At 50.6% G+C, this 57,302-nt stretch carries 57 protein-coding genes (1 of these 57 running past the window's edge); 27 read left to right on the plus strand and 30 right to left on the minus strand.

The genetic code is table 11. From position 1 onward, the window contains the following. Positions 1-628: 628 nt before the first annotated feature. Together PY990_RS05115 and PY990_RS05120 are read left to right on the plus strand one after the other, a co-directional pair. Positions 629-925: a type II toxin-antitoxin system MqsR family toxin gene (locus PY990_RS05115; protein ID WP_275270698.1), complete on the plus strand. Its 297-nt coding sequence runs from the start codon at positions 629-631 to the stop codon at positions 923-925. Between the two features lie 2 nt (positions 926-927). Next, positions 928-1,329 (plus strand): type II toxin-antitoxin system MqsA family antitoxin, encoded by a 402-nt coding sequence (locus tag PY990_RS05120; RefSeq protein WP_275270699.1) that lies wholly within the window; start codon positions 928-930, stop codon positions 1,327-1,329. 75 nt (positions 1,330-1,404) lie between these two features. Here PY990_RS05120 and PY990_RS05125 read toward each other — a convergent pair whose 3' ends face one another. From PY990_RS05125 to PY990_RS05140, 4 genes are all read right to left on the minus strand, one after another. Beyond that, entirely contained in the window at positions 1,405-2,157 is a 753-nt protein-coding gene (locus PY990_RS05125; protein WP_275270700.1) for a surface-adhesin E family protein, read from the minus strand. Positions 2,158-2,235: 78 nt separating this feature from the next. Further along, positions 2,236-2,949 carry a phage antirepressor KilAC domain-containing protein gene (locus PY990_RS05130; RefSeq protein WP_275270701.1) on the minus strand — a complete coding sequence of 238 codons (714 nt, stop codon included), beginning with the start codon at positions 2,947-2,949 and terminating at the stop codon, positions 2,236-2,238. 14 nt (positions 2,950-2,963) lie between these two features. Further along, positions 2,964-3,266: a hypothetical protein gene (locus PY990_RS05135; protein WP_275270702.1), complete on the minus strand. Its 303-nt coding sequence runs from the start codon at positions 3,264-3,266 to the stop codon at positions 2,964-2,966. Positions 3,267-4,014: 748 nt separating this feature from the next. Beyond that, complete coding sequence (locus PY990_RS05140) at positions 4,015-4,224, minus strand: hypothetical protein (RefSeq protein ID WP_275270878.1); 210 nt, start codon at positions 4,222-4,224, stop codon at positions 4,015-4,017. Between PY990_RS05140 and PY990_RS05145 the strand changes: the two genes are divergently transcribed. The 9 genes from PY990_RS05145 (at position 4,223) to PY990_RS05185 (ending at position 13,306) form a co-directional block, all read left to right on the plus strand. Continuing rightward, on the plus strand, positions 4,223-4,534 hold the full coding sequence (locus PY990_RS05145; RefSeq protein ID WP_275270873.1) for a hypothetical protein: 312 nt from the start codon (positions 4,223-4,225) through the stop codon (positions 4,532-4,534). The genes PY990_RS05140 and PY990_RS05145 overlap by 2 nt on opposite strands. A gap of 90 nt (positions 4,535-4,624) precedes the next feature. Further along, positions 4,625-5,353 carry a fimbrial biogenesis chaperone gene (locus PY990_RS05150; RefSeq protein ID WP_275270703.1) on the plus strand — a complete coding sequence of 243 codons (729 nt, stop codon included), beginning with the start codon at positions 4,625-4,627 and terminating at the stop codon, positions 5,351-5,353. Between the two features lie 17 nt (positions 5,354-5,370). Continuing rightward, positions 5,371-7,683, plus strand: a complete 2,313-nt coding sequence (locus tag PY990_RS05155) for a fimbria/pilus outer membrane usher protein (RefSeq protein ID WP_275270704.1) — start codon at positions 5,371-5,373, stop codon at positions 7,681-7,683. Then, positions 7,665-8,198 (plus strand): spore coat protein U domain-containing protein, encoded by a 534-nt coding sequence (locus tag PY990_RS05160; protein WP_275270705.1) that lies wholly within the window; start codon positions 7,665-7,667, stop codon positions 8,196-8,198. The genes PY990_RS05155 and PY990_RS05160 overlap by 19 nt, the downstream gene beginning before the upstream one ends. A gap of 19 nt (positions 8,199-8,217) precedes the next feature. Further along, the gene (locus PY990_RS05165) at positions 8,218-8,841 is read left to right on the plus strand and encodes a hypothetical protein (protein ID WP_275270706.1); all 624 of its coding nucleotides are present in this window, start codon (positions 8,218-8,220) and stop codon (positions 8,839-8,841) included. Continuing rightward, complete coding sequence (locus tag PY990_RS05170; protein WP_275270707.1) at positions 8,841-9,206, plus strand: DoxX family protein; 366 nt, start codon at positions 8,841-8,843, stop codon at positions 9,204-9,206. The genes PY990_RS05165 and PY990_RS05170 overlap by 1 nt, the downstream gene beginning before the upstream one ends. Before the next feature lie 69 nt (positions 9,207-9,275). Further along, positions 9,276-10,916: a long-chain-fatty-acid--CoA ligase gene (locus PY990_RS05175; RefSeq protein WP_275270708.1), complete on the plus strand. Its 1,641-nt coding sequence runs from the start codon at positions 9,276-9,278 to the stop codon at positions 10,914-10,916. Positions 10,917-11,032: 116 nt separating this feature from the next. Next, on the plus strand, positions 11,033-11,866 hold the full coding sequence (locus tag PY990_RS05180; RefSeq protein ID WP_275270709.1) for a phosphate/phosphite/phosphonate ABC transporter substrate-binding protein: 834 nt from the start codon (positions 11,033-11,035) through the stop codon (positions 11,864-11,866). Positions 11,867-11,884: 18 nt separating this feature from the next. Next, positions 11,885-13,306, plus strand: a complete 1,422-nt coding sequence (locus PY990_RS05185) for an ATP-binding protein (RefSeq protein WP_275270710.1) — start codon at positions 11,885-11,887, stop codon at positions 13,304-13,306. Between the two features lie 10 nt (positions 13,307-13,316). Here PY990_RS05185 and msrA read toward each other — a convergent pair whose 3' ends face one another. The 3 genes from msrA to PY990_RS05200 are packed head-to-tail and all read right to left on the minus strand — an operon-like array spanning position 13,317 to position 15,272. Beyond that, a complete protein-coding gene (gene msrA / locus PY990_RS05190; RefSeq protein WP_275270711.1) occupies positions 13,317-13,919 on the minus strand; it encodes a peptide-methionine (S)-S-oxide reductase MsrA in 603 nt (200 codons plus the stop codon). 4 nt (positions 13,920-13,923) lie between these two features. Next, positions 13,924-14,427 (minus strand): peptide-methionine (R)-S-oxide reductase MsrB, encoded by a 504-nt coding sequence (gene msrB / locus PY990_RS05195; RefSeq protein ID WP_105029891.1) that lies wholly within the window; start codon positions 14,425-14,427, stop codon positions 13,924-13,926. A gap of 35 nt (positions 14,428-14,462) precedes the next feature. Continuing rightward, a complete protein-coding gene (locus tag PY990_RS05200; protein WP_275270712.1) occupies positions 14,463-15,272 on the minus strand; it encodes a DUF1223 domain-containing protein in 810 nt (269 codons plus the stop codon). Positions 15,273-15,494: 222 nt separating this feature from the next. Here PY990_RS05200 and PY990_RS05205 point away from each other — a divergent pair, with 222 nt between their 5' ends. Next, complete coding sequence (locus tag PY990_RS05205; protein ID WP_105029274.1) at positions 15,495-16,541, plus strand: asparaginase; 1,047 nt, start codon at positions 15,495-15,497, stop codon at positions 16,539-16,541. Between the two features lie 15 nt (positions 16,542-16,556). Here PY990_RS05205 and PY990_RS05210 read toward each other — a convergent pair whose 3' ends face one another. The 9 genes from PY990_RS05210 to PY990_RS05250 form a co-directional block, all read right to left on the minus strand. Beyond that, entirely contained in the window at positions 16,557-17,255 is a 699-nt protein-coding gene (locus PY990_RS05210) for a hypothetical protein (RefSeq protein WP_275270713.1), read from the minus strand. 3 nt (positions 17,256-17,258) lie between these two features. Beyond that, on the minus strand, positions 17,259-17,627 hold the full coding sequence (locus PY990_RS05215; protein ID WP_105029272.1) for a VOC family protein: 369 nt from the start codon (positions 17,625-17,627) through the stop codon (positions 17,259-17,261). Positions 17,628-17,661: 34 nt separating this feature from the next. Further along, positions 17,662-19,410, minus strand: a complete 1,749-nt coding sequence (locus PY990_RS05220) for an N-acyl-D-amino-acid deacylase family protein (RefSeq protein ID WP_275270714.1) — start codon at positions 19,408-19,410, stop codon at positions 17,662-17,664. Positions 19,411-19,474: 64 nt separating this feature from the next. Then, positions 19,475-20,542 (minus strand): MBL fold metallo-hydrolase, encoded by a 1,068-nt coding sequence (locus PY990_RS05225; protein ID WP_275270715.1) that lies wholly within the window; start codon positions 20,540-20,542, stop codon positions 19,475-19,477. A gap of 12 nt (positions 20,543-20,554) precedes the next feature. Continuing rightward, positions 20,555-22,897 (minus strand): DUF3604 domain-containing protein, encoded by a 2,343-nt coding sequence (locus PY990_RS05230; RefSeq protein WP_275270716.1) that lies wholly within the window; start codon positions 22,895-22,897, stop codon positions 20,555-20,557. Then, on the minus strand, positions 22,890-23,894 hold the full coding sequence (locus PY990_RS05235) for a HupE/UreJ family protein (protein ID WP_275270717.1): 1,005 nt from the start codon (positions 23,892-23,894) through the stop codon (positions 22,890-22,892). Before PY990_RS05235 ends, PY990_RS05230 begins: the two co-directional genes overlap by 8 nt. Continuing rightward, entirely contained in the window at positions 23,891-24,694 is an 804-nt protein-coding gene (locus tag PY990_RS05240; protein WP_275270718.1) for a peptidylprolyl isomerase, read from the minus strand. Before PY990_RS05240 ends, PY990_RS05235 begins: the two co-directional genes overlap by 4 nt. A 7-nt stretch (positions 24,695-24,701) precedes the next feature. Then, complete coding sequence (locus tag PY990_RS05245) at positions 24,702-25,451, minus strand: SDR family NAD(P)-dependent oxidoreductase (RefSeq protein WP_275270719.1); 750 nt, start codon at positions 25,449-25,451, stop codon at positions 24,702-24,704. Further along, positions 25,448-26,578 (minus strand): glutathione S-transferase family protein, encoded by a 1,131-nt coding sequence (locus tag PY990_RS05250; RefSeq protein ID WP_275270720.1) that lies wholly within the window; start codon positions 26,576-26,578, stop codon positions 25,448-25,450. The genes PY990_RS05245 and PY990_RS05250 overlap by 4 nt, the downstream gene beginning before the upstream one ends. A 115-nt stretch (positions 26,579-26,693) precedes the next feature. Here PY990_RS05250 and PY990_RS05255 point away from each other — a divergent pair, with 115 nt between their 5' ends. After that, on the plus strand, positions 26,694-27,287 hold the full coding sequence (locus PY990_RS05255; protein WP_275270721.1) for a TetR/AcrR family transcriptional regulator: 594 nt from the start codon (positions 26,694-26,696) through the stop codon (positions 27,285-27,287). Between the two features lie 23 nt (positions 27,288-27,310). Here the strand turns inward: PY990_RS05255 and PY990_RS05260 are convergent, their stop codons facing one another. Together PY990_RS05260 and PY990_RS05265 are read right to left on the minus strand one after the other, a co-directional pair. Continuing rightward, complete coding sequence (locus tag PY990_RS05260) at positions 27,311-27,877, minus strand: TetR/AcrR family transcriptional regulator (protein ID WP_275270722.1); 567 nt, start codon at positions 27,875-27,877, stop codon at positions 27,311-27,313. After that, positions 27,871-28,959, minus strand: coding sequence for a glutathione S-transferase family protein (locus PY990_RS05265; RefSeq protein ID WP_275270723.1), 1,089 nt, complete (start codon positions 28,957-28,959; stop codon positions 27,871-27,873). The genes PY990_RS05260 and PY990_RS05265 overlap by 7 nt, the downstream gene beginning before the upstream one ends. Positions 28,960-29,066: 107 nt before the next feature. On the opposite strand from PY990_RS05265, the gene PY990_RS05270 reads away from it, so the two are divergent. The 3 genes from PY990_RS05270 to PY990_RS05280 all read left to right on the plus strand — a co-directional run bounded on the left by PY990_RS05270 (position 29,067) and on the right by PY990_RS05280 (position 33,060). Beyond that, on the plus strand, positions 29,067-31,496 hold the full coding sequence (locus PY990_RS05270) for an arylsulfatase (protein WP_275270724.1): 2,430 nt from the start codon (positions 29,067-29,069) through the stop codon (positions 31,494-31,496). Beyond that, a complete protein-coding gene (locus PY990_RS05275; RefSeq protein WP_275270725.1) occupies positions 31,489-32,313 on the plus strand; it encodes a formylglycine-generating enzyme family protein in 825 nt (274 codons plus the stop codon). The genes PY990_RS05270 and PY990_RS05275 overlap by 8 nt, the downstream gene beginning before the upstream one ends. A gap of 63 nt (positions 32,314-32,376) precedes the next feature. Then, the gene (locus PY990_RS05280; protein WP_275270726.1) at positions 32,377-33,060 is read left to right on the plus strand and encodes a tellurite resistance TerB family protein; all 684 of its coding nucleotides are present in this window, start codon (positions 32,377-32,379) and stop codon (positions 33,058-33,060) included. 45 nt (positions 33,061-33,105) lie between these two features. Here the strand turns inward: PY990_RS05280 and PY990_RS05285 are convergent, their stop codons facing one another. The 3 genes from PY990_RS05285 to PY990_RS05295 all read right to left on the minus strand — a co-directional run bounded on the left by PY990_RS05285 (position 33,106) and on the right by PY990_RS05295 (position 36,537). Further along, the gene (locus PY990_RS05285) at positions 33,106-34,542 is read right to left on the minus strand and encodes an OmpP1/FadL family transporter (protein WP_275270727.1); all 1,437 of its coding nucleotides are present in this window, start codon (positions 34,540-34,542) and stop codon (positions 33,106-33,108) included. A gap of 244 nt (positions 34,543-34,786) precedes the next feature. Beyond that, positions 34,787-35,617, minus strand: coding sequence for a metal-dependent hydrolase (locus PY990_RS05290; RefSeq protein ID WP_275270728.1), 831 nt, complete (start codon positions 35,615-35,617; stop codon positions 34,787-34,789). 110 nt (positions 35,618-35,727) lie between these two features. Beyond that, a complete protein-coding gene (locus tag PY990_RS05295; RefSeq protein WP_275270729.1) occupies positions 35,728-36,537 on the minus strand; it encodes a PaaX family transcriptional regulator C-terminal domain-containing protein in 810 nt (269 codons plus the stop codon). Positions 36,538-36,692: 155 nt separating this feature from the next. On the opposite strand from PY990_RS05295, the gene PY990_RS05300 reads away from it, so the two are divergent. The 3 genes from PY990_RS05300 to PY990_RS05310 are packed head-to-tail and all read left to right on the plus strand — an operon-like array spanning position 36,693 to position 39,246. Then, entirely contained in the window at positions 36,693-37,604 is a 912-nt protein-coding gene (locus tag PY990_RS05300) for an alpha/beta hydrolase (RefSeq protein ID WP_275270730.1), read from the plus strand. After that, positions 37,601-38,380 carry an SDR family NAD(P)-dependent oxidoreductase gene (locus PY990_RS05305; protein ID WP_275270731.1) on the plus strand — a complete coding sequence of 260 codons (780 nt, stop codon included), beginning with the start codon at positions 37,601-37,603 and terminating at the stop codon, positions 38,378-38,380. The genes PY990_RS05300 and PY990_RS05305 overlap by 4 nt, the downstream gene beginning before the upstream one ends. A 23-nt stretch (positions 38,381-38,403) precedes the next feature. Further along, the gene (locus PY990_RS05310; RefSeq protein WP_275270732.1) at positions 38,404-39,246 is read left to right on the plus strand and encodes an alpha/beta fold hydrolase; all 843 of its coding nucleotides are present in this window, start codon (positions 38,404-38,406) and stop codon (positions 39,244-39,246) included. A 3-nt stretch (positions 39,247-39,249) separates the two neighbouring features. Here PY990_RS05310 and PY990_RS05315 read toward each other — a convergent pair whose 3' ends face one another. Beyond that, positions 39,250-39,933, minus strand: a complete 684-nt coding sequence (locus PY990_RS05315) for a hypothetical protein (RefSeq protein ID WP_275270733.1) — start codon at positions 39,931-39,933, stop codon at positions 39,250-39,252. A gap of 47 nt (positions 39,934-39,980) precedes the next feature. Between PY990_RS05315 and PY990_RS05320 the strand changes: the two genes are divergently transcribed. The 3 genes from PY990_RS05320 (at position 39,981) to PY990_RS05330 (ending at position 43,274) form a co-directional block, all read left to right on the plus strand. Beyond that, positions 39,981-40,877: a tetratricopeptide repeat protein gene (locus tag PY990_RS05320; RefSeq protein ID WP_275270734.1), complete on the plus strand. Its 897-nt coding sequence runs from the start codon at positions 39,981-39,983 to the stop codon at positions 40,875-40,877. A gap of 353 nt (positions 40,878-41,230) precedes the next feature. After that, positions 41,231-42,574 (plus strand): alanine/glycine:cation symporter family protein, encoded by a 1,344-nt coding sequence (locus PY990_RS05325; protein WP_275270735.1) that lies wholly within the window; start codon positions 41,231-41,233, stop codon positions 42,572-42,574. A 169-nt stretch (positions 42,575-42,743) separates the two neighbouring features. Then, a complete protein-coding gene (locus tag PY990_RS05330; RefSeq protein WP_275270736.1) occupies positions 42,744-43,274 on the plus strand; it encodes an NlpC/P60 family protein in 531 nt (176 codons plus the stop codon). Here the strand turns inward: PY990_RS05330 and PY990_RS05335 are convergent. Beyond that, positions 43,258-43,950: a queuosine precursor transporter gene (locus tag PY990_RS05335; RefSeq protein WP_275270737.1), complete on the minus strand. Its 693-nt coding sequence runs from the start codon at positions 43,948-43,950 to the stop codon at positions 43,258-43,260. The two genes, PY990_RS05330 and PY990_RS05335, sit on opposite strands and share 17 nt — an antisense overlap. Positions 43,951-44,112: 162 nt before the next feature. Here PY990_RS05335 and PY990_RS05340 point away from each other — a divergent pair, with 162 nt between their 5' ends. The 3 genes from PY990_RS05340 (at position 44,113) to PY990_RS05350 (ending at position 48,142) form a co-directional block, all read left to right on the plus strand. Further along, positions 44,113-45,717: a DUF4331 domain-containing protein gene (locus PY990_RS05340; RefSeq protein ID WP_275270738.1), complete on the plus strand. Its 1,605-nt coding sequence runs from the start codon at positions 44,113-44,115 to the stop codon at positions 45,715-45,717. Positions 45,718-45,738: 21 nt separating this feature from the next. Continuing rightward, positions 45,739-45,978 (plus strand): hypothetical protein, encoded by a 240-nt coding sequence (locus tag PY990_RS05345; RefSeq protein WP_275270739.1) that lies wholly within the window; start codon positions 45,739-45,741, stop codon positions 45,976-45,978. A gap of 82 nt (positions 45,979-46,060) precedes the next feature. After that, entirely contained in the window at positions 46,061-48,142 is a 2,082-nt protein-coding gene (locus PY990_RS05350) for a TonB-dependent receptor (RefSeq protein WP_275270740.1), read from the plus strand. A gap of 12 nt (positions 48,143-48,154) precedes the next feature. On the opposite strand, the gene PY990_RS05355 is transcribed toward PY990_RS05350, so the two are convergent. Continuing rightward, positions 48,155-48,850, minus strand: coding sequence for a hypothetical protein (locus PY990_RS05355; RefSeq protein WP_275270741.1), 696 nt, complete (start codon positions 48,848-48,850; stop codon positions 48,155-48,157). 57 nt (positions 48,851-48,907) lie between these two features. Between PY990_RS05355 and PY990_RS05360 the strand changes: the two genes are divergently transcribed. Next, on the plus strand, positions 48,908-49,945 hold the full coding sequence (locus PY990_RS05360; RefSeq protein WP_275270742.1) for a hypothetical protein: 1,038 nt from the start codon (positions 48,908-48,910) through the stop codon (positions 49,943-49,945). Between the two features lie 4 nt (positions 49,946-49,949). Here the strand turns inward: PY990_RS05360 and PY990_RS05365 are convergent, their stop codons facing one another. The 6 genes from PY990_RS05365 to PY990_RS05390 all read right to left on the minus strand — a co-directional run bounded on the left by PY990_RS05365 (position 49,950) and on the right by PY990_RS05390 (position 56,901). Further along, the gene (locus PY990_RS05365) at positions 49,950-52,097 is read right to left on the minus strand and encodes a hypothetical protein (protein ID WP_275270743.1); all 2,148 of its coding nucleotides are present in this window, start codon (positions 52,095-52,097) and stop codon (positions 49,950-49,952) included. A 73-nt stretch (positions 52,098-52,170) separates the two neighbouring features. Next, positions 52,171-53,061 (minus strand): DUF6279 family lipoprotein, encoded by an 891-nt coding sequence (locus tag PY990_RS05370; protein ID WP_275270744.1) that lies wholly within the window; start codon positions 53,059-53,061, stop codon positions 52,171-52,173. 61 nt (positions 53,062-53,122) lie between these two features. Next, entirely contained in the window at positions 53,123-53,692 is a 570-nt protein-coding gene (locus PY990_RS05375) for an AAA family ATPase (RefSeq protein ID WP_275270745.1), read from the minus strand. Further along, complete coding sequence (locus tag PY990_RS05380; RefSeq protein ID WP_275270746.1) at positions 53,689-54,099, minus strand: TA system antitoxin ParD family protein; 411 nt, start codon at positions 54,097-54,099, stop codon at positions 53,689-53,691. Before PY990_RS05380 ends, PY990_RS05375 begins: the two co-directional genes overlap by 4 nt. Before the next feature lie 100 nt (positions 54,100-54,199). Then, positions 54,200-55,213, minus strand: coding sequence for an alpha/beta fold hydrolase (locus PY990_RS05385; protein WP_275270747.1), 1,014 nt, complete (start codon positions 55,211-55,213; stop codon positions 54,200-54,202). 185 nt (positions 55,214-55,398) lie between these two features. Beyond that, on the minus strand, positions 55,399-56,901 hold the full coding sequence (locus PY990_RS05390) for an alkaline phosphatase PhoX (RefSeq protein ID WP_275270748.1): 1,503 nt from the start codon (positions 56,899-56,901) through the stop codon (positions 55,399-55,401). Positions 56,902-57,110: 209 nt separating this feature from the next. On the opposite strand from PY990_RS05390, the gene PY990_RS05395 reads away from it, so the two are divergent. Next, positions 57,111-57,302, plus strand: the 5' end (the start) of a protein-coding gene (locus PY990_RS05395; RefSeq protein WP_275270749.1) for an alkaline phosphatase D family protein. It continues 1,806 nt past the right edge of the window; only the first 192 of its 1,998 coding nucleotides appear in the window; the start codon lies at positions 57,111-57,113; its stop codon lies beyond the right edge, outside the window.

The raw sequence follows: 57,302 nt of genomic DNA on the forward strand, positions 1-57,302 counted from the left end.
CGTCGCCCCAGGTGGCGACCAGTGAAAAAAATTGGCTCAGTGTTTTTTGTCAAATGTCTCTTGCCGTTCCTCGATTGTTGAAAAAATTCAGCGCAAACCAACTTTTCCGGCCTTCCAGTGATTTGTTTTGATGTTGTTGATAGGCAGGTATACCCAACGCAAAAAATTAGCACAGCAGGCTTATTTTGAATCCTTTCGAATTGTGCTCGAAACGCTTCGCGGTTGCCTTGGTCGCCCCCTGGGGTGACGAATTGTTTAAAGAAGTGGTTAATGGTTCCTGGTTAATGGTTAGTTGGAGTGCCGTGTCTCGTTCGTTGAACAGACGTTGAACGAACGTTGAACGGGTGTTGAACATGTGTTGATCGCCCGATGCCTTTTTTTATCGAAAAAACCTTTTTCGATAGTTTTTCTATGCGCCCACCCCAATTGCTAAACTTTTTAGGGAGCACATCTTTGGTGATGGTGTTCTGTTGGCTTTCCTGTTCAAAATTCGTTGTGGCTGTGTTGAACGATCGCTCAACACCCGTTCAACGTTCGTTGAATTTTTAACCATAATGGGTTGCTGTTCATCTTGTGAATGTGATGTGGTTGACTTGTGAATGCTAACCAAGTAGGTTAGTATTTCGGCATGGAGAAACCAACCCCACACTGTAAATTAAGCAAAGTCTTGGAGCTCTTGGAGTCTGGTAAGGTTCGTGCAACTCGATCGGCCATACTGGGGGCCACTTCACTGGGGTTTGATTTCCAGGAAATGCTGGCCGTTGTGAAGTCTTTGAAATCAAAAGATTTTCACAAGAGCATGACTACCCACGCTGATCACACAATTTGGCAAGATGTTTATCGACCGAGTACATCAGCGGGTGATGTTTATCTCAAGCTAACGGTCGTTGATGATGTTCTGATTGTTTCATTCAAGGAGCTTTGATCATGAAATGTCCTGTTTGCGGTGCGGCGGAACTGATCCATGACACCCGCGACTTGCCTTACACCTACAAAGGTGAATCCACTGTTATTTCTGCGGTAACTGCGGATTTTTGCCCGGCCTGTGATGAGTCCATCACTGACATCGCTGAGACTGATCGCGTTATGCGCGAAATGCTGGAGTTCAACAAACAGGTGAATGCGGCCATTGTTGACCCTGCATTCATCGTTAATGTGAGGAAGAAACTCGACCTGGGCCAAAAAGAAGCAAGTGAGATTTTTGGCGGTGGTGTTAACGCATTCTCGCGATATGAGAACGGCAAAACCAAACCGCCACTGGCCCTTGTCAAGTTATTGAAAATTCTTGATCGTCATCCAGATTTGCTCAACGAAGTGAAAGCTGTTTGATTCAAAATCTATTTTGTAAGGCCATATTTTTTTACAAATCAGATTTTTTGACAACTCATTTACTGGGTTGACAAGTCAATACATGGCGCACAATTTTTCTTTAATCATTTCTGCTACAGTTCCTGGAACTATTAGAGAAAAACTCCGCTCATGATTCTCTGATTTTTCAATTAATTCACCTTTTGATGAGTATTCAAAATACGAAAGGAGTGCGTGTTTATTTTCGTGGCAATTAATTTTGTGGAAAGTTTTTGAATATCTTGAGTTAGATTTTTCTGTCAGTTTGTACATCCAATCCTTTCTATCTTCTTTGCGCACCTCTGAATATGATGGAATTATTGTATTTTCAAAGTGACGCATTTCAATCCATGCATATAAGTTGCCATTTTCTTTTTTTAGAGTGTCTGAAATTAAAAAATATCCTTGATCTGATGAGTTATTCCCAAGAAAAATATGCATCCGATCATTTACGGGTTGTTGTGTGCACGATGATCGAAATTGATCGAGTGACTCTGAAAATCTAATATCTTTGTCAAAAAAATCATTTGCATTTGGTTCTGTTAGAATGTCCGCATCAATTGGACCCAAAAGATAGAAATTTTTGTTTGAACAATTAAAAATGGATTTCCAGTAAAACGGTTTGCAAGACGCTTCTTCTGTCACTGGGCAAATCGGAATATTAATTATTAAAATTTTTGAATTGCCTGCATTTGCTAAAACGCGTTCGACCACTGTTTTATCAAAAAACATTTTTTTCTCTGCAATTACTTGCTGAGAAATAAATAAACTCAAAAGAAATATAATTGTTTTTTTCAGAGTTGTTTTCATGTGAATCCTTTGGTTAGCTCCCCTGCGTGGGTACATGCAGGGGAGTTTATCATCGGTCAACAAAAAACCGCCATCGGATCAACTTCCGATTATTGGTGCTAGGCTTTGGGCAATTTTGGCCATACCTTTGGCCGTGATACGTGCCTGGGTATTGGTCCATTCGGTGCCATCGCTTTTTTCCCCGGTTGTAATTTTGTGCTCCATCAGACCGGCTTGAATCTTGTCTGAATATGCAAGAAGCTCAGAACCCATGGGGCGACGGTAAATCCATCGTTGCTGAATCAAAAAGCTGCGAAGCCATTTTTCTTGAACTTGCAGGTTTTTTGCAGCGTCCCGGATGCAGAAACTGCCTTGACTGGCGGTGGCCAGTCTGTCCAGTGCATGGGCTTTGGGCGCCACCAATGCCAACTGTGCTTCCGCTTTGGCTTTTTGCTCGGCCATATCAGCCGCAAGCCTTAATGCTTCGGGCAACGATTGAGGCACCAGGGTGGTGGGTTTTGCTGCACGCTCTTCTAGTTCTTGCCAGCGGTCGATTATTTTGGCGGTGAATTCAGGGCAGAGTTGAGCGACCACCACCAAGCTGTCTCGTTTTCTCAGGTGGTACTCTTTAACAAATCTTGGGCCAGGCCCATCATTTGGTACTTCCGCCAGCGGCGGGAGTGTAATTACACCTCTCTCAGAAAGCCGTTCGATTGATCGCTTAACATCGTCGTGGCGCGATTCAACCAAAATTGCGATTTCACGGCTGCTCATGGTCAAGGTGCCGGACTGAATCATTGTGATTGCATTCATGGTGTTCGCCTCCCTTATGCCACGTCAACTTGAACACACCAGACCAAATCATTGGCCCAAAGTGATTTGTGGGGATCGAGCAGGCACTTTTTGGCACGTTGCAATGATCGTTGCTGGCCCGACTGGTGCCATTTGATGATGTGCCGGTGGTTTTCGGGGAAATGCAGGTGATCTGGAACCAAGCCTTCTTTGCGAAGTTGTTCCTCGGTGCCGAAATACCTGGAATGCAGACCCGGAATGCACGAGACGTACACATCCTGATTTAAATCGATTGCGAGATTCGTGGGCGCGAATGTCCCGAGATTGAGAGTGCTCATTGCAGTTTTCCTTGTAACGGTTAGGTAACCGCCAACCCCCGACCAAGAGGGTGGGCAGAACTGTGCAGGTTGGTCGACCGAGTACAAGGGCTCGGCAGGGGTTACCCCCTCCCACACAGTCTGCCCAATGGACTACTGCGTTGCGCAATAAAAAAGCCGCATACCTGTAGGTGCGGCCTTACATGCACCTTGTAACTTCGGGCGACCAAGCCCGTTCGTGTTTTTTTCCACGACGAACGTAGGTTATGCTCATACTGTTTTCTTTGTCAAGTTGCCTGCTTTTTCGCAAGTGAAATTCAAGTGACTTTCAAGTGAATTAGGGTACAAAACAGGCCCTTTTTGGGTAGCGGGGCCATTTTAAATGTTAATTAAATCAACAACTTGCAATTGCGGAACTGGCTACGAACCAAGGGGTCGTGGGTTCGAATCCTGCCAGCCGCACCAAATTAAAAAAACCCTCGCTCAAAAGGCGAGGGTTTTTTGTTTTTTATTTCTCCATTTTAATCATTTTAACTCTTTCAAATCTTGTCAAAAAACATCGGTTTAATCGCACTACGTATTTGTCATGTGCGATTGTAATTATTGCGTATAGAGATTTAATTTGTATTAAATAATGAGGACTAATTTGTTAACAATGTATAAAAGCCCTGAAAAATCATAAATATACGTTGACCATGATTGTTGTCAGATGACAGTATCCGTTTGCGAGTTTGTAGCGGTTCACGGAACAGCGTGTGTTGAGAATCCCCTACATAAGACTACAGAACAACGTAGGTGCTCCAACAGTTTCCATCCAACTTCGACAAGCAAGGTAAATCATGAAAATCGTTAAAAACTCTTTGGTTGCTGCAATCGCTCTGGCCACTTCTTCAGTTGCTTTTGCACAGTCAACAACAACTGCAAATTTTTCAGTTTCAGCATCGGTTCTGGCTTTTTGTAAAGTCAGCGCAAACAACATCGTGATTGCACCAATCACGGCCGGTGACACCACTGGCCCCAAGTCGAGCACTGGTGGCGTGAGTGTTAACTGTACCAATGCTACAACCTACACCTTGGGCGTTCCTGCCACACTGACTCTGGGTTTGGCTGGCGGCGGTTTTGATATTCCCTCAACCTTGGCGATCGCTGCACCTAGTGGCACTGGCGCTGGTTTTGGTGCAGGTAAGGTTCAGTCACACACTGTGACAGCGACCATTCAAGAAGCTGCATATGAAAACGCACGTGCCGGTAACTACTCCGCGACAACGACTGTGACATTGACTTATTAATTCATTCAGGCACATTGTATTGATGCTTAGCAGAGCCCCGGCCAAGCGCCGGGGTTTTGTTTTTTATTAATTACTTTCTGCCACAGGCCTATGAATATCTGGACAAAAATTTCTGCATTTATTCTGCTTTCGATCGCCAGTATCGGCGCACAGGCAGGTAACTTCACTGTGTCTTCGGTGAACATTTCAATGCCGTCGCGTCAGCCAACATACGCGTTGACAATTACCAATGAATCCTCGGACGAACCACTGTCCATGCAACTGGATACTTTTTTGTGGTCACAGAAAGACGGTCAGGAAGTGTACGAAGCCAGCAAAGACATTTTGATCAGCCCCAGGGTGTTCAACATTGCGCCAGCGGCCTCTCAAATAGTTCGAATTGCGCTTCGCAATCGCCAAGACTTTCCAGTTGAACAAACTTACAGATTGTTCGTGAAAGAAATTCCTTCCGAGAAGCCACTCGAAGAGGGTGGCGTTCGCGTTGCTTTGCAAATGAATATACCTGTGCACATCGTGCCCTCCAAGGTGGAGAAAAAGCCGCTCGAGTTCAAGTATCTGAAGTTGCCAGACGGAAGCCTGGCCCTGAGCGCGCACAACCCTGGCAACGTGTATGTGAAAGCAGTCGAAGTAAAAATTATTGATACAGCCACAGGTTTACCACTGGAGTCGGCCCCACCGGTCATACAAGTGTTGTCGGGGGCAACCAAGATTTTCCCTTTGGCTGCAGCAGGCGCAAGCACTCTGCCCGGCAAAAAGCTGAAAATTCAAGCAATAGGTGAAGGACTATTGATTGATCAAACTGTTTCCTTCGACAACTGATCCGGCATTGGTGATCAATGCCTTACTTTTTGCTTATTCTTGGCGCACTGCTGTTCCAGATCAAGGCAGCGAATGGGCAAGAAGTTCAGTTGAACACATCGGCTTTTCAAGAGTTGGTAGTACAGGTTCGAATCAACGGTACTGATTTGCCCGATCCCTCGGTTGTTTTGTTTGGCGTTACCAATGATCTGTATGCGCAAGAACAGGAACTCTCAGTGTGGCGAATTGATTCCAACGGCTTGCCAACAATTGACTACGGTGGTTCTGTTTATTACAAAGTACCGATCGCTGAGGGCACTAGTTATGTGCTTGATGAAAAAAATCTTTTTTTGCAATTCAACGCTGCTGCAGAACGCTTTATTTCACGATCGATGAGTTACCAGTCGGCCAGCAATCAAGGTACTTTGACTTCGGGTTTTGGCGCCTTTTTCAACTATGATTTGTCCAGCACCACGATTGACAGTGAAAACTTCACTTCTGCATTTCTGGAGCCGGCAGTGTTCACACCGTATGGTGTGGGTTCAAGCAACTTTTTTGTTTCCCAGTCGCCCAGCCAGTCTGGAGCCATTCGGCTGAATTCGACCTGGGAAATGGATTTGCCGAATTCAGTGGCCTCGCTTCGCCTGGGAGACTCGATTTCAAAGGCCGCACCCTGGAGCATCAGTAATCGTATTGGCGGCATTCAATACGCCACAAACTTTCGTACCCAACCCTATTTGACATCCAGTCCCTTGAGGGCTGCTACCGGCATTGCTACGGCACCTTCTACTGTCGAGGTATTTGTGAACAATGTGCTTCAGTCGCGCCGACAAGTTGCCCCGGGTCCTTTCAATATTGACAATATTCCTTCCAGCACTGGCGTGGGCGATGTACGGGTTGTGATTCGCGACGCATCGGGTCGGGAACAGATTTTGAGTCAGTCGTTTTATCAAAGCCCGGGTTTGTTGCGCAATGGTCAGCATGACTTTTCTTATGAACTGGGCCAACTTCGACGTAACTTTGGACGAGAAAGTAGCGACTATGGAGATTCTCTCATCAGTGCAACGCATCGTTACGGTTTCACTGATAATTTCACGGCTGGCTTTCATGTGGAATCAAGTGAAAGCAGCCGTGTGGCGGGCGGTGGCGTTGTGCAGGCATTGGCGGGTTTCGGAGCTGTTAACTTCGATTTGGCTGCAAGCCAATCGGATCAAGGTTCTGGCGCCCTGACAGTGCTCGGTTTTGAGCGACAGGCCCGCACCTCGGCCATTGGTGTTCAGTATCAGCAAGCGTCAGATGACTTTCGCTTGATTTCTGAATTTGGTCCCCAACGCACCACTTCACATGCCTTTAATTCAAGATTTTCCTACGGTTTTGGTGAATTTGGCGCGGTGTCCTTTACCTATTCATCGTCCGAGTTTGCAGGCATTCCGAACGAAACATTGTCGACTGCTTACTTTTTGCAGTTGTTCGGCAAATTATCGGTCAGTTTGTCGTACACCCAATCGTTGCTTGCTGACGGTCAGAGTTCCTTTTTCTTGAGTGCTTTCATGCCTTTGGATCAAACAAGATCCACCGCTTATCAGGTCAGCAAGTCGGGCAATGACAAACTGTTTGCGAGCGCACAGTTTCGCAAGAGCCTTCCGCTGGGGCTTGGTACGGGCTTCGGCCTGGAGGCTGGTTTGAACAATACGTACCGAGCTGAAGTGGCCCGTAACTTCAGCTACTCCACGGTGACTGCTTCAGCCAGTTCCCAGCAGGGGCAAAGTAGCCAAAGTGTGGGTGCTTCTGGCAGCGCGGTGTTCATGGACGGTGGTGTTTATTTGTCGAGGCGCCTGAATGACAGTTTTGGCGTGGTGAGGGTTAAAGGCTTTGAGGGGGTGACCGTGTTTGCTGAGAACCAGGCGGTGGGGCGAACCAATTCAGCGGGCACCTTGGTGGTGCCCAATTTAAGATCCTATGAGGACAACCGTATTTCAATTGAACAGGCAGACTTGCCATTTGAAGTGGAAATTGGCGCGACTGAGCTCGTTGGTGTTCCGTATTACCGAAGTGGTGTGGTGCTCGATTTTCCCGTGCGGCTTGTCCGGTCTGTGACTTTCGTTTTGAAAGATGCCGAAGGCAACGATGTGCCTTCGGGATCGCCAATATTCAAGCGTGATGGGGCCCGCATTAACCTTGTGGTGGGCACTGAAGGTTTGGTTTATTTGGCGGATGCACCCGATTCTGCTGCTTACACTGCGCGATGGAAGGGCGGTGAGTGTAATTTTGAATTTGATTTGAACAAGAGTGCGCGTAGTAGTGACTCGCCAATTGACTTGGGAATAATGAAATGCTCGACCGTTCATTGAACACATTTTTTTCAGTACTCCTGGCAGTGGCCGGGCTCGGGTTGCTGGGTGGCGAGGCTCATGCAGGCGAAGTCAGCTCATGCTCAGTGGGAGGCGGTACCCTGGCATTTGGAAACTATCAGCCCTCCAATGGCAACAGGACCACCGTGGGTAGTGTACAAATGAGTTGTACCTGTAGGGGTATCAGCACGACGACTGTTTCGGGTAGCACCTTTGTAGCCCTGTCGGATTCACCCAGCAACGCAAGTAGGCTGCTACAAAATCTGGGTAGTACGTTAACCTATGGCGTTTATTCTGATGCGAACTACAGTAATGCTTACCCCAGCGTAGCAGGCTCTGCTGTGTTCTCATTCACAGGCAATTGTCCGTTTGGTCTGGGCAATTCACAGAAACCACTTTCATTTACTACCCCCCCCACTTTTATGCTGTATGGGCGAATACTGGATGTTGGTACCAATCTGAATGCCAGCGCGGGTTTGTACACGGGTACTTTGACCTTGACAATCAGCTACTGACATGGCTGAGGAGAAAAAAATGGGTTTCTTTCACAAATTATCAGCCATCACAGCCATGTTGTTTGTGATGCAGGGTTCGCTTGCGAACGCACAAACCGCGATTGCGAATCCACGCGTTTCTGTTGAAATTGGCGCAACAACAACCGCATCTGCAGTCACTCAGCCAGCCATTATAACCATCGTGAAATCGTCCACAGCCCCAGGCAATTCAAGTCGCAACAATGGCAATGGCCGTGGTCTTGCGATTAATTACACTTCAACCATAGTGGGGGGGTGTCAAGGGGCGACTTCAGAAGGCTGTTTTTCAATCCGAACCAACACAACACCGATTGTCTCTGTTCCCCTGACTTTTGTGAACAACCGACTTAGTATGTTGAAGGGCAGCAAAATTCATTATCTGGACGATCAGGTCAACAGCGTTTCTGTCAGTCTGTTCCAAGACAGCACACAAATTGGAAAATCGGTCAGTCTGTCACCCGGTGGGGCCGGTGTAATCACATTTAATATGGACGATGTTGATCAGTTGTTAACGCGTGAATTTAGAATTGTGTATCAACTCGACCTTAAAACCCAACCTGAAGACGGCACTTACACGGGAACGTGGCCTATCATTCTGGGCACCATCAGCTTGATTAATCCTTAATGTTTCCAGTTTCTGTTTTATTGGTTTCGATATTCTTTGTTGGCGCAGGCTTTCTGCATTTTGTGTTGCTGGATTTTTTCTCCAGCATCGTGCCTCCGTATTTCACCAATCCGGAAGCTCTCGTCAAAATTAGTGGTGTCTTTGAAATTTTGGGTGGTATTGGCATTCTGATTGAACGTACCCGCCAGTGGGCTGCGTATGGGTTGATTGCGCTTTGTGTAGCTGTGTTGCCCGCCAACATTCATATGGCCATGAATCCGGATCAATTTCCCGATATTCCCGTGGTTCTCCTGTATTTGCGCTTGCCCTTGCAGGCTTTGGTGATCTGGGTCATCTGGAAGGCCGGTCAAAGTAGGCACTTCTAAAAATAGAATAAAAATTACAGTTCTCTGCGGTACACTTTAAAAAAATACAACGCAGAGGAGACGGAAACGATGTTGAAGCCAGGTCTGATGATGAAGCAGGAGATGCTGCTTTCTTCAATTTTGGTGCATGCCGAACGTTTTTACGGCTGGCAAGAAGTGGTAAGCCGCAGGGTTGAAGGTGACCTGCACCGAATCACCTTCAAGGCCATGGCAGCACGTGCTCGGCAACTTGCCAATGCCTTGCATGCCTTGAATATTCAGCAAGGCGAGAACATTGCCACGATTGCGTGGAACAGTCATCGTCACATCGAAGTTTATTATGCCGTGGCGGGCATGGGGGCGATTACTCACACCTTGAACCCCAGATACACGCCTCAGCAGTTGATTTACATCATCAATCACGCGCAAGACTCCACCATCTTTTTCGACCTCACCTTTGCGTCCCTGATCAAGGCGATCGCTCCACATTGCCCCAGCGTTAAAAACTGGATTTTGTTGATTGACGAAGACAAGATGCCTTCGGACCCACCCGTGGCTGGTTTGTTGAATTACGAAACCTTGCTCAAGGCGCAAAACGATGACTATGTGTGGCCCGAGTTTGATGAAAATTCAGCCTGTACCCTGTGTTACACCTCCGGCACCACGGGCAACCCGAAAGGTATTCTGTATTCGCACCGGTCCACCATGTTGCACGCCATGATGTCCAATTGCGCGGATGCAATTGCGTTGACCCGAAAAGACACTTTATTGCCCGTTGTGCCCATGTTTCATGTGAATGCTTGGGGCTTGCCCTATGCCGCGTTGATGACAGGCTGCAAACTGGTCATGCCTGGTCCGCAACTGGATGGCCCTTCTATTTACAGTTTGCTGGAAAGCGAGAAGGTAACCGTGGCCGCGGGCGTACCGACCATTTGGCTGGGTTTGATCAATCACATGAAGCAAAACGGACTGACGTTCAGTACCTTGAAACGCTCGCTGGTGGGTGGCTCGGCCGTGCCCGTCAGTTTGATCAAAGAATTTGACGAAATGGGCGTGGAGCTGATGCAGGGTTGGGGCAGCACAGAAATGTCGCCCTTGGGTACAGTTTCCAAACTGAGCGGTGATGAGCGCAGTTTGCCCAAACAGGAGCAATACGAGATTGTCGCCAAGCAAGGGCGCACCATTTTTGGCGTGGACATGAAATTGCTGGCTGAAGATGGCACTGAATTGCCCTGGGATTTTGAGCAAAGCGGCGAGTTGCATGTGCGTGGCCACTGGGTATTGCACGAGTACTACGGTGGTGATGGTGCAAAAGCCTTCAGCCACGATGCCACGGGGAAACGCTGGTTTGCCACTGGAGACGTGGCCCGCATGGCGCCGGACGGCTTGATGCAAATTACTGATCGCACCAAAGACGTGATCAAATCGGGCGGGGAGTGGATCAGTTCAATTGATCTTGAAAACATTGCCATGTCTCACCCGGCGGTGCTTCAGTCTGCGGTGATCGCCATTCCCCATGAAAAGTGGAACGAGCGCCCCCTGCTGATTGTTGTGAAAAGGCCTGGTGCAGAAGTCAGCAAACAAGACATTCTGAATTTCTATGAAGGCCGTATTACCAAAATGCACATTCCCGACGATGTTGAGTTTGTAGACGCCATGCCGATTGGCGCAACAGGCAAGGTGCAAAAGTCGGAGTTGCGAGAGAAATTCAAAGGCTTGCGATTTGTGTAAGTGCGACAGAATGTATAAGGAAAGTTAAATTGTGAAATTTTCATCGTTTAATGGTTTAACTTTTCAATCATTGCTTTATCCTTGCCCTTTGACAATCAAGATGGGGCAGTCCAAGCATGTTGCGTTTGTTAATTTCCCTGTGTTTGCTGATGAGCAGCCTGCAGGCCCAAGCACAGCAACCGGTCTACAGGTTCTCGCCAGTTAATCAGTGGGACATTCCCAAAACAGCGGCCTACTGGAACCCGATTATTCAATATGTCAGCCAGCAAAGCGGTGTTCAGCTTGAACTCAAAATCGGCAGAACTTCTGCCGATACCACTGCCTACGTATTGGCTCAAGAAGTCGAGTTTGTGTTTTCAAATCATCTGTTCAGCCCAGAGCGTGACAAGTTGGGCTGGAAGGTTTTTGGGCGACGCACCGGGCCTGCCTTGCAGGGTCAGATCGCGGTACTCGACAATTCTCCAATTCGAACGCTTGAAGAGCTGAGCAAGCAAGACATGGTTTTTGCTGGCCCGGAGGCTTTCGTTGGCTACCGGGTGCCACAGGCTGAATTGATGAATCGCGGAATCGAGGTGAATGCAGTATTTGCTGGCAACCAGAACGCGGCATTTGCTCAATTGTTGGCAGGCAAAGCAAAAGCAGTGGGCAGCAATTCGGCTTTGATCGATGGTTTCACAGAAAAGCAGGGCACCAAATTCCGGGTGCTTTGGACGTCGGAGTCTTACCTGGATTTGGCTTTGATGGCTTCTGGCAAGGTGAGCACAAAAGATGTACGTGCCGTCACCAACGCTTTTATCAATATGCACAAAAGCAAAGCAGGTGCATTGATTCTCAAGCAGGCCTCCGAGTCGGTGGGTATGGATCCGAACAGCCACTTCCTGCCTGCCTATGACAAGGATTATGAAAGTTATCGCCGTTTTTATGCCACTGCACCCATGGCGGTGCGTTAATGCCAGTGTGACCTTGCGATGAAGCGAATTCGTCTATTGCCATCATCGCTGATTGGTCGCGTGTTTTTGTTATACACCGTGGCTTTGCTTTTGTTCGTTACCATCAGTTTTATAGCGTTCTCTCGTTTTCAGTACCACAGTACGCTGGAAGAGGCTCAAGACTCGGCCAACATGATGATTGAAGTGGTTGCTCAAACCGTGTCAGACAGCGCGGTAATCGGCGATTACGACACCATTCAGCGCACATTGAACAAGGCAATTGCAGGCTCCCGGTTTGCATCTGCCAAGTTTATTGATTTGACGGGGGGCATTATTCGAAGTGAAAACTCTGCCATTCTAAAAAGCACTGCCCCCGCTTGGTTGCGGGACAAAGTGGCCGAGCAACTTTACGACGTGAACCGGGCCATTAACGCTGGTGGTTATGACTACGGCGTGTTGCGCTTTACCTTTGCCGTCGATGCGATTGCTGAAGGTTTTTGGGGCTTGATTCGTGTGGCCATGCTCAGTGCTGTTGGTGGCTTGATTGGCGGCATGTTAATTATCTGGTTTCCCTTGAAACGTTGGTTGGGTGCACTTGAACGCGTTGAAACCTTTGACGTCGTGCCGTCCAGTGACATTGGCGATGACTCAGAATTGTTGATTGAGAATTTGCCCACCGAGTTTCGACCTGCCTTCGAGAAGTTGAAGCGAACCACAGAACACTTGGACGGTGAGTCCAAAGCCAAAGAAGTTGCAGAAAGTGCCAACCGCGCCAAAAGCGAATTTCTCGCCAATATGAGTCATGAAATTCGAACTCCGCTCAATGGCATTATCGGCATGACCGAACTAACGCTGGAAACCAAACTGACCAAGGTTCAACGAGAGTTTTTGCAGGTGGCCAACGACTCGGCCAACACCTTGTTGTTGATCGTGAATGAAATACTGGACTTCTCGAAAATTGAAGCAGGCATGATGACCATTGACACGGTGGTGTTCGATCCAAAGCGAATATTTGAACAGGCATTGGGCCCAATGATTCCACGGGCCAAATCAAAATGCCTAGAGTTGCAGTGCACTTTCTCAGAGGGTTTCCCAAAAGAATTTGCTGGCGACCCGGTACGCCTTTTGCAAATCATCAACAACATGGTGGGCAATGCGATCAAATTCACAGAGCGCGGTGGCGTATACATTCAAGTGCAGGCAGGCAAAGATATGCACGGGGCTCAATTGCTGAAATGCTCAATTCGCGACACAGGCATTGGCGTACCGTTTGAAAAGGTCAGTGCAATTTTCAAGCCTTTTGAGCAGGCCGACTCGTCGATTACCCGAAATTTTGGAGGCACGGGCCTTGGGCTGACCATTACCCGAAGATTGGTGGAGTTGATGCGTGGCGAAGTGTGGCTAGAGAGTCAGGTGGGTGTGGGCAGCACCTTCCATTTCTCTCTGCCAGAAATGCGTTAATGGGTGGCAATTAGCGACTGGCTTTGGGGCCCCACAATTCCTCAAGGCGTTTGTCCCGTCCACAGCCGTTGCGGTAATAGCCGTAGCGAATAGGGTTTTTAATGTAGTAGTCCTGGTGGTATTCCTCAGCGGGATAAAATTTCACCACTGGCGCAACTTCCGTGTAAATGGTTTTGAATTTGCCAGTGGCCTGTAGTTTGGCTTTGCTGGCTTCAGCAATTTTTTTCTGTTCCTCATTCAGGTAATAAAACCCGCTTCGGTATTGGGTGCCACCATCGCAAAACTGGCGGTTTTTCACGGTGGGGTCGATGGTTTTCCAGAAGTACTCGACCAATTGGCTGTAGCTTACTTTGGTGTCGTCGTAAGTCACTTCAACCACCTCGGTGTGGTCCGTGCGGCCGGCACTTACTACCTTGTAATCCGGGTCTTTGTATTGCCCACCGGCGTAGCCCGAAATTGTTTTCAACACGCCAGGCACTTTGTCAAAGTCAGCCTCGGTGCACCAAAAGCAGCCGCCTCCAAACACCGCGGTTTTTGTTTCAGCCTGTGCGCCTGTCGCAGCAAGCAAGCCCAAGGCTACGGCTAATGTTGTTTTGAGTTTCATATATGTCATTTTTTTACGCCTTGCGCACTGCGGGTAATGTTTGACCTTCGGGAACGAAAGCCAATGCCAGGCCGTTGTTGCAATATCGCTTGCCGGTCGGGGCAGGGCCGTCGTCAAACACATGGCCCTGGTGGCCGCCACAATTGCTGCAGTGGTATTCGGTGCGCGGCAAAATCAATTTGTAATCGGTTTTGGTATTCAATGCGCTTTTGTTGGCATCAAAAAAACTGGGCCAGCCTGTTCCACTGTCGTATTTGTACTGGGAGGGGAACAGAGGCAAATTGCATGCTGCGCACACATAGGTGCCTTTGCGTTTCTCGTCGTTCAAGGGGCTGGAGAACGGGCGTTCAGTGGCCTCTTTGAACAACACGTTGTACTGGTCTTTCTTGATGATTTTCAGCCATTCGGCTTCGGTTTTGTTCAGTTTGTTCATGCTGGCAATTGCACTCATGGGTTTTGTGATCATCAGTCCTGCGCCGAATACGGCAAGTCCTGCTAACAGGGTACGACGTTGCATGTTTGTGTTTCCTTTTTCAATCACTCAATCAATATTCAACTGCACTGGCTCAAAGCCCTTGGTGCATTCAATGCCTGAAGCACAGTATTGGATTCATTGTTCTCAACAATAACGCCTAGTCCTACATTACTCTGGTTCCAGTCGGCTGGCAGTGTGTGCCTGAACACCTGTATTCTGGATCCGGGGGATACCTTTTTCGCATCGCTCAGGTACCGAACCACCCGATCATGCTTCAATAGCTCTCCCCGATTTTCTCCCGCTTTCACTTGTTGGCTTAAACCGTCTTCGTAGAAGGCCACGTATACGCGTCCACCGGAATAGCGCTCATCCAGCCATTCGGTTTTTACCTGAACTTCGACCTGATTGGCGCCCTTTCGTTCAAGCGAAACTTGCAGGCCCACGGGGGCTTTGTCTTGTTCCATCGCCGACAATCTCTGCGGAATAAGCCCTGCCTGGCCCCAGCGGCGAACTTCCCGGTTCGAGAATACATACTGCGGTGTGTAAATTTGACTTACATTTCCAGCCCGTTTGTGGGCGTATTGCCGCTCGGTGAATTGCTTTTTGGAGTAGGGGTCTTCCCAGCCAATGTAATTCCAGTAATCCACATGGAATGAAAGCGCCAGAATACTGCTTGATCGCTCTGGGGTAGTGAGTTGCCTGCTTAACCATCGGTCGGCAGGCGGACAACTGCTACAGCCTTCTGAGGTGTAAAGCTCGGCGACAATCATGCGCTCAGCAGGGCTTGTCCAATTGCAGTTAACTTGCTGGCCCAAAGCAGGCGCAGAGCCAAGCCCAAGAAGAGCCAAAGCACCAGTGCCCGCCATGAAGTTCAAGCAATTTGTCATACAACCCTCCGCCTGCCGCGTTCTGTTCAGGAGAGTATTCGCCGGATTTCACCGAAAGGTTACATCGCGACTCCTAGCAAATTCTGCGATTGTTAACAAGTGTGGCAAGTCCTGTGGCTACTCCGACTAAGTGACCCGTGGGTAATTTACTTACCCTGTTAGAGTTAACCAGCCTCGACAAACCAAGTGTTGAGGCCAATTTCATAAAAACAGGAGAATGGGATGAAATTAAAAGCCTTGCTCGCGTCAGCCTTGCTGACCACTACCTTTGCCGTACACGCTCAAGACAAACCCGTGGTGCAGTTCATTGCTACGGGAGGCACCATTGCCATGAAAATTGATCCAGTGAAAAACGCACCCGTGCCGGCCATTTCAGGCGAAGACCTTTTGGCCACCGTGCCGGATGTGGGTAAGTACGCCAACATTCAGGTCAAGAGCTTGTCCAATGTGCCTTCTGACTATATGGACCCGCCACGTTGGGTACAGTTGACCAAGGAAGTTAATGCAGCCTTGGCTCGTCCTGAGGTTGCCGGTGTGATTGTTTCTCATGGTACCGATACGCTTGAGGAAACAGCATTTTGGTTGGACCTCACCGTGCGTTCAGATAAACCAGTGGTGTTGATCGGGGCGCAGCGAAATGCGTCGTCTTCTGATTTTGACGGCCCTCGCAATTTGCTGAATGCAGTGCGCATCGCCGTGGATGCACAGTCCAAAAACAAGGGCGTGATGCTGGCCATGAATAATCAGATCAATGCTGCGCGTTACGTGACCAAAACCCACACTCAGAATGTTGAAACCTTCCAAAGCGGTGCGTTTGGTTTGATTGGTGAGGTTTACCCAGACCGTGTCATGTACGCCACCACACCGCTGCGTCGCCAAACATTTCAGCTGGTAGATGGTCCCATGCCTGAAGTAGAAATTGTCGCCATGTATGGCGGTGCCACAGGTGCGGCTTTGCGCAATGCAGTTGATCGTGGTGTGAAGGGCATTGTGGTTCAGGCGTTGGGTATGGGCAATATGAACGTACCCATGTTTGAAGCGGTTCAATATGCCTTGTCGAAGAATGTACCCGTGGTGATCTCTACTCGAGTTCACCAAGGCCGCGTGATGGCGAACTACGGTTTTGTGGGCGGTGGTAAAACTACATTTGACGCGGGTGCAATTATGGCCGACGACTTGTCGCCTCAAAAAGCACGTATTTTGCTGATGCTGGCGATGCAATCGGGCATTAACAAAAAGGCTGACTTGCAGCCTTTGTTTGACCGATAAGTTGTAGCAATTCGTTCAGGCGATGTGAGCCACTGGAAATGTCATCTGAAACTGGGTGATTTCCAGTGCGGTGACCACATCGCCAATGTCTATATCGGGAAAGGCATTGCCCAGGTTTTGCAACACATGCACGTTTGCAAAACGGGCTTTGCCTTTCGCACTTGGGCTGTATAAAAATTCCTGACCTTGCCAGCGTTGGCCCAAGGTTTTCATGAAACCTGGCACCAAACCCGTGTTGATCGGAAAAGAAAAGCCCTTGCCCCGATAAGCCAGGTCAAATTGAGGGATGCCATCTTGATGCAGGCTGATTTCCTGCAGATTTTCCGGGCCCTGTGCAACATCGAAGTTGCACAGGTTTTTCGGAATGCCCCAATTGATTCGACCATTTTTCACACTGCTTGCACTGCTCACCACAATGTTGCTGATGGTCAACAGGCGTTTGCTCCCCAGCTTTTCGCTGAATTGCGCCGTGCCAGGAATGTATAGCAGCTCTTTGTAAGGGCCTGCATTGGAGTGCGTGTAGTCCACATACATCAACACGCTGACCGGGCTTTTTAAGGTGTCGCGAATGTCCAGTGGAATGCGGGTGTCAGCCATCAGCTTTTCAGCTTTGCTGCGCATGACCACAATCAGGCCTTTACCGTTGAGTGTCCAAGGCGCAGGCACTTCTTCAAGACCTGCGAACTCGTCAATGGTTGGATCAACTGAATTCAAGCTTTAGCCCATCTTGAAAATATTCATCTTGTGCCCGTCGGGTGTGCGAAAGTAAGCGGCATAAAAGCCGGGCATGCGTTCACCCGGTGCGCCTTCACAGGTACAGCCCAGTGTTTTTGCATGGGCATAAAACGCGTCAACCTGGGCACGGTCCTTGGCGGTCAGTGCCACCATGGTGCCATTGCCTACGGTTGCCGCCTGGCCGTTGGCAGGCTTTAGCAATCCAATAAAGGGACTTGCCATGCTGGTGCCCCAAAAAATGCCATGTGGCAGTTCCAGAATTCGTTTCGCACCGAGGGGGGCAAACAACTTGTCAAAATATTCGCCGCTTTTGGGCAGATCGTTGGTGCCTAAAGTAATGTATCCAATCATCGTACTTCTCCGTGGATTCTCTGTTTTTAAGTGTTCAGGTTTTTGCTGGCAGGAATTGCCCGTAACCCATTTTTTTGCCGAGCTCGGGCACAACGGCCTCGTTCTCGACTGCTATCTTGCCATTAATCAGCACGTGTTTGACAACACCTGGGTTGCGGTTTACCAAACGTTGCAAGCCGAAGTTTTCCATGTCGCCCCAAGTGACCTGTTCCAGATTCTGACCTAGTGCATCCGGGTTTAACACCACCAAATCTGCGCGGTCACCGACCCGAATTTTTCCAGCCTCAATGCCCAGCCAATCGGCTTGTTCACCAGTCAATCGCCACACCGCATGTTCCATGCTCATGATGGGTTTGCCTTCCTCAATGGTTTCCTTGACCAGTTTCAGGAAGCGCAGGGGCAGGTTGTAAAAGGCCATGTTGCGAATGTGCGCACCCGCATCACTAAAGGTGATCAAGGTGTGTTTGTCTTGCACCAGTTCGCGGATAACCTCGCGCTTGTGATTACCCACCGTGGTGTACCAGCGCAACTGGCGACCAAACTGAACCACCAAGTCGAGGAACAAATCGACCACATGCACTTTGCGGGCGCGGGCCACCTCATCAAAGTTTTTGCCTACCAAATTGGCATCGGGGCATTCAAGAATAATCGCATCACCGAAATCACGCTGCCATACGCGCGGGCTGAGTTTTTGCCCGTAAAACTTGCGGAACTGGCGGCGGTAATCCTCGTTTTGAAGCAGGCTGTTGCGCTCTACTTGGGTTCGCAGGTCCAGTGCCATTTCACCAGCACCGAACTCCTCAAAAAAAACTACATCAATACCATCGGCGTAAACAGTGAAGGGTGTGGGCAGTAATTGCCAGCGGAATGCCCCGCCTAGCCAGTTCACCACACGGCTTGAAATTTGCGCCATGGGGCGAACGGTTTTATTGCCCTTTAAATCGATGAGCGCAATTAGTGTGGTTTTTAGTGGTTTGCGAATCCAGCCCAGTGTTTCAATCAGGTATTCAAAAATTTGCAGCGGGTTGGCTGCGTTGGGAGCACCCTGGTGCACACGGCGGTATTTGCGCAAAATTTTATTCAGGCGGCGAAGTTCACCCCAGCGTGCATAGGTACTGGGCAGGCTTTTCGACCAGGCGCGATCGCCATCAATTTTGTCCCACTTCAGACACATGGTTGAAAGGCCCAGAAAACCCGCTTCCATAGCCTCGGTCAGCGTGGCTTCCATTTGCTGCATTTGCGCTTCAGTCGGCTTGATTTTGCGGTCAGTCGAATCCAACAAACCCATGGTGCCCACACGCAAATCGCTGTGGCCCAGAAATGAAATCAGGTTGGGGCCCAAAGGTTGTTTTTGCACAAACTCAACCCATTCGCGAGGTGTATTCCAGGTTTTTTTCTCTTGAAGAATGGGCAAGACCTTTTCACGCGGCACGGTTTCCACACGCGTGAAAATGTCGGATGCATCTTCGGCTTCGCTGCAAATCATGCTGAGCGAGCAACTGCCCACCAGCACAGTGGTTACACCGTGGCGAACCGATTCAGACAGGCTGGGTGCAACGATCATTTCTGCATCGTAGTGGGTGTGGGTATCCAGAAAGCCAGGGGTAATCCAGTGGCCGAAGGCATCAATCACTTTGGGCGTGCCTTGGTATTGCAAAGGTCTTTCACTGACTGCGGCAATGCGTCCGTCCTTGATCCCAATGTCGCGAAGGGCCGATGGGCCCCCAGTGCCATCGAAATAGCGTCCACCTGTGATGACTAAGTCGAAGGTCGAGGCTGTCATGTTTGTCTCCAATTCTCATTTTTTTCAAATGTAACAAGAAATCTTGTCGAATTGGAAAAAACTTTCATCGTCGGTCGTAAATCACCTCTTTGCTGCCCGTAGGAAGGCTGATGAAATCACCATCTTCCCCGATGCGGAAGGGCCCTTTGAACACATCGGGTGCCTTGCCCAGGAATATTTCCCGCAAGGGTGGTAGTGGCAAGGGTGGCACAATGTGGCTTAACACCACATGTCTAACCCCGGCCTCTTGAGCCAATACAGCCACATCTAGTGGGGTGGCGTGGTAATTGGGAATATCCGAGAAAATTTTGGCCAATTTGCTTCGATTGTTCTTGATGGCGGTCTCTTGCAAGCGGGCCACCAATTCGGGGCTCAGTGCTTCGTGCACCAAGAGGTCGGCGTTGCGGGCAGCGTCTTTTACTTGCGCATCGCTGGTGGTGTCACCACTTAGCACCACGGTTCGGCCTTTGTAAGTGATTCGATAACCGACCGCCGGGTTGATGGGCTGGTGATTCACTGCAAAAGCGTCTATCTGTAAATCGGGCAGTTGCAGTACGGTGGTGTAGATTCCTTTTTGTACTGTGAATTCATTCACATCGGCACCCGCCAGTTCGGGCGGCATGGTTGCCTCGCCATGGTGCGCGGTGCGGTAACCCGTGTCTTGTTGGTAAGCCGTTTCAAAACCCTTCATCACCTTTTGAATTCCACTGGGGCCATGCACAGTTAATTTTTGCCCGGCGGTGTGTTGCGCCCAACGGGTCATGAGTACCTCGCCAAGACCGTCAATGTGGTCCGAGTGAAAATGCGTTATAAACACGCCCTTGAGTTGACCGGTGGAGAATCCCATGGTGGAAATCTGTTTCGCTGCTGCGCTGCCTGCATCGAATAAAAACATGTCCTTGCCTGCGATGACCAAAGTGCAGGGCGCTGCCCGATCGGGGTCGGGGAAGGGCGAACCTGTTCCACACAGCCCAACATGCAAGCCGTCGCTGAGCGCAGCGATTGGGTCTTGCATGCGTTTGCTGGCCACTTTCTCGATCATGGCCAAGGTGATCTCGTGGCGCTGAACGTAAGCCACAGCGGCACCTGCGGCGATTAGAACGACAGCGCCAATCATCAGTTTCTTGACCATGTTTGTTCCTGCTTATTGTTTGTTGTTTATTGCCTGTTTAGGGCTTTCTACCCAAATCGGTGAGCTCCAGGCGCGTTCCTGCTGGGTAATGAAACGGAAGTCTCCTCGGAAATTTCCAGGTTCACCTTCAATGCGACAACAACCTTCAAACCCTGCAAAACCACTTTGTGCGGAAAACAGGCCATTGCCGGGTTGTAGCGCCTCGCATTGCACGCCTTTGGCTGTACACATTTTTGTGGTCCAGCGACAGGAGTTGTTTTCAAGTGCGCGCGCATAGTAGCTGGCACCTGTGCTGGCCTGGTATTGGGTGTCATGAAACACCGCACACATTTGTTCCGGGCCTTGTTGCTGAATGCTGCAATCGGAATTGGGCTGCGGCGCGTTGGCATTCTCAGCCAGTTTCAAAACCTGCTGCCTCAGGTCGCCCTTTGAATCGGCCCAGGTTTTAATCAACTCAAGCCGTTGCAGGGGTACACCGGCTTCCTCGCCGCCCGGGTCTTGAATGGCGTAGGCCACAATGTAGGGGCCCTTGTTTTTTACTTCCAGTGTGCCACCCATGGGTACACCTTCCACCAAACCTTCTTCGATCGGGCTGGCACCTGCGGCCAATTGTTCGCAAATATTGCTGGGGAAGGGTTTGCTGGAGGCCAGTGTACGAATGCGCATACGCGAGCCCGAGGTTGCAAAAGTCTCTCTGCGTTTCAGTGCGGCGAATATTTCCTTTCGTGTATTTTCTCGCGCCCACACGCCCGCCAGTCCGCCCGGTGTGAAATTGGATGCCACCGGGTTGAAGACGCGTTCTTCGCAGTTGTTGGGGTCTGCGGCCGATTCGGTGCTAAATGGCAATTTAAAGCCGGTGATGGAGTCGGTGGGCAATGGCCGCTGCTTGCATTCCCAGTTGCCCAAGGCCTCATGGGGTTCATCATCCAGCACACCGCCATGGCCCGAGTTTTTCGAAAATTTGGTTTTGTCGGTGTTGCCTGCGATGCCGTTGTGCGTATCGCTTGAGCCAATAAAACCATATTGATAAGGGTTCACCCCCAGCTTGCGTGCAATCGCACTGCCTTCCGGCAATACGTTACGGGCGTAATCCAGTGGGGCTGTACAATCGGCCGGGGTTGAGCCGCCAATGTCGCTGCCCGTGCATTCGCTGGCAGCGTGAATGCTTTTTCCTGTGCCTTGTAGCCGGTTGACCTGGCAAAACAGCGGGTCGTTGGCAGTGCCCTTGCACACCTTGGCGCATTCAGCAGGGTCGTCTGAATTGCCTTTGCACAGGGTTTTCCATTCTTCAAATCCGCAACCCGATTCCTCGCCGCCAGTCAGTCCTTTGTTAAACCCGGTGATGCATTCGCTGGCCCCCTTGTGCTGAACAATCTCGAACAAACGGTCAAGGGTGTTGCGCAACGTGGCATCAGCCAACGTCAGTGTGGTGTTGTTTCTGGCCAATGGTAGGCCAGTATCCGGCTGGCGTACACGGGCAAAACGCCCATCGCTTTGGTTGGTGCTGTGGGGAATGGTTACAACATCACAACCCTCTACATCGAGGCATTCGGTTTTCAGTCGATCAAACAAACCCCATTCATCGTTGGTGTTGTCGGTGGTGGGAATGGGTGGAATTGAACTGATCACATCGGCTGGTACTTTGGTGCCTTCGAAAATGACATTTCGATGCAGCACCTGGCCGCCTTTGTTGGATGAGAATTCATAACCATTGAAGGTGGTGAATTTGCAGGGCTGGTTTTCAGCATTCGCGATAGCCTGTATTTCTTCCCAGGTTCGCGTGCTTGGCACCCGGCTGCCTGCACTGGTGACCAGTTGCAGGTACAAAGGCACATTGCCGGTGATGAACACAGAGACGTTGTCACGAATTATTTGCCCCAGGGCACTGCAAGCGGGATTGGTGCCTGCTGGAACATTGCCCTGAAGCTCGCAAATATTGACAAAGGTGCCCAGTTGTTCGGCATGTTCAGTGACGGCTGCAAAATCCAGTGGGCGGCCAATATTGATTTGCCGCATGGGTGTATCCGGGTCTTCGCCGGATGGTAAAAATGCATTCTCACCTTTGGCAAATTGGTATGCTTCTCGAGGCCCATTGATAGAATTGAAGAAATAAGCGTCAAACGACAGTTTGGTGTGAATGTGTAAATCACCAAAAAAAGCCTGCTTCCTCACGCTGCTGCCCACACATTCCACATCTTCCGGGCGCTCTGCGGGGCTTACCGTAGTGGGTGTATCTGTTTGGGCCACATTGGTGTCGCTGGAGTTCAGGCAGGCCGAGAGGCTCAGTGCGAGAAGGGCCGGGATCAACAGGTGCGTTGGCAATAATCTGCGCACAACGGTGCAGTGTTTATACATAGCTGTGAATCCTTTCAAGCGTCCAATACAGAGCCGCACCGCCAATACACAGCGTAAGGGCATATTGGGCAAAGCGTGTGAAATTGGGCAGGTGGGTTTTTTCGAGCAGGGTGAATGTTGTGGCCAGCACGGTGACGATCCACAATTGGCCAATCTCGATACCCAGATTAAAAAGCAGCAAGGTGCTGAGAAGGGCGTCTTCCGGGAACCCCCGCTCTTCCATTGATAGGGCAAAGCCCGAGCCATGCAAAAGGCCAAAGGCAGCGATCAACAGCAGGTGAGACCAATTCGATGGTTGAGCAGGTTCTTTTCGCACCAGTTCCCAGGCAAGCCACAAGACGCTCAGTGCAATCCAGGCCTCGATCGCGCGAGTGGGCACTGCGATCCAGCCTAACACCAGCAAAGCCAGGGTCAGGCTGTGCCCCACGGTAAACAGTGTGAATTGCCCAATCAATTGCTTTGTATTTTGCTTCCGTTTTTTCCAAAGCAGGTAAAGCCCAGTAACAAACAATACATGGTCCAAACCAAACACAATGTGTTCAATTCCGATGCTGAGATATTCCAGAGGCGGTGTTCTTTGGGTGTCGGTTCCCAATGAAATACTGGCCTGTTTCGGTGTCAACACTGCGTGAACACGCTGACCTTGCTTTGGGCTAGCAAGAACAATGAGGTCGGGTGCAAGGCGGGTAAATCCGTTTGCAATAATTTCATGTTCAGCCAATGCGCTGCTGCAAAAGAAATTGCCGCGTTGTATCAGTTCTGTGTTGCCTTCCCACTCCGTGCTGACATCGCGCAATTCACAGACTGGCGCAAATTGAAAATCAATCGGAGGTATTTTGTCGTCTGAACCCACAGTGCGTTTGAATACAAACTGACCAGTTCCAGAGGCGCTTTCATGCACAATCAATGCAGAAGTACCCATCTCATGTGCGTAGCCATTTTCTCCTGCACCCAGTAAACCGATGCAGAGCGCCCATGCAACAAGCAGCCTATTCATAGTGCTTCCTTGATGGTGTAGGTGGCGCGCAAGGCAGCCAGGCCTGCGTCGTTCACCGCCTCACGTTGGGCTGCAATCAGGTCGGACCGAAGTTGATTGCCTGCTTCTTCAAGCGTCATGGTGCGGCCCGCATTTTTCTGGTGCACCTTGAACAGGTGTACCCCAAGTGGCGATTGCACCGCTTGCGACCACTCGCCAATGGGCAAGTCAAAAATTGTTTCACTGGTGACAACACCAAATTCTTTGGTGATCCGTTCCCGGCTCAGTAACCCCGAACCTGTTTGCAAGGGAAAGGGGTCAGAAATGATTTGTTGGCCTGCAAGTAAATCGTTGCGAGCAAGGCCTGCCTGATAGATAGCTTCGTCACCACGTTTGCCGCGGCTAAAGAAATGGTGGTCAAACACAATGGTTTGCTCGGTTTGATAGCGTTGGGCGTTTTGTTCCAGCCAGGTTTGAAGCTGCGCGTCGGTGGGGGGGGCTATTGGGGTTATGTCCTCCAGCAGAAAGCGCATTTTTTGCACCACGCGACGCTTTACAATCAAATCGTCTTTTTCCAAACCCAACTTCAAGCCTTCCCGGTAAAGAATTTCTTCATCGATGTAGGTGGCCATGGCTTGCTCGTAGTTTGCAGAACCAGCGGCCGGTGTGCCTGCCTGTAGCACTTGTTCGCGCACAAAGGCCCGCTGTGCCTCGCTTACTACCAGTTCATTGTTGGCAGCCTGCTCGCCGCTGCGCCATTCTAGAACGCCGATCAGAATGGCCACTGCAACGAATCCAAGTACGGAATAGGAGGGTTTCATGGCCTGTTCATTTCATGTAACGCCATACACCCGTGGGCATGTTGGCCAACAGGGGTTTCAACAGTTTCCAAGGGTAGCCAGGCACCACGCCCACACTGCGGCGTTTCTCAATGTGATTGGCCATTTCCCGGGCGGCTTGTTCCGCTGACACTAAGAATGGGAACTTGTCCATGTCATCCACAATTTCGGTTTTTACAAAGCCGGGAAGAATTTTGGTGAAATCTATTTTGTACTTTTTCAATTCAATTGCAGCTGCATCCAGGTACATGGAGAACCCTGCTTTGGTTGCACAATAGGCAGCTTGCTTTGGAATGGGGGTCAGCGAAGCCAGCGAGGAAATACCCACCACATGACCACTACCGGCTCGTTTGAACCACTCTACCGCAGCATTCACGGTGGCGATCGCGCCCAGCAAATTGGTTTGCATCAATCCCAACTCGTCATTCAACTGACCCTTGCCTATGCCGATTAACTTGTTAACACCAGCGTTCACGATGACCACATCAACCTGGTTTAAATGACTGAACAGGGTGTGCAATGTTGGCCCCACAGCGCTCGTGTTGTTGACATCAAGCTCGATGATCTCGACTTGCAGATTCTGGCAGCCGGGCTGCAGTGCAATTTCGGCACGCAGCGCTTCAAGTTTGTCCAGCCTGCGTGCAGCCAGTCCAAGGTTGTAACCACGCCGTGCAAATTCAAGGGCCAAGGCTTTTCCAATACCCGATGAGGCCCCTGTGATAACCACTGTTTTGCTCAAGCTGCTTTCTCCATGTGTTTTGGTGGCAATTCAGTCACTGCCACGGTCAATGCCCAGCGCTCTACACGAGGCAGGTTAAGGCGCAGAATATGTTCCGCGTTGTGTTGTTTCAGCCAAGTGCGAACATCGTGTTTGTCGCTGTCGGCCATGTCGGCATAGCAATCCAGAGCGCGCTGCATCATCCAGATCATGTAGGGAAGGGCGCCGCGCTTGAAGGGTTTTCCGCCCATGGTGGTCGTCACTTCACCAATGCGTCGGGGCAAACGCTGATTCAATCCGTTTTGCTGCGCATACCGCGTGGCCAACTCGCCAACCTGTGCCACCATGGGTATAAACTCTTCGAAGATCGATTTGAAAACCGGGTTCAAACTTGCAGGAATTTCATCGTTGCCCAAAAGGGCCATGCTTGAATGCACAGCCGGGTTTTTCATGCGTTCCAGCCAGGCATTCAAATGGGTTCTTGGTTCTATCAATTCGCGTTTGGGCCAGGGGTCACGGCCAAGGTGACCATACATGGTGCCCACCAAACCGAAGTCGCCCAGGCTTGGACGCTCGCCCAGTAAAAATGCAAATTGTTCGAAATGTCGGTTCAATGCGTCGAGCATGTGCACAGTCCATTCATTCATGGTGTCGTATTGCTCAGGCACTATTCCAACGAAAGGCAACATGCCTCGCAGCATTTTTGCGGGGCGTTGCGCTGCTTTGTTTTGCAAAAAACGTGGTGCCCACGGCAACAGGGCTTTTCCGGCGTCATGTTCAAACAAGGCGAAATTTTCTGGGTAATTCCAGCGTGTGTGCATGGCGATTGGAACCCACCATTCATCGCCCCAGGCCTCCAGCAACATGGAGGCGAATTCCTGTACCGGGGTGTCGGGTGTTACAGGGTTTTTGTGGTGTAGCGACTCAATGTAGTCAATGATCTCGCTGGTGTCCTGTATCCATTCGCCTGAAGGTGTTTTCAACACCGGCATTACAGCTGCACCAGTTTTTTTCTTGATGGTTCGGGTCAGCGTAAACAGGTTGACCGCTTTGAGCACGTGGTCGACTTGTTTGTAGCGCAAATAGCAAAGCGCCTTGCCTGTGAAATAGGACAAGTGCCAGCCATATAGAGTGTAGGTTTGTCTCATTTGACCCTTGTTTGCGGGTTTCGAATAATTAATTAGAACATTAATATTTACACTGTGTCAATTTCTTTGAATGTGTGGCAAACTGTCAAGCATTGAGACCTTGCTGCACATCGGAATGAACACACGCGTAACCCAGGAAAAGAGGCCTTACCTTGGCAAAGACGATCGCAGAAAGTCGCTGCTGAATGCTGCTTCGGAGTTGGTAGAAGAGGCGGGCTGGGGTGTGTTGAACATGAGTGCGCTAGCCGACAGGGCCGGTGTAAGCAGGCAGCTGGTTTACCAGCACTTTCCAAATCTGGAAAGTTTGCTGGGGGCCACTGCATGGGCTATTTTCACCGACACCATGCAAGGTACAGCGCTGGCAATCACCAGCAATCCCAACGACATCAAACTGGCCATACGTGCTGCCGTGTTCGTTTCTCTGGACATGCCGGTGGGCAAGGGGGATGCGCTCTGGCAGTTGATCGCCGGTTCGGGTTTGAATTCGCCTGAGCTTGAAACCATCCGTTTGGGAATTCGAGGCGTCATTTTGAAGTTGTGGGTCCCAACCATTCGCAAAGCCAAAGGTCTGGATCAAGCCGCAGCCACTGGCCTGGTCTGGATGGTTATTCTCTCGTTTTGGGGAATTCGCCAGTTGATTCGTGATGGTGTGGTGTCGCGTGAGCAAGGCATCGCTCAGTTTGACGCGCTCCTTGATCGCCTGATTTAATTGCTCGTTTTATAACTGGGCTCTTATTTCAACAGTTGCTCAACGCTGCGCTGAAGAACTTTCTTGGCCGCGTTTACGCTAAGGTTTTGATCTCGGCGAAGTCGCAACCAGGTTTCAATGCTTAGCACCAAATCAAATGCTTCAAACAGGGCTTTGTCTTTAACAATCTCGCTGGGTAAAAAAGCCTTGAGCAAGTAGCGTTGTAGTTCAACAGTGCTGGCTTGCCTGTCACGCAGGTATTCGGATTCATGCAAGTGCACCAAGCTTGCAGCTTGTAGCGGAGCCAGTTTTTCAAACATGGCTGCACGGCGTTCAATGGCATGCATCAGTTTCTCATGCAGGCAATTGCCCACTACAGGGGTGGCCAGTACCGGGGCAACAATGGCGTCTACTTCGCTCGTCATTTCCCTGTATAAGGTTTCCATGTCTTTGAAATGCCTGAACACGGTTCGCAGGCCAACCCCGGCACGTGCTGAAACCATTTCTGCTGTCGGTGCTGGGTAGCCTTCTCTAATCAGTTCAATCAGTGCCTGAACAATCTGTTTTCTATTGGCTTGTCCGCGTGTAGTGCGACCGTCTACTTTCACCATGTTCTACTTGTCATTGTTGTGGGTGTGCTAATAGGCAAGCCCTTGATTCTTGCCTCTATCGGGCATGTTACAGGTTTGCTCAAGGCTGTGCCCAGTTCGGGAAAACACGTGTTTATTTCTTGTTGGATTGAGAGCTCCAGTGCCTGATATCGATTTCTCAAGCGCTGGTAACGCCAGGCACGGTAACGTTGTGTGGGTATTTTGAACTGTACACCTTGGCTGTTGAATTCAAATCGCCGCGCGTTTTGCTCAATTGCCTGTTCATTGGCTTGCATATAGGGTAAAAATTCTGCGCAAACGATGTTCAGCAGGGGGTTTAATTCGCTGGGCCATTGCCCAGGAAATGGCGTATTGTTGTAGTCGGCCAGCGTTGTATTCCAAAGGCGAGCAACCCATTCATGTACAGCCGGAGCACGGGTACGCATAATTCTTGCCGGTGTAGGGTCGCAGAAAAAATGCCGGAACATGCTGCCATACAGCCCATAGTCGGCCAATGTTGGGCGTTGGCCAAGAACGAATGGTTGTTTCTCAAGCACTGTCTCAAGAGCATCCAGTGTTTCAAGGTAATGTGCCTCAACCCGCTTGGCGGTGCTCTTGCGTACACCGTCAAGCCACAAAAAGTGCAGCCGCTGTCGACTTAAAATGGCCCAGCGTCGCATGAAAAAGGGTAGCGGTACATCGCGCATCATGCCGTCTGCTAGGCGGTGGCTCATCAGCCTTGCGTCCTGCGCATGGGCCCAGCGGTAATACAGTGCCGGGCGCCAAAGCCATTCGTCACCGAAATCCTCCAGCAGTTGCGCAATAAAACGAAGCGTGGGGTGTTCCGGCAACACGGATGTTTCTGGTCTCAAGGTTTCCAGAAATTCAATGATTAAAGTGGTGTCGCTAAGCCACTGCCCATCCAGCCACTCCACTTGGGGCATTTGCGCCACGCCGGTGGCCTTGCCGCAGCGTTTGAAATCTCCAGTGTTCATTTCAATCAGTTCATAGGGAATTTGTTTGCCGCGCAAGTAGGCTTCCAGCTTTCCGGTGAAATAAGAAAGATCCAGACCATGAACTTTCAAGACTTTCGGCATTGCCATGTGTTCGACTCCTTGAGATTCGAATTTCTTTTGTATATAGTGACACAAATAGTGTCACTAGTTAAGAAATAGAACAAAAGACACATTCAATTCAAATAGGGGACAACATGACGCAGCAAAGTGATGATCAAAACGATGGCAGCAATTCAGAAGGTTTGTCCCCCAAACGTTTGAAACGGCGCGCATTCCTGTCGGGCCTTGCTGTGGGTGCAGCCACTGTGGGTGTCGCTGCCACTGGCGCGCATGTGGCCAACACCAAAGCACGTGCATTGATGACACCCAAGGCTCTGCCCGAAGGCGAGGCTGCACAGGTGGCCTTGTCTTTCCAGGATTCCAGGCCTGCGACAGCCAGCAAACCGAAGGCAAAAGAAGGCGCGCCCAATGTAGTCGTCATTTTGCTGGACGACTGCGGTTTTTCCGACCTGGGGTGCTATGGCAGTGAAATAAAAACACCCGCCATCGATACCTTGGCAAAAACCGGTTTGCAGTACACCAACTTTCGCACCTGCTCAATGTGTTCGCCCACACGGGCCTCGTTCCTTACTGGTTTGAATCACCATTCCGCAGGCATGGGTTGGTTGGCCGACATTGATGCTGGTTACCCGGGGTATCGAGGTGATTTAACACACGAGGCGGCCACTTTGGCTGAGGTGTTGCAAGCGGCAGGGTGGTCCACTTTCTTGAGTGGAAAGTGGCATTTGAACAATGCGCACACCACAGGTGCAAACGGGCCTTACGACAATTGGCCCACGCAACGCGGTTTTGATCGGGCTTATTGGTTTCAGGGGCATTCCACCGATTATTTCAAACCCTCGGAGCTGTTCGACGGCATCGCGCCGGTTGAACCGCCCGACACACCTGATTACTTTGTATGTGATGACCTTACCGACCGAGCCATTACCTACATTCGTACGCAGCAGGCACTTGAGCCAGGGCGGCCTTTCTACCTGCATTTGGCCTATCCCGGGCCTCATTCGCCTTTGCAGGCTCGTGCCCGTGAACGTGATGCCTACAAAGGCCAGTATGACAAAGGATGGGATATAGTTCGCGCCGAAAGACTTGCACGACAGAAAGCCTTGGGTGTCATGCCCGACACAGTTGAACTGCCGCCGCTTTCCTTTGGTTCAGACAGTTGGGACAAGTTGCCTGAAGCGCATAAAAAAATTACCGCCCGTTACATGGAAGTGTATGCAGGCCTGATGAGCAATATGGACGCCAACATTGCGCGTTTGATGAGCAGCCTTGAAGAACTGGGTGTTCGTGAAAACACAATTGTGGTGCTGTTCTCTGACAATGGTGGCTCGCCCGAGGGTACCCCCACCGGCACGCCCAATGTATTTGCACCTGCGTTCGGTCGTCCAATCCCCGTGGAGGAAGCCGCGCAACTCTATGATGTACTGGGTGAAGAGGGCACTTATCCCCACTACCCCATGGGTTGGGCCAGTGCATCGAACACTCCTTTCAAAATGTACAAGCAGTATGCGCACCTGGGTGGTGTCGCCGACCCCCTGATTGTGAGTTGGCCCAAAGGTATTTCTGCGCAAGGCGAATTGCGCGACAACTTTGTACATGTGGTTGATTTGTTTCCCACCTTGCTGGAGGCCACTGGCGTTGAGCGACCTGCTGTCTACAAAGGGCAGCCTCAAAAACCCATTGAAGGCCAAAGTGTGTTGCCAACATTCAGCAAACCTGAAAGCCCAACACGAAATGAGCAGTACTTTGAGTTGGGTGGTCACCGCGCTTACATGGAGAACAATTGGCGTGCTGTGGCGCGCCACACGCGTGGAAAACCTTTCGAAGACGATGTGTGGGAACTGTACGATTTAAGCAAAGACCCCGCTGAGGGCACAGACCTGGCGAACCAGTTCCCAGAGGTCGTAGAACGCCTGAAAAGCAAATGGTTACAAGCGGCGCAACAGTACAATGTGTTGCCACTCGATGATCGCAACCTGGTGCTTCGCCTGGTGCAAGACAGGCAAGAAAAAGGATTGCGAGCGCGTTGGGATTTTTACCCGCCCGTTGAGCGTTTGGCGCGCGATGTGGCGCCCATTGTGTGTGGTTTGTCGCACACCATTGAGCTTGAATGTGAACGCAGCAATGTTGCGGGCGATGGCGTGCTGCTGGCCCAGGGAGCCAAATATGCCGGATGGGTGCTTTACATTCAAAATGGCAAGCTGTGTTATGAACAAAGCCTGGTGCCTTATGTGGAACGAATCGAATCGAACGCCGTGCTGCCCGAAGGTAAATTGAAAATCAGGTATCAGCAGCGTATGACTGGCCGCCCATTTGATGGCGAGGGCGTTTTGTTTGTGAACGGTCAACAGGTGGCCAAGCACACCTTCAAGCGCGTGCTGTTTTCAACCAGTTACGATGGCTTTACCGTGGGTTCTGATCTGGGTAATCAGGTATCAACCCGCTACAAAGGCCCCAATCCCTTTCAGGGCAAGTTGGGCAAGGTGACAATTGATGTGGACACCAGTAAAGTCAATCCGGTTGAAATGCTGCGCTTCTTGAGCCAAATGGGATTGAATGTCTAGATACTGCAAAATGCTCTCGGGTGGCGAGTTTCGAATGGGTTCGAATCGCCACTATCCCGAGGAGCGCCCCGAGCGCGCAGCTCAGGTGTGTGAATTTGCAATCGATATTTTTCCTGTGCGCAATTCAGATTTTTCAGAATTTGTGGAGGCCACGCAGTACGTCACCCTGGCCGAGCGCCGGGGGCATTCCCACGTGTTTCAAATGACCGAAGGCCCTGTGCCTTTGAACAATTCTGACCTGTGGTGGAAAGCCGTGCCGGGTGCGTGTTGGCACAACCCAAATCCTGGCACTGAATTGCCCGGCGATTTCAACGAGCACCCTGTGGTGCATATTGCCCTTGAAGATGCAAAGGCCTTTGCTGCGTGGGCAGGTGGGCGATTGCCTACGGAAGCTGAATGGGAATTTGCAGCACGCGGCGGTTTGCGCAATGCCCAATTTGCCTGGGGCGATGAATTTACGCCCAATGGCCAGCGCATGGCACAGGTATGGCATGGCGCATTTCCATGGTATTACGCCCCCGGCGGTACACCTGGTACCGTACGGGTTGGGCAATTCCCTGCCAATGGCCACGGTTTGCACGATATGATTGGCAATGTGTGGGAATGGACCCAATCAGCATTCAGCGAGCCCTCCACCTGTTGCTCATGCAGCCCACAGCAAGATTCGAACACCCTGTTTGCCCTGAAAGGCGGCTCGCACCTGTGCGCTGCGGAATATTGCCTGCGTTACCGGCCAGCTGCGCGCATCGGGGTTGAAGGGGCTAGCAGCACCTCCCACATTGGTTTTCGTTGCGTTTACGACGCCTCACCCAAGTAAGCGGGGAATCTTTTTCAATCACCACAGTCCATTCAGTTCAATAACAAAAAACTGGAGCTGTGTGTGAACTCGAAAAGTCTGATTGATCAATTGTTGAAAGCGGGTACTGACATGTTGCAAAGTGGAGGCAAGGCCACCAGCGGCATGCAGATGAAAGACGTTTTGGTGGGGGCTGGCGGCGGTGCTGCGGCTACAGCAGCTTTGGGCATGTTGTTGGGTAACAAGCGCCACAAAAAAATGGCTGGCAAGGTGATTACTTATGGTGGTTTGGCTGCACTGGGCGTGTTGGCGTATAAAGCCTATGGCAATTGGCAGCAACAGCAGGGCAATATTGCTGCCACTCGGGAGCCGCAAACCGTAGACCGTTTGCCAGAACCACAGGTTGAGCAGCACAGCCAGGCTATTTTGCGTGCCTTGATTGGTGCCGCGAAAGCAGATGGCCACATTGACACAAAAGAGCGTCAGCTGATTGATGGTGAAATTGCAAAACTGACCAGTGACCCTCAATTGCAGCGCTGGTTTGATCAAGAAATGAACAAGCCGCTCGATCCGCTGGAGATTGCGAGTTACGCAACCACGCCAGAACTGGCCGCTGAAATGTTTCTAGCCAGTGTGTTGGTGGTGGACGAGGAAAGTTTTATGGAGAGAAGCTACCTGCAAGAACTGGCCAAGCAATTGCGGCTAGACCCTGCACTGGAAGTGGAGTTGCGCGCCCAGGTTGAGCAGGCGAAAAAAACGGTCGCATGAAGCGACCGTTTCAAGTTACTGCTACAAGGGTGTTTTTATCAACACTTAAAATTTTTGAATCAAGCTAAAGGAAACGAAGTCAGCGTCGAGGTCTGCAATACCCTTAAATTCACCGCCTGACACTTCACGGGGAGTAACCTGATCGTTGTTGCCTACTGCACTGGCATCAACATCGATAATGCCGTACGCCACAGAAACTGTGGTGTCGCGGCTGGGTGTGAAGCTTGCACCTACACCGTAGAATCGGCGGTCGTTGTCGGGCAGAATTGGAATGCGAAGGTCGTCGCCCACCACGCCGTTTTCCATACCGTAGCCCGCATGCACGGTTAGTCGTTTAAATGCTTTGTAGTTCAGGCCAACTCGATAGGCGTGCGCCACTTTAAAATCCTGAGGCACGTCCTCAATCAAACGCCCGTTACTCACACGTTCATAGCGCAGGAAAGTTTCGGTGTAATCCTGATAGGTGTAAGTGGCCATTAGATCGAGTTTCGGGCTGTAATGGTGGAACAGCGAAATACGGAACTCATCCGGGAAAATCACGCTTTGGCGCGCTTGCTGGTTTGGCTCAAGATCACCTGCAGCCTGTGGGCCATTAATGCCGAGAATTGGACCGGTCGCTGTAACTAAACCACCGTTAAGAAACTCTCGAAAAGCCGCTGTGTCTGCATTTTCATTGATGGTCAACTCACCCTGATTGCCGTTGAATCGGGTTTTGGGGCGATAGGACGCACCAATTCGGGTGCGATCTGTGGGTTCCCAAAGCAGGCCAGCCTGCGCGTTAAATGCCCAGCCAAATATACGCAGCTTTGCATCGGTTTCACCCGGAATGGGTGGCGCAAGCCCGGCAGCCGCAGCTCCATCCAGTGCAGCAGTTGTTCCAGGAGGCCCCAGCTTGCTCACCGCATCGCGGAAATTCACACGCAGTTTGATCGACTGAAAATAGCGTTCATAGGAGCCGTTGGCACCAATCGACAAGGTGGGCGTTAGCTTGTAGCCAAAGCCCAAATTCAAACGTGTCACCTTCAAATCACTCTCGCGGCCAGAACCACGGCCTGGGTAATCCTCGCGATAACGGGTTAACAAACCATGAGACCCGGATGCACTAAAACCCACTACCAGCTTGGGGCTGACCGGAATAGCCACAAAAAGGCCCGGAATAAACAGGGCTGAGTCATAGCCGTCTTTTCTGGAAAAGAACTCACCCTTAGAGCCCTGGCGTCCATCGTCGGTTGGGGGGCCATCGTTGTCCTGAGTCGAGGTGTAATCGTTGTCGAAGGTGGCAATACTGGCCACGTTCAACACCTCGATCCGCTTGAATCGAGTCAAAGCAGCTGGGTTGAAGAAGATTACCGACGCATCCGAGGCTTCAGCAGCCTGGCCTGCACCCGCAGTGGCAATGCCCATGGTGCTCTGGTTGTCGTTGGCTGTACCACCTGCGTAAGCTTGCTGGCTAAGCGAAAATGCCGTGATTGAAAACGCCACGGCACAGGCTCTCCGAAGAGAGCTTTGCTGCAAAAACACCATTGGTCTGTCTCCTGGCTCCGACGTGCCGGGTCGCTGTGCGCCCGACTTTAAGTGTCGTGAGTTTTGTGCTGGTTGTTTGTAAAGTTTTACCGGGTCTACTCACCGAATAATACTTGAGTAAAGACCCTATGTTTACAACGATTAACATTGATACAGACGGAAATGTAACCCAGATTCAATCAATCGTTCAAATATTTTTTTATCAAACCAGCGAAAGTCGTTCCTTCCACAACTTCATGGGCGCGTCCATATTGGCCTGCATGGGGTGAAAGCCCGGTTTGTAAAATTTCAACAAATCGGGAATCATTTTGCGGAAAATCCCTCTGCGACCGAAATACAGATCGGTGAATTTCAACCAGGATTTCACGTTGTAAAGCTCGCCGTCCTGTTTCATGCAGCTCAACATGGCCGCCAGTACCACGGGGCCAATGCCAATCGACACAATTGTCATGGCGATTGCGCGCTGTGCATATGTGCCGCCCACAGCTTTGTGGGTGTCGAAGGCCACGGCACGGTGCTCGCTTTCTTCCATGGCGTGCCAGTAAATCAGGTTTTTAATCGTGGGGTCTACAATCATTTGATGAAAGCTTTCGCTTTTCATCAGGTGTTCCGCCATGACCGCTGTGTAGTGCTCAACTGCTGTGGTGCCCGCCAAGCGTGCTTTCACTGACAATAAGCTGTTCAGCCGTTTGCGTGCCCAGCGCGTGCGGGCATCCCAGCCATTGACGTTAATACCCTGGCGTTTCAGTTCCGCGTTGGCCTCAAGGTGTTCCTTGCCGTGCATGGCTTCCTGGCCAATAAACGCGCTGATTTCCCGCAAAAGGGTTTCGTCTTTCACCCATTTTTTTGCGTCCCGCACGGAATCTACAAAAAACTGCTCCCCTTCGGGAAAGTAGGCCTGAAAGGCTGTCCACACATGGCTGCTGGCCGGGTCATTGTTGACAAAATGGCGATTGATATTGGAGAAATCAAAATCCATTCGACGAACCGGAAAACTCGAACCTTTCTGGTGAATAGAAACAGGTGCGCGCATAACAGCCTCCACAGAGCCTTGTACATCATTACCATCAATGATGTTGACAGTTATTGATGTAATATTACAGATGTGGAATTAAAAGTAAAGCAGTGTAATGAAATGCTTTTTTAGATCACTTCTTCGTCTTTCAAAATGCGCAGTTGCAACTCGCGCCACACCCGTGTGCCTGTTTCATCAAAGCGCAGCACACTCTCAAAGAATTGTTGCCGTGCAGCAGCGTTAATCCATTCTGCTGGAAGCAGGGGATCGCGGCGCACTTCGTAAATGGCCTGGCTACCCACCAGGTAGGCGTCCCGGGCAGCTTTTTCAAGTTTCATACGGGAATAGCCTTGCATCCAATTGTTCAGCTTCTTGGTGTGGCTTAAATAAAGTTTCTCTAGCTTTCGAATGTCCCAAAGTTTTTGAATCAAGCTGGTTTGCGCCGCGCAGGCTGGCGTCATTTCAAAAGCAAGCACAGTTTTTTCGACGCCTTGCGCCAGCAGTTTTTCTTGAATGCCAGCCAGGCCCAGGTTTAAGTTGGCAGGGCGTAAAAACAGGCCTTGCTCGAATTCCCGAAAACCCAATAATGCCAAGGCCTTCTCGCGAAGCTGCAACTGCTTGCGATTGCTGCGCCCCAGGTGGGCTGTAAACACGGCATAAAAATTGCCGTTCCAGGCGCAGGTGGCGGTTAGCCGGTTGTTCCACCCTTGAATGTCTTGCCCAGTAAAGGCAGCCTGTTTACCCAAGGTGTAAATACCGCGGCCAGCAGATTTCAACTGACCCTCAGCAGCCAGGCGGGCCATGGCCACGCGTGCACTGTTTTCGGAAACGCCAAACAGGCTGCAAGCCAGCACAATGTGGGCAGCCTTTACTTGGCGGCCTTTGCCAGCCAACATCAAGCCAAGAATTAATTGTTTTGGGGAAGCGTTTGTTTTCACGGGATTTTTTAATAAATTGGAGGTAATAGTCTAACTTGTTGCGGGGCAGGGTGGTTGGGTTGCTCTGCTGCCTGCTGCAAATTCGCTATATTGAAGAAAAATAACAAAAACAGCGTAAATTGCTTTGCGCTGTAACATTCGGAGACTCTGTACTCATGAACCCGATCCAGTTTGTAGCCGAGAAAGCTGTTCGTGCAACACTGCGCACCACCTTCAAAACGCCCGGTAAACTTCCAATTCCGCTCAGTTGGCTGGCGGCCACCATGAACGCGGGTGCACCATTGTTCAAGGTCCGGCCCGATGCCCGCGTTGAATACCTGGAATTGGGCACTTGCATGTGCGCACTCGTTCGCCCGGCCAATGCGCACACTGACCAGGTGTTGTTGCACATGCACGGAGGCGCCTTTTTTGCTGGCTCGCTTGAAACCCATTTGCCCTTGGCCAGTGAGCTAGCTGTACGTTGTAACGCGCGTGTTTTCCTGATTGATTACAGGCTGGCACCAAAAGACCCCTACCCAGCCGCTCTTGAAGATGGCATGGCTGCCTATCAGGCCTTGCTCGATCTTGATGTGAATCCCAATGACATTACCCTGGTTGGGGACTCCGCTGGCGCTGCACATATTTTGTCAATGGCCATTTACGCGCGCAACGAAGGCTTGCCTCTGCCAGCTGGTTTGGTGATGATTTCGCCGTTCGTCGACCTGACATTGACTGCTGCCTCCATTCAAGGCAAGGCCAAGGACGATCCCATGTTGAGCGTGGTGCCATTGCAGCGTGGGGTAACAGCATATTGTGGCGAAGTGCTACCGGCCGACCCCAAGGTGTCGCCTGTATTTGCCGATCTTGAAGAATTGCCGCCCATGTATATTCAAGTGGGAAGCGATGAAATTTTGCTGGATGACGCATTATTGCTTGAGCAGCGCGCCAAAGCTGCTGGCGTGCAAGTAAGCTGCACTGTGCATGAAGGCATGTGGCACAACTTTCAAATGTTCAATGCCTTTGTTGAAAAAGCCGACAAGGCTTTGTGGGCAATCGCCGATTTTGTTAGAAGAGGGGAACAGGAATGAAGCAATGGGCATTGGTAACAGGTGCATCGTCGGGTATTGGTTTGCATTTGGCAGAGTGTTTTGCGAAGGATGGAATTTCTTTGGTGTTGAGTGCACGCAATGAAGCCAAGCTTGCAGAGCTGGCCGCCGACTACATGGGCAAGTACAAGGTCGATGTGATCGTAATTGGTTCGGATCTTTCCAAGCCCAATGCAGCCAGCGAGCTGGTTGCCAAAGTGAAAGCGCACAGCATTGAGCTAAGTTACCTCGTCAACAATGCTGGTGTGGGCACCTACGGTTTATTTAAAGACACGCCAGTCGAGGACACCACCAGCATGCTGCGCCTGAATATGGAAGCACTCACTGTACTTTGTAGCGGCTTTATGCCCGATCTTCTGAAAACCCGTGGAAAAATTTTGAACGTGGCGTCAACTGCTGCATTTCAACCAGGCCCTTACATGGCGGCTTACTATGCCACCAAGGCTTATGTGCTCAGCTTCAGTGAAGCCCTGGCCGAAGAGTTGGCAGACAGCGGTGTTGCCGTGTGTACCCTGTGCCCTGGTCCCACTGCGTCGGGATTCCAGGCCGAAGCGAACATGCAGAAATCGGCCTTGGTTCAAGGCAAGCGCATGCCCAGTTCAGAAGATGTTGCAGTGAAAGGCTATGCAGCAATGAAGCGAAATCAGCGTGTTTACATTCACGGTGCACTGAACTGGACCATGGCTCAAAGCATTCGTTTCACGCCACGCAGCTGGGCCACTAAAGTGGTTAAATTAATCTCCAAGCCTGTGGCTTGAACGTTACTCCGGGTTGCTGTGCTATGAAACAGGAAACGCATTTGGTTCCCATGCAGGGTGGCGGCCACGTGGCCTTATATCGCCATAAACCCGCACAGTCAGTGGGCTTGCCAGTGGTGGTGGCCCACGGTACTTTGTCCAACCAGCTTGCTGTGGAACATTTGGGTATGTTTTTCGCGGAGCAAGGGTTTGATACCTGGCTGTTGGAGTGGGGCGGGCACGGGCAAGCCAGGCCTGCGTACCGCCAGCAAAACTTTGAATACCCGGCTTTGAATGATCTACCGGTCGCGATTGACTTTGTTGTTCAACACACAGGCCACTCGCAGTTGCATTGGACTTCTCACAGCGGTGGAGGTTTGCTGGCTTTGATGTTGCTTGCCCGGCAACCCGAACGCACTTCACAAATTAAAAGCCTGAGCCTGATTGGCGCGCAGGTGACAGATGCTGCACCCAATTTGAAAGAAAAAATTCGGGTTGCCGCTTTGGGAGCATTGACCCGCCTGTTTGGCCGAACACCAAGAAAACTGGTACCCATTGGGCCAGAGGGTGAGCCCACTTTGCTACTGGTGCAGTGGTGCAAATGGAACCTGAGTGGCAAATGGAAAGGGGCAGATGGTTTCGATTACCTGGCGGCATTGAAGCAAGTCAGCGTGCCTTCATTGGTGATTGCGGGCGGGCGAGACGATGTAGCGCCTCCCAAGGGTTGCAGACGAATTTATGAGGCTTTGGGTGGTCCCAAAACCTGGCATGAGTGCACCGTGCAGAAGGGGTTCAGCAAAGACTTTTCACACAGCCAGATGATTCGCGGTGAAGCAGCGAAAACCGAGGTTTTCCCGCTGCTGCACCAATTCATTCAAACCATTTAAAACTTACTTTCTGATCAGAAATTTTTCAAAATGGGCAGCAATGGCCGGGTGACTTTCAGTTTTGATGTGTGGCGGAAGTTTACGCAGCGTGTGCTTGAACAAGGTGTGTAGCACATTGATTACGCCGTTGATTGTTTTACTGATCACAAAATTGAAACCCATCAGGTCTTTAGGTGTGTATACCAAAGGCACCAATGCCGTCTCTATGGCTTCAATCAGCAGCTCAACACCTTCTTCAATGCGTGTATCGTCACGCTGAGCCAAGGCATTCATTACATCGCTCGCTTTTTCTGCGTATGTTGTAGTGACCGGAATCACGATGTAGGGATATTCTTGGCCAGTCAGGTTCAAAATGTGAACCATGTCGTGAAAATGTTGGATCACGGGCGGCACGCGTTTGTTGGCAATAAATTTGATAAGCCAGCCGATGTAATGTTGTGCCTCGCTTTGTACCTTGTGTATCACCTTCGACGCATCTTGCAGCATTTTGTCGGGTTGGGTTTTGTTCAATTCATCGAGCAGGTGAGTGAAGCAGGTGTCGAGAAGTTGCACATAGGTTTGCGCCAGTAGGTCGGCACCCAGCGCTTTGTCTTCATCGCTGATGGGTTTGGACGCTCGCTCGTGTAGTGCCTTCATCTGTATATAAACATCTTCTTTGATTTGAACCGCAATGTAAGGCTTGTTCATGTTTCTTCAGTAAGATCTCGATTCACACAGTTTACGTTTAACACGCCATGCAATCCCAGCCCCCAGTTGAATTCACCGACGAAATCAAATCCCTTTTTGTTGAAAAGAAGTTGGCGCAGGCCCGCCAGCGTTTGCTGGATACATTGAGCAATCAATGGGATGGACACTGCAACCTGATCGCCTTTACTTACTTGTACGCTGAAAATCGCAGCGCCGATGATTGCACGCTGGCTTTGGAATGGCTTCAAAAAGGTGTGATGGCCGGAGAAGTGGACGCCAAGGTGATTCTTGGGCGTTTGCTGGTGTCAGGTGAACTGGGTAGTCAGGATTTTTCTCGTGGCATGGACCTGCTGCAACAAGCAGCGCAGGCCAAAGTGTTGATGGCCGTGCTGACTTTGGTGCAAATTTACAAGGGTGGGGTTGAAGGGCATCTGGATGCTGATGCGCAACTAACCCTGCAATATTTGCGGCAAGCCGCTGACCTGGGCGACCCCAATTCCGCTTATCACCTGGCGCTTGAACTTGAACGTGCGACCAGGCCCGATTTTACGCAAGCCTTCAAATATTTTGACAAGGCCGCTCAAGGCGGCCTGTCGCAGGCCATGCACAATGTGGGTGTGTATTATTTGCATGGCAAAGGCGTTGCAAAGAATGCGGCGCTGGCCATGGCTTATCTGACCGAGGCGGCCAAGCTCGGTTCGCCTTTGTCCATGTTGAGCTTGTCTTTGTTGTATCTCGATGGGGTGGAGGTGCAGAAGGATCGAGGAGTAGCTTTAAGTTGGCTCTACATTTATCAGGTGCTTTTTCCAGAAACCGACATACCAGACCAACTTCAACTGTTGCTTGATGATGTGTCTGCCGAGGAGGAAAATTTCGCACGCAAGGCTGCCCAGAATTTTGTGAATCATCAACTGAATAAATCTCCTAGCGGAACGCTGCATTAATCTGCAATACTGCCTGCGGGAGCTTCCCCATAACCACAAACGAGGACCGCCATGACTGTTTGCCCGATTGCGATTGCTGTTGGTTGTCAAAAATGTCCTGCATTTAAAATTTGTCCTGCCAAGTCGATTCTGGGTGATCAACCCAAAGCCGGCGAGAAGCAGCCTGAAAAGAAACAGTAAGTTGCGATACTTTTTCTGAAAAACCCCGACCTGGTTCGGGGTTTTTTTATGTCAATAAGTTTCGCAATTTGTTAAAAAGTGTGTCTCAGGCACATTGCTTGCATACTAAACTGACCACTCGCCATTGCAGCACCAATTCGGCGCATCGCTTTTCACAACAAGGAGAACAATGCATGGAAGCACTTACTCAGTTTGTTAATTCAATCAATGGAATTGTGTGGGGGCCACCCATGCTTGTTGCCATTCTGGGTACGGGTCTGTTTTTGCAGCTGCGTTTGAAGTTGATGCCAATATTTAAAATTGGCATGGGCTTCAAGTGGATTTGGAAAAGTCGAAGTCCCCAAGCCGGAGCGAAAGGCGACATTACCCCTTACGCTGCACTGATGACAGCACTGGCCGCAACGGTGGGTACCGGCAATATTGCTGGTGTGGCTACAGCCATTGCTTTGGGCGGTCCCGGCGCCTTGTTCTGGATGTGGATGACTGCGCTGGTGGGTATGGCCACCAAGTATGCCGAGGTGTTGTTAGCTGTGCATTATCGAGAAACCGATGCACGTGGTCAGCATGTGGGGGGGCCAATGTATGCCATTAAAAATGGCTTGGGTAAAAACTGGAAATGGTTAGGTATTGCATTCGCACTGTTCGGTGGCTTGGCGGGTTTTGGTATTGGGAACATGGTTCAGGCAAACAGTGTTGCCGATGTGCTGAATGTGACCTTTGGTATCGACAAATGGATTTCCGGCATTGTAATGACGGTGCTGGTGGGTTTTGTGTTGATCGGCGGCGTGAAGCGAATTGGTGCAGTGGCACAAAAAGTGGTTCCGTTCATGTGCGTGGCTTACATCGTTGCCTCGGTCATTATTCTGGGAATGTACATCGACCAAGTACCCGCTGCGTTTGCCTTGATCATCGAGAGTGCTTTCAACCCGGTTGCCGCCACTGGTGGTTTTGCAGGTGCAGCAATCATGCTGGCTATCCGGTATGGTGTCGCGCGCGGTATCTTTTCCAATGAGGCTGGCTTGGGCACGGCCGGTATTGCGCAAGCTGCCGGCCAAAGTAGCAACCCTGTGGAATCAGGCTTGGTGGGCATGATGGGTACCTTCATCGACACCATTATTGTGTGCTCTATGACCGGTTTGGTGATTGTGGTGACCGGTGTTTGGAGCAGTGGCTTGAACGGCGCCGCTCTCAGTTCCAGTGCTTATGCAACAGGTTTACCAGGTGTGGGTGAATATGTGTTGGCATTGTCGCTGGCCTTTTTCGCTTTCACTACCATTCTGGGTTGGTCGTATTTCGGTGAAAAGTGCTGGGAGTTTATTGCAGGCACTGCCATCACCATGCCTTACCGTGTGTTGTGGACAGGTTTCGTCATGGTGGGTGCTGTTACTCAGCTTGACTTCGTGTGGCTGGTAGCCGACACATTGAATGCCTTCATGGCCTTGCCCAACCTGGTTTCGCTGCTATTGCTTTCACCAGTTATCGTGAAGCTCACTAACGAGTATTTCGCCAATAAATAATTTTTTCTTCGCATCGGCAAGCCGCAATCTCAGCGGTTTGCCGGCCAGACTTGAACCAGTTTCGAGTTTCTCACCAAGTTTTACTGATTGTTCTGCACTTTGCCGCTATGATACGGTCCCCTTACAACAAGCAGACGCTTTTCCTCAATATGCTTCCAGGAATATACGCATGACCGATGTGAGACGTTTCAACAAAGTGAAAAGCAGTTTTCTCGTGTTGATCGTTGCATTCTGGCCTGGCCTCGCATTCAGTGATTCCTCCCTTGATTCCCTACTGAATCTGCCCGCGGCCGAGCAGTCGTACAGCAATGAAATTCAAAACGCGTTGTTGGCTCATTATTCAAATTGGGCGGGAACGCGCCACAAACTGGGCGGCACCGGTACCAACGGCGTGGACTGTTCCAGTTTTATTCAAACCTTGTTTCAAGACAAATTCCAGCTGCGCTTACCACGCAGTTCACGAGAGCAAATGACCATGGGCGAGCGGGTTGATCTCTCTGATTTGCGTTCTGGTGACCTTCTGTTTTTTCGCACAGGCCCCACACGTCGACATGTAGGTGTGTATGTGGGTAACAATCAGTTCATGCACGTATCTACGCGGGCGGGCGTTGAAATTGCCAAGTTGCTCAGCCCTTACTGGCAACGTCACTTCATTACGGCCCGCCGCGTGGGTTTGGCGGGCATTACACCTTCAAACTGAATGGCGTGAAGTTGGTGTCTCTGTCGTAATAATCTTCGCTTTCTGCGCGTTTCAAACGCGCTACTACCCAGTAGGTGAGCGGCGTGGCCAGTATTTCCCAGCTGGTCTTAAGCACGTACTGCGTCAATGCCACGATGATGATTTGATCGGTGGTCATAATCCCCCAAAACGCGATGGTGTAAAACAAGCCAGAGTCCACGAACTCACCCACCACAGTGGAGCCAATGGTTCGGGTCCACAACCATTTGCCCTGGGTCCATATTTTCATTTTGGCCAGCACAAAGCTGTTGATAAAGCTGCCACTCCAAAAGGCAATTAGCGAGGCCAGCACTATGCGCCAGGTGTTGCCAAACACACTTTCAACTGCAGCCTGTTTGTCGACCCAGAAGGATGCGGCGGGGAGATTCACCACCGTGAATGCCATAAATGATGCAAAGGCCAAAGCCCCAAAACCTGCCCACACGGCCCTGCGGTCGCGGCCGTAACCATACACCTCGGTCAGGATGTCGCTGAATATGTAAGAAATGGGGAAAAACAACACACCTGCTGCAAAGGTAACAGTACCAAGCAATGGCAAATTCAGTTCGGCAATTTTCGCGGGGCCGATCAGGTTGGAACACAACAGCACGGCCACAAACGCAACCAGGACGAATTCATAATATTTGTACTGACGCATCCAAAACCCTGTTAATTGGTTAGTAAAGAGAGGGGTAGGTTAATAGAGTGGTAATTATTGCAGCAATTGTCATCGTGTTAATAGTTATTGGAGCCTATACTCAAAGAAGATGTTTTGTAAGTGTAGTTTTTGGAAGCAACAATTGGAAGTCAGGGAGTTACAATGAAAGCACAGAGGAAGACAAGCACAACCAAGAACAACAAGTTTAAATTCAATATTTTAGCGGGCAGTCTTTTGGCTGTTGTCAGCGTTGCGGCTTTGGCTTCTAGCCACCGTGAAGCGCCCTCAATCACCACCACTCCGAAAGCAGACGGAACCGATTTTTACATGTTCCGCAGCTATGAGACCAATCGGTCAGACTTCATCACCTTGATTGCCAATTATCAGCCCCTTCAAGACGGCTACGGTGGTCCGAATTATTTCTCGATGGATCCCAATGCCTTGTATGAAATTCACATTGACAACGATGGTGATGCGCAGGAAGAAATTACATTTCAGTTTAATTTCAAAAATAATCTCAAGGATATTGCGCTTCCGATTGGAAGCGGGACTAACAGGCCCTCAGTCAGCATCCCATTGATTCAAGCGGGCACTGTGTCTACATTGTCAGATCCCAATTTGAATCTGAATGAAACCTACACCATGACTGTAGTGCGTGATGGGCGACGCAACGGTAACCGTACTTTGGCGGCCAAAACCAGTGGTGGCAGCACCACCTTGGAAAAGCCGGTGGATTACATTGGTGAAAAAACCCTGGGCAACGCGGCGGCTTATCAAAGCTATGCTGATGCACACATTCACAATGTGACCATTCCTGGCTGTGCAGCAGGCACCAACCAGGCACGTGTCTTTGTGGGCCAGCGGCAGGAAGGTTTTGCAGTGAATTTGGGCGCAATTTTTGACTTGGTGAATGCCCCGGCCAGTGCCATTTCGAATCGCAGCAGCGCAAACGCAAATGCGGCCGCCGTCAATTCAATTCAAGACAAAAACATCACCAGCATTGCACTGGAAATTCACAGGAATTGTTTGGCCCCCAGCACTGAAAAGGTAATTGGTGGATGGACTACGGCCAGCTTGCGTCAAGTGCAAATTGGCGACGGTGTGCCTGCCCAAGGGCATCAAACTGCCGAGAAGGTGGGGGGTGCATGGGTGCAGGTTTCCCGCCTTGGCATGCCCTTGGTGAATGAGGTGGTGATTGGCTTGAAAGACAAGGACCGTTTCAATGCTTCAAAGCCCAGCGGCGATGGTCAGTTCCTCACCTATGTGTCTAACCCCACTTTGCCTCAGCTGATCAGCATGGTGGTGCCGGGGCTGCAAAATACAGCTCCAACCAACTTTCCGCGTACCGACCTGCTCAATGTATTTTTGGCGGGTATTCAAGGCGTGAACCGCCCAGCAAATGTAACCTTGTCGGAAATGATGCGCTTGAATACGACGATTGCACCTACCCCGATCGCGAACCAGAACACGCTGGGGGTTGTTGGTGGCGACAATGCGGGTTATCCAAATGGCCGCAGACCAATTGATGACGTGGTCGACATTTCGCTGGTGGCAGTGATGGGTGGTTTGTGCGTGGCAAATGGTACGGGTAACGGTCTGGGTTTGAATACAGTACCTGGCACTAGCCTGACTTCAGCCTGTAACCCTGACAGCGTGCCTTTGGGCTCAACGTCCCTAACGCTTCATGATGCGGTGGCTCAGGAACAGGTTACTTTTTTGAGTCGTTTCCCATTCTTGAACACGCCAATTCCAGGTGCACGAAATTAATTTCATATCAAGGAGCTTTAAATGAAACTGAAAAGCAAACTTGGATTGGCCACAGGCGCAGCGTTGCTGCTCACTTTGGGGGCCTGTGGAGGTGATGGCTCACCTTTTAACCTGGGTAGCGCAGCAGGTGACGGGAATATCAATGCATCTGAGGCGGGTGCCTTGGTACGCAGCACTTCTGAAACCGGTGAACCTGAAAACGCTAGTAACCTGATGTTGGCAACCTCTGAAACAGCAGAGCCCTTTGATCTTCCAGACTAATTACACAGCAAAAATTTGATACAGTATTTTCAGAATCCCGTAGCAAGTGTAGCTGCGGGATTTTTTTTGGATGGATTTCTACATGAAATTGATTGTCTTTGGGGTGTGTGGTTTGGCCCTGATGCCGCATATTTCCAGTGCCCACGGCATTCATTTTGATTCCCAAGAGCTTGATGAAGTGTCGGTGACTGAAAGTATCGAAGCCGTTCACACTTTGGGCGGAATCACCAGTTCCCAGGGCATACTCGGTGCACGGCGATTGGCCAACCAGAATCCGGCAAGATCCTCGGATGTGCTGGAGGCTGTACCCGGTTTGAATGTGACCCAGCATTCTGGTGGTGGCAAAGCAAATCAATACTTTTTGCGTGGCTTCAGTCTTGATCACGGCACAGACTTGTCGATTAACTTTTTGGGTGCGCCCTTGAACCTGCCGGGTCACGCACACGGGCAGGGGTACGCAGATTCAAACATGATCATTCCCGAGTTGTTGTCTCGCGTGGAGTACCGCAAGGGCCCTTATTTTGCGCAAGATGGTGACTTCAGCTCTGCGGGATCTTTGAACATCGATTATGTCAGCGAGTTAACAAGAGGATTGGCTTCATTGTCGGTGGGTGAGTTTGGTTATCGGCGTGGTTTATTGGCCAATTCAGTGTCTTTCAATGAAGATCAAACCAAACTACTGTATGCCATTGAGTTGACTGATAACGATGGTCCCTGGGAGATCGCAGAGAATCAATACAAATATAATGCGCTGTTGAAATTGAGTCATCGAATCGATTCAAGCAAACGCTTCGAGCTGCAATATTCAGGCTATGAATCACAATGGACGTCGACCGATCACATTCCAGCTGATGCGGTTAATCAGGGTTTGGTGGGTCGATTTGGAAGCCTTGACCCAACTGCAGGTGGATTTACGCAACGACATGCTGTTTCAGGCAACTTCACCCTGGCTTGGGATCAATCGATCACGCAGCTACGGGCTTACCTGGCGGATTACAAACTGAATCTTTTCAGCGATTTCACTTATGGGCTCAGGGACAATACGGCGCTTGGCCGCCCCGGGGTGATTTCTGACCAGTTTAACCAGGTCGACAGCAGGGTAACTTTTGGCGGTGGCGTGACACATACGCTATTTGAAAATTTGTCGTTCATGCGTTCGCAATTGGCGGTTGGGTTTGACTATCGGGTAGATGATGTAAACCCAGCAGGGCTCTACGACACAATTGCCCGAGAGCGATTGGCCACTCGAAGCGAAGATTCTTTTGAGCAAAGCAATTTGGGTATTTTTATATCGCAGCAACTGCTTCCAGCGTCTTGGCTCAAACTGACTGGCGGCTTGCGATATGACCAGTTCGATGTTGATTTGAATGGTCAGTTTGATGACGATGAAGACCTGACAACACCCAATGTGATGCGAAGTGGTTCTCGAAATGATCAGCAATTCAGCCCAAAGTTCAGCGCAAGCATTACTCCATTTGAACATGACACCGAATTGTTTTTGTCCATTGGTCGGGGTTTTCACAGCAATGATCCCCGAGGTTTATTCACAGCAAACCCAGTGGACTATATCGTGAATACCCGTGGCTCAGAGGTGGGTTTGAAAACTACCAATACCTCAAGAAATTTGAGTGCTTCAGCGACCTTGTTTCAGTTAGAGAGTGACTCTGAACTCGTTTTTGTCGGTGATGCGGGTACGACCGAGCCCAAGGGTGCTACCAAGCGGAACGGGCTTGAATTGATTGCAAGTTATTTCAACAAAACCGGCTTTGAAATTGATGGCTTCGTGACTCTTGTGGATGCTCGTTTTGTCGGCGTGCAAGACAATGGCATTCCCAACGCGATAGAGGAGTCTGCGGCCGTGTCGTTGGGTCAAACCTGGGGTAATTTGAAAGTAGGTTACAAGTTGAAATATGTGGGCAGCGCGCCTTTGGTGGAAGATCGGAGCATTGAATCGGACTCAGTGATCAATTCAGATCTGTTCTTCAACTTGAAAGTGAACAAAGATCTCAGTTTGAATTTGTCCATATTCAATTTGTTCGATCGGGACAATAGCGATATCCAGTATGCGCAGGATTATTTTCTAGCAGGGAGCCCGGCTTTTGGAAAAACTTTTCATCCATCCCTGCCACGGCATGTTCGGTTAACAGCCAATTTACAGTTCTGAGTGCTTTTCGTTTCAACGAGGTTCAAGAATGACCGATAAAAACTGGCTTTTGTAAGCACTGCCTTTTTCTTCGGTGATCAACGCTCGAAGCAGCGCTTTGCTCTTGGGTTGTAACAGCAAGGTGACTTTGCCGCTTGCATCGGTTCTCGACCACAGGGTTACTGGCGTTTCGGGATACTCCAGGCCGACGGGAAGCTGCGCCAAGGGCTTGCCGTTTTTGTAAACATAAATTGTGGAAGCGTCGCCTGGCAGCGTGATGAATTGGGCAAGTTCCGGGTTGTACAAATCACTGTCTTTTTCAATGGGTTTGATTTGTGCCGCTTTAAAATATTCTTCGTTGAATTTGTCGCTTTTCAACACCTTGTTCACCAAGGCTTTGTCGACCTTGTTCTCATCAAAATGTTGTGCGCCCTGCCGCGGCGAAAGCTCGATCTGGCTGGTTTTCAGAATGGCGAGGCAGTTGGCGGGGCGCTCTTTGTACGTGTAGCGAATACTGTTGTCATTGAATGGCAAGCCGAACACCTCGCCGTCGCCACCAACACATCTTACAGAGTCCACATATTCACCCTTGACTGTAATTTCCTTGGCCGGGAAATTGTGCCCAGTCGACAAACCGAGGCTTTGTTCACCAACGTCAATCCAGGTGAGGTGGGCCATGGCTGGAGCACTTGCACTAACAAACAGCAAAACAATCAGTTTCTTTAACACGGGAACCTCGATACAGCAGGTTAGAATCACTTAACACTACTACACATCGGAACGAACATGGCGAAAACCAACGCTGACCAGCCCAAAGATTTGGCGTCGCAATTGCTAGAGGCCGAGGTGGCTTTCTGGTTGCAAAACCTGAAAGGCAAAAAGTTTCAAGCTTTGCTGGCTGATGAGTTGAACCATGTGCTTGCCAGGCTTGAGCACATTCGCCTGCGCGATGCGGTGGATGAAAGCAAAGTAAAGGCCACTGCCCGGCGTTATGCGGTGGAAATGGAAATTGGTGGCGCCATTCCTGAGCTGTTTGGTGAAATTGCCAATCGCATTTTTGAGTTTCCAGCCAGCCGAACCACGAAAATTGGTGAGGTGGTATCCGATTCAATCGCGACAGAATTCATTGAGAAAATTTTTGAGCAAAATGGTGTGCTTGATCATGCGGTCACCAACATTCGAAACAGCACACCGTTTCGACATTTTTTGTCGGATGTAATTTTCACAGTGCTCAAAGGCTATGTGTTTGAGCAAAACAACCTGATGAAATTTTCCACTGTGGCCAGCAGCACGCGCAAGGTGCGTGAGTGGTTGAGTACCAAGGCCCCCGATTTGTCTGAGGGGCTCGAAGAGCGGGTTCGTAACCTGATGGAAAGTGGTGTGAAGGGTTCGCTTGAGATGGTGGATGAAACGCTGGACAACGAGCAATATCGCGAAACTGCCATGAACAGTGCCTTGGCCTTTTGGGATGTGATGCGCGAATGGCCGCTGACAGCCTATCGCGATTACCTGACTGAGCAAGACCTGCAAGAATTCATGGTGCTGGGTTATGAATTCTGGCTTGAATTCCGCAACACCGAGTATTTGAAATCATGCATTGATTTGGGTGTGGACTTTTTCTTTGAAAAGTACGGTGAACAGTCTTTGCAAGACCTGCTGGATGACATTGGTATCAGCCACGAGATGATTACTGATGAACTGGACAATTACATTCCTGACCTGGCTGCCCTGTTGATCAAGGAAGGGCTTGCAGAAAGTTTCCTGCGCCGCAACCTTCAACGTTTCTACAGCAGCAAGAAGGTGCAAGACCTTCTTGCCGGATGATTGTTCAAAGGTTTCCCGTGCTTGTTCCTGCCGGCAGGTTCAATACCTTGCCATTGCTGAAGTTCAGCACCACGGGGCCGTCTGACACCACGGTGTAAGCGGCACCGTTTCTTAGGCAGCTCGCAGTGGTGTCAAGACGAATCGATTCCACATTGCTCAGCGTTGCAGTGAAACGGTTCTCGCTGGCGGCCTGAACAGGTTCACCCATCAGCCTGCGAAAGGTTTGAATGAACGGCACGGGGCCCACACCCGCGGTTTGACCGGTTTCGAAGGTCTTCTCGGAGCGCGCGCAAGCAAAACTTTCGATATCAATATCGATGTCACCTTCTTCACGGCCTTTGATATTACTTAGCCAATACGCCTTGTCATGTTTGATTGCGTACTCGGGAAATGCAAAGGCCTCATTGGTTTTGTACGTGATTCGACCTGGGTTCTTCACACGTTTCAGCTCGCTGGAATACGCCGCTTCTTTCTCCCAATTGTCCAGGGCGATCAGTGTCAGGTGTTCGGCCGGGGCGTGCATATAGAATTCGTACAATACACCGTCGGCTTCACTCAATTTAAGAGCCCAATCGAGCCCGGTGTTCACTTGAACCAATTCATCCAGTGCACCGTAAGAGTGTGTGCCGGGAATGTGTCGAAGATTTCCAAGGTACTTGCTGATGTTGCCTTTGCCGCCTATTGTGCTGCCCAGTGGAAACTCGAAGGGCAGGGCACCAGTCACGGCCTGTTCACCTTGAATCAACACATCGCCAATCAGTGGCGTGTTGAAAATACTCCCTGTGAAACCCACCCAGTTGCTTAGGCCTGCAAAGCGGTCTGGATACAGAATGGCCAAACGTGTAGAACCGTAGCCACCCATGGAATAACCGCCCACCAAAACACGCTCTTCGTCGATGTTGAAGGTGTTTAGCGCGTCGTCCAGTACATCGAGCACATCCCGTTCAGACAAACCAGAGTAGAAACCATAAGGACCGCGTCCCAATGGTGAGATCAACACGCGGTCGAGTGCATCGCCAAACTGGGCCTGCATGCCTGGCTGGTTGATCTGGCTGGCGTGGTTGGCTTCACAACCATGCAGTATCATTTGCAAGCTGCGCTGGTCGTCAAAATTACCATTTTCTGGAATGTAAACGCCATAGGGTTGATACTTGCCCACAAAGTGGAAGTACTGGCCGCAAAACATGCTGTCGTTTTCAGGGCTGCTCGCTTCGGCCTGAAGTACCATGCCTTCACCAGTCGAGTTGGGGGCAGTGTATTTCGAGGTGTAAACCCGTTGTTTGAAACCAGCATCAACCTTTGCAGTTTCCGTGGTGCCGGAATTCATCTTCCGGATGTCAACGATTGCGAAGAACTGGCTGATATCGCCCGCACCCAGCGCTGCAGCTTGTTTGTCTTCCCACCAGTTGCCCTTGCCAGGTAGTGCTTGCGAGGGAACAGTACCTTCTGCACCTGCTTCTTCATTGGGGCCACGGAAGGCCACATTCATGACTTCGCCACTGCTTTGAGCGGTCACCGCCCATATTTTGAATGTGTTGCTGGTGGGTGAGGAGAATGTGCCGGAAATGATGTTTGTGTCGACATTGCCGTTGTTGAATTGAACCACTGTATCGGCGCCTTGTACCGTCAAGCCCAACAGCGTCTCTGAACCCGTGTCAGGGTTGTTGTCTGTGTCAATCGCAATGGCTGCGATGGTTTGTCCCGCGTCATAAAGGGCATTGAGTTCGAATGTGGCTGTGTAGGTGTTGCCTTGTTTGCTCAGGCGGAGCTCAACCAGGTCGGCAGTGCTTTCTGCGCCTGCCGGATAGCGTGAATCGCCCGCCGTGGGCGATAGCAATCCGGGCGTGTTGGCCAAGGGGTTGCCCAATTGGCCAGCGCGACTGGCGAGGTTTAAAAGGGCAGGACTGGGGGAAATGAGTCCTGTGTCCGCGCCGTAATCGTCGTACACATAGTCACGGTAAACCAACACCCCGTTGCAAATTTCGGTAACGCCTGCAAACCAGGATTGCTCGTTGCACTGCGCTGTTTCTTGCGGGTTGACTGGTGTGCCAGTGCCTGGGTTATCGGAAAGTGCGGAGTCTTCGTTGCTGCAAGCAATCAGAAGCGCGCTAAAGCCTAAAGCGATCAGTGTTTTTCGGGATGTACAGGGCACAGTAAAAGTCCAAAAGTGAATTGGGTCTAAAGAACTTTTACTTCAGTAAAGTACTGATGGATTCAAGCGGGGGTTAATTGTTGCTGGCCAAAATCTGAAAATCCTTAGCCCAACCCGCTGCACGATCAGCAGCGTTGTTGCGTTGCTCTGCAGTGGCTGAATTGAGAATATCTACAATCAGCGCAATGGTTGCCTTTTGTCGTTGTTCGCTTTCCTGTTTTTCAGCGGCACTGCTTGGGCTTTGCCAGGCGTTGAGCAGGCGAGCAATTTCCTGGCTTAATGTGGCTTGGTCAATTTGACGGTTGGAGGCTTTGTTCACCAAAGCCATGAATTGTCGCTGCCGCTCAAGCCGTTTTTCATAGCGTGACTCGGACCAGCGAATTTCGCTCCTTGCCCACGTGTCAATTTGCTTAAGCTGAACCGCGTTCAATGTGCCCAGCCAGCGCTCGAACCGCTCGGTCATCCGTTCAGCTGATTCGCGCACGCGCTCATCAGCGCTTTGCATCAAGCGTTCTTCGCGGTATTCCTTGTTGGATTTGTCGAGCGCTTTTTGAATATCCGGAACTTGATTGGGCCACAGGCCCAGCATGTTTTTCGCAATTACAGGTGCTGCTTGATTGGCTGTGCGTCGAAGTGATGCCCGAATGGCAAGGTTCAGTGCTTGCACCTGGTTTGCACTCACAGGCATTACCACGTCATTGCGCGCAGCGAGGGCTTGTCGGGCGGTTTGCAGTTCGCTGGCTAGCACGGGGAGTTCGGTGTTGCGATGCCACTCCACAATCTCATTCAGACTTGTTTTCAGAAATGCAGATTGTTCGGAATCAAAATCGACTTTGCTGGTGAGATACGTGTGCGCAAAACTTGCCGAGTTGTTGTAACCCAGCTTGATCGCACTGCATGCGGCCAACAAAGTGAGGCAGGTCAGAAGTAAACAGGTTCTGGTTCGAATTGCAGGTTTTATCACGAGTTCTTGCCACCCAAAAAATTGGACTTGTCAGTGTAGGACCCATTGAATTGCCATTCGTTCATTGGGTTTTGAAGCGGCTGGCCCAATCGGGCAATGGGTGAATGAATGCCTGCATGTTCCCACCCTGAATTCGAAGTACTTTCTTATAAGGTTCTTGTACGCTGGAGTTGTCGAGCACCCACACATCGTTGCACAGGGGCAGGGCGTTCAACACATTATCGACAGTTCTCGGAATTCGCGTTTCGATTTTTTCGTCAGGTACCGCATGCCCGCCAGTTTCAATTCGTTGGTGCACGCGGGCTTTGTTCAAACTGCTTTGTTCAAGATGGACAAACACCATCACCACCTGGTAGCCCAGTGCTTTGGCTTTCGCGACAAAATCAATTTTGGAGGGATGTGAAAACACGGTTTCAAAGCAAAAGTTCTTGCCTTGTTCAAGCAGACTGTTGCGCAGGTTCTCTGCAATTTTTGCAGCTTCGTAGCTGTGTTCCTCGGGTGCTTGGGGAAATACATCTCGGGCAATGTCGTCGGCATTTACGAACGGCATGCCCAATGGTTTTAACTGTGTGCGGTAGAAAGTCGATTTGCCAGCCCCGTTGCCACCCACCAGCAGCCACAGCTGCTTCATGCCAGTTTGACAGGCTTGAATTGGCCATTTTCAAATTGACCAATTTTGACTGCACCTTTTGGGCCAATTTGTTCAAGCAGGCCAGGGTGGGTAGTACTGGCCTGGTAGCGTACTTTGTTCTGGCTTACTTCTTCTTTCAACTCACCGGTGGTGCGTCTCATGTCCAGGTTACCAAATACCCAGTCGGCACTGACAGGCGGTGCATTCACTTGTTCTAGTTTTACACGCAGCAGCCCTGCTTTGATTTGTAGCAAACTCTCTGGGTCTAGCAGGCTTTCAACTTTTTGCCCAATGCTAGCCCAATATTCGATTTGTTCAGCCGCGCTGCGGTGGTGGAGCTTGCCCAACACGGTGGCATTGCTCATCAAGTCAGACTGAATTCGTATGGGTGAAGAGGCTTTGGCCATGGCGTGTTTCCTTGATTGATTCCCTGTGTTACGGCTTGATTGTAGCATTTTGCTACAATCAAGGCAATTTACAGTTGGCCATTCAAAGGGAAATATCCAATCAAAGGTTTCTGAGCACAAATTCCTTGATGGCTTGCGCGCAGGGGTAGGGCGTCTCGATCATCGGCAAGTGACCCACTCCGTCGAACAGGCACATTTCGGCCCGCTTGATCAGGCGTTCGAACTCGTAAGCGCAACTGATGTGCAGAACATCATCTTGTTTGCCCCACATCACGAGCGTGGGCGCTGAAATGTCTTCAAAAGTTGCCTTGGTGTAGTCGGGGCGGCGGCTCAACATTTCTTGAAACAGGAAGCTATTCACGTCGCGGCGGTGAATCAATTCTGTTGCGGAGAAAAACGCAGCAGACGCAGCCAGTGCCCGGTTGTGAAACACCAGGTCGGTCAACTTGATTACATCCATGGGGGCGCGTGGAACCAGGCGGTTTTTGCCGCGAAGAACCTCACGAATAAAGTCGGTTTCCTCGGTACCAGGAAGGCCCAGCGCATCCATCAATACCAGGCTGGTGACCATTTCCGGAAAGCGGGCCGCCAAAAGGCCAGCCAAGGCGCCCCCCATGGAATTGCCCACCACGTTCACCTTGTGAACGCCAATTTCTATCAGCCAGTCGTGAAGGCGTTCAGTTTGGTCTTCAAGACCATAATTGCGATCCGGGTTGAAGCCGCTTTCACCCCAACCGGGAAGATCAGGGATCAAAATTCGAAATTGTCCTGCGAAAAAAGGGAGCAAGGGCAGCCAGTGTTCTTTCGCAGCGGCAAAGCCGTGCATCAGCAACAAAGCCGGGCTGTTTTCGTGGCCTATTTCCAGCCAGACCAGTTTGTCTTTTCCTACGCCAATCCGCTTGCGATGAACACCCACCAATCCGCCGTACCACGGGTTCAGCCGGGTAAAGCTAAACAGCTTGGGACGCCAGTCTTTCAGTTTTTCTGGGTCTATCTCGGGGGCGTGGCGAAGAAATGCTTCGCCCACGTGATCGAAGTACTGATCTACCAGTTTTGCGCCTTCGCTAATTGGAGAGACTTCTTTGCCTTTGGACTTGCGGACAGGTTTGGCCAAAATGGACCTTCTATTTTTAGTATTGATACATGATTAGCAAAGCATACTTCGAATAATTACAAAGATATTTCTACAACACAAAACCGGATAATCTTTGTACGCAGTATTTTTTGCATCATTCGGGGCTTGGCTTACACTGTCCTTGCAAGCCAGCCCGATATTTTTGAGTGTTCCTTGCGCTTGTGTCAGATGGGCGACACAGTGGAATTCACCACAGTGCGGAATTCTTCCGGTATCAACAGTTCATAGGTGGCACCGGTACCCGGTAAGTTGGGCAAGCCGGGCAAGGCAGGCAAGTTAGGGCCACGCTGGTTGCTGAAATAAAGCCGTGAACCATCCGGGGAGAAGGCGGGTCCCGCCAGTTCACTTCCACCCCCTGTAATTTGGAGCAAAATTTTTGCGGGCTGGTTGGGAATCATCACCATCAAACGCATCGCATCGCCATCTTCCGCCACGATGACATCGCCAGCCGGGCTGATTACCAGATTATCCACATCGTCAAAGCCGGTGCCCTCAGCCAGTTGGCTGTTGTCGAACACCACCTCAATCAAATCGTTGTCAATGTCCAGCGCGTATACCCGGTTGTCACCTTTGCAGGCGAAGAACGCCACCGCGCGCATGGGCTTGGCGACACCACTAACCGCAGGCGCTTGACCCTGCGGGAATTCTTGAATCCAGATGCCTTCGCCACCCCTGAACACGGTGCCCGGAACCGGAAGACCTGCTGCGGCGGTGCGTGTGCGTACCTCGGCCTGTGGGTTTTCAGGCTCGAGAACATCCGCCCATTTCACGCGGTGAACGCGTTGTGCCACGGCGATGTCTTCTTGATAGGCACCGGCCTCGAAACCCACAATTTCCAGAACCTGCAACTTGCCTTGCTCCATGTTCAACCCCATTTGCCCGTTGACTGCTGGGCGCAAATCGCCTTCGGATACGAACCGATACAAACGGCCGTCACCCGCGTCCTCAGTCAGGAACAAGGTTTTGGTGGTCATGTCCACCGCAACTGCTTCGTGGTTAAACATACCCAGCGCTGGTAACGCACGCGCAGTTGCAGTGCTGCCCAGTGGGTCACATTCCCAGGTAATGCCAGTTTGAGTTTCTTCACAGCTAAGCCAGGTTCCCCAAGGTGTGGCCCCGCCTGCGCAATTGCGGGCCGTTCCGGTCAAAATTCGATAGGCTGATTGAACCTCACCTTGCGCATTGAACCTCAGCGCACCCACGCCACCCTGTGGTGCCTCGGTTTCGCTGTTCGAGACATACACCCAACCGCCATCTTCAGTCGGGAAAACTGCGCCACCATCGGGAAACATGTGCCAGTTGTAACCGATCAAGCCCAGTAAATCGGGAATACCCAGCACCGGGTTGCTCAAATGCCTTGCCACAGGGCGGACGGTAAAACCAGCTGGCGCAAAAATATTGTCGACACCCGTGGCCACCAGTTCGCCAATTCCAGCAAGCGGCCCGGCTTGCAAGGGCAGCTCCATGGCTAAAGGTCCAAGACTGGGTGGGTTAACCATGGGTGGGTTTACATTTTCATTGGGGCCTGTGGGGGTGGCATTGGATGTGGATGCTTCTGAATCAGAACCACATGCGCTGAGCAGGGGCAAAGCACTGGCCCCCGCGCCTAGAAACATGGCTCGCAACAAGGCGCGGCGTTTGAATGAGGGAATGGCTGGATGATGCATGGTGAAACCTGTAGGAATGTCGTGAACGGCTATTTTTGATACTGCGCAATCGGGCTCATGGTTTGGGTAAAGTACTCAGTGTGAACAGCCATGTCTTTGACATATTTCAAAATCAAGACGGGTCATCTAGTAAGCCTGCTCTTTTGTGTTTTCAATCCTTTCCAAGCTTTGGGCAGTACAAGCTACAAGAACAAAGTGAAGGTGATGGAATGAAGCGGCGTGATGTGTTGAAAGTGATGGCGGCCAGTACATTGGTGGGTTGCGGAGGTGGTGATGATTTATTGGTGGGTAACAATCCTGCCGGGCCTGTTGGGCCCTCTGATCCAGGCACTGATTCGCCAGTTTCAAGCAATGAATTCGAAGAAGCTTTGCCACAACCGGGGTTTGAACCCGCAAGTTTT

Source organism: Limnobacter olei (genome assembly GCF_029087225.1).
Lineage (GTDB): Bacteria > Pseudomonadota > Gammaproteobacteria > Burkholderiales > Burkholderiaceae_B > Limnobacter > Limnobacter olei.

Coding starts and splice junctions, on each gene's coding strand:
- PY990_RS05200 (WP_275270712.1), bottom strand. CDS start 15,272: ATGACAAATTGCTTGAACTTCATGGCGGGCACTGGTGCTTTGGCTCTT.
- PY990_RS05160 (WP_275270705.1), top strand. CDS start 7,665: ATGCTCGACCGTTCATTGAACACATTTTTTTCAGTACTCCTGGCAGTG.
- PY990_RS05345 (WP_275270739.1), top strand. CDS start 45,739: ATGAAACTGAAAAGCAAACTTGGATTGGCCACAGGCGCAGCGTTGCTG.
- PY990_RS05185 (WP_275270710.1), top strand. CDS start 11,885: ATGAAGCGAATTCGTCTATTGCCATCATCGCTGATTGGTCGCGTGTTT.
- PY990_RS05135 (WP_275270702.1), bottom strand. CDS start 3,266: ATGAGCACTCTCAATCTCGGGACATTCGCGCCCACGAATCTCGCAATC.
- PY990_RS05225 (WP_275270715.1), bottom strand. CDS start 20,542: ATGGTCAAGAAACTGATGATTGGCGCTGTCGTTCTAATCGCCGCAGGT.
- PY990_RS05175 (WP_275270708.1), top strand. CDS start 9,276: ATGTTGAAGCCAGGTCTGATGATGAAGCAGGAGATGCTGCTTTCTTCA.
- PY990_RS05240 (WP_275270718.1), bottom strand. CDS start 24,694: ATGAAACCCTCCTATTCCGTACTTGGATTCGTTGCAGTGGCCATTCTG.
- PY990_RS05340 (WP_275270738.1), top strand. CDS start 44,113: ATGAAAGCACAGAGGAAGACAAGCACAACCAAGAACAACAAGTTTAAA.
- PY990_RS05165 (WP_275270706.1), top strand. CDS start 8,218: ATGGGTTTCTTTCACAAATTATCAGCCATCACAGCCATGTTGTTTGTG.
- PY990_RS05270 (WP_275270724.1), top strand. CDS start 29,067: ATGACGCAGCAAAGTGATGATCAAAACGATGGCAGCAATTCAGAAGGT.
- PY990_RS05310 (WP_275270732.1), top strand. CDS start 38,404: ATGAAACAGGAAACGCATTTGGTTCCCATGCAGGGTGGCGGCCACGTG.
- PY990_RS05120 (WP_275270699.1), top strand. CDS start 928: ATGAAATGTCCTGTTTGCGGTGCGGCGGAACTGATCCATGACACCCGC.
- PY990_RS05230 (WP_275270716.1), bottom strand. CDS start 22,897: ATGTATAAACACTGCACCGTTGTGCGCAGATTATTGCCAACGCACCTG.
- PY990_RS05255 (WP_275270721.1), top strand. CDS start 26,694: ATGAACACACGCGTAACCCAGGAAAAGAGGCCTTACCTTGGCAAAGAC.
- PY990_RS05375 (WP_275270745.1), bottom strand. CDS start 53,692: ATGAAGCAGCTGTGGCTGCTGGTGGGTGGCAACGGGGCTGGCAAATCG.
- PY990_RS05315 (WP_275270733.1), bottom strand. CDS start 39,933: ATGAACAAGCCTTACATTGCGGTTCAAATCAAAGAAGATGTTTATATA.
- PY990_RS05380 (WP_275270746.1), bottom strand. CDS start 54,099: ATGGCCAAAGCCTCTTCACCCATACGAATTCAGTCTGACTTGATGAGC.
- PY990_RS05235 (WP_275270717.1), bottom strand. CDS start 23,894: ATGAATAGGCTGCTTGTTGCATGGGCGCTCTGCATCGGTTTACTGGGT.
- PY990_RS05155 (WP_275270704.1), top strand. CDS start 5,371: ATGCCTTACTTTTTGCTTATTCTTGGCGCACTGCTGTTCCAGATCAAG.
- PY990_RS05290 (WP_275270728.1), bottom strand. CDS start 35,617: ATGCGCGCACCTGTTTCTATTCACCAGAAAGGTTCGAGTTTTCCGGTT.
- PY990_RS05220 (WP_275270714.1), bottom strand. CDS start 19,410: ATGACAGCCTCGACCTTCGACTTAGTCATCACAGGTGGACGCTATTTC.
- PY990_RS05265 (WP_275270723.1), bottom strand. CDS start 28,959: ATGGCAATGCCGAAAGTCTTGAAAGTTCATGGTCTGGATCTTTCTTAT.
- PY990_RS05205 (WP_105029274.1), top strand. CDS start 15,495: ATGAAATTAAAAGCCTTGCTCGCGTCAGCCTTGCTGACCACTACCTTT.
- PY990_RS05140 (WP_275270878.1), bottom strand. CDS start 4,224: ATGTTGTTTGCGCTGACTTTACAAAAAGCCAGAACCGATGCTGAAACT.
- PY990_RS05325 (WP_275270735.1), top strand. CDS start 41,231: ATGGAAGCACTTACTCAGTTTGTTAATTCAATCAATGGAATTGTGTGG.
- PY990_RS05360 (WP_275270742.1), top strand. CDS start 48,908: ATGGCGAAAACCAACGCTGACCAGCCCAAAGATTTGGCGTCGCAATTG.
- PY990_RS05335 (WP_275270737.1), bottom strand. CDS start 43,950: ATGCGTCAGTACAAATATTATGAATTCGTCCTGGTTGCGTTTGTGGCC.
- PY990_RS05260 (WP_275270722.1), bottom strand. CDS start 27,877: ATGGTGAAAGTAGACGGTCGCACTACACGCGGACAAGCCAATAGAAAA.
- PY990_RS05170 (WP_275270707.1), top strand. CDS start 8,841: ATGTTTCCAGTTTCTGTTTTATTGGTTTCGATATTCTTTGTTGGCGCA.
- PY990_RS05130 (WP_275270701.1), bottom strand. CDS start 2,949: ATGAATGCAATCACAATGATTCAGTCCGGCACCTTGACCATGAGCAGC.
- PY990_RS05125 (WP_275270700.1), bottom strand. CDS start 2,157: ATGAAAACAACTCTGAAAAAAACAATTATATTTCTTTTGAGTTTATTT.
- msrA (WP_275270711.1), bottom strand. CDS start 13,919: ATGACATATATGAAACTCAAAACAACATTAGCCGTAGCCTTGGGCTTG.
- PY990_RS05115 (WP_275270698.1), top strand. CDS start 629: ATGGAGAAACCAACCCCACACTGTAAATTAAGCAAAGTCTTGGAGCTC.
- PY990_RS05300 (WP_275270730.1), top strand. CDS start 36,693: ATGAACCCGATCCAGTTTGTAGCCGAGAAAGCTGTTCGTGCAACACTG.
- PY990_RS05305 (WP_275270731.1), top strand. CDS start 37,601: ATGAAGCAATGGGCATTGGTAACAGGTGCATCGTCGGGTATTGGTTTG.
- PY990_RS05180 (WP_275270709.1), top strand. CDS start 11,033: ATGTTGCGTTTGTTAATTTCCCTGTGTTTGCTGATGAGCAGCCTGCAG.
- msrB (WP_105029891.1), bottom strand. CDS start 14,427: ATGCAACGTCGTACCCTGTTAGCAGGACTTGCCGTATTCGGCGCAGGA.
- PY990_RS05150 (WP_275270703.1), top strand. CDS start 4,625: ATGAATATCTGGACAAAAATTTCTGCATTTATTCTGCTTTCGATCGCC.
- PY990_RS05275 (WP_275270725.1), top strand. CDS start 31,489: ATGTCTAGATACTGCAAAATGCTCTCGGGTGGCGAGTTTCGAATGGGT.
- PY990_RS05320 (WP_275270734.1), top strand. CDS start 39,981: ATGCAATCCCAGCCCCCAGTTGAATTCACCGACGAAATCAAATCCCTT.
- PY990_RS05350 (WP_275270740.1), top strand. CDS start 46,061: ATGAAATTGATTGTCTTTGGGGTGTGTGGTTTGGCCCTGATGCCGCAT.
- PY990_RS05215 (WP_105029272.1), bottom strand. CDS start 17,627: ATGATTGGATACATTACTTTAGGCACCAACGATCTGCCCAAAAGCGGC.
- PY990_RS05390 (WP_275270748.1), bottom strand. CDS start 56,901: ATGCATCATCCAGCCATTCCCTCATTCAAACGCCGCGCCTTGTTGCGA.
- PY990_RS05330 (WP_275270736.1), top strand. CDS start 42,744: ATGACCGATGTGAGACGTTTCAACAAAGTGAAAAGCAGTTTTCTCGTG.
- PY990_RS05250 (WP_275270720.1), bottom strand. CDS start 26,578: ATGAGACAAACCTACACTCTATATGGCTGGCACTTGTCCTATTTCACA.